The organism is Paenirhodobacter huangdaonensis (assembly GCF_004022465.1).
In the GTDB taxonomy this organism is placed as follows: Bacteria; Pseudomonadota; Alphaproteobacteria; order Rhodobacterales; family Rhodobacteraceae; genus Rhodobacter; species Rhodobacter huangdaonensis.
The window spans coordinates 53,883-108,419 of sequence record NZ_SAVA01000006.1; the positions used below are offsets into that span (position 1 = coordinate 53,883).

The following is a 54,537-nucleotide window of genomic DNA, read 5'->3' on the forward strand; positions in this document are numbered from 1 at the left end:
GCGCCTCGGGCACCTCGCGCACAAGGTCGATGTGCAACATGCCGTCGGCATGCGAGGCGCCGGTGACCTTCATGTGGTCGGCGAGCGCAAAGCGGCGCTCGAAGGCGCGGGTGGCGATGCCGCGATGCAGGAAGGTGGTCTCGCCCGCCTCCTCGGTCTTGCGACCGGCGACGATCAGCGCGCCTTCGCGCAGCTCGACGCTCAGCTCGTCCGAGCCGAAGCCCGCGACGGCGACGGAGATGCGATAGGCATTCTCGTCGGTCTTCTCGATGTTATAGGGCGGGTAGGTCGGCTGCGCCACATCGGCGGCAAGCACCCGATCCATCATGTCGGCCACCCGGTCGAAGCCGACAGTGGCGCGGTAAAGCGGCGAAAAATCAAAGGTACGCATGGAGTCATCCTCACTTGAGCGATGTCGTTGCGCCCGCCCCGACGGGGCCGGGCATGGGATTGCCGGGGCCCGTCATGGCACCCCGGTGAGGAGAATCTGGGAAGGGGGATGGCGCGTTTCAAGGGCCGCGCCCGGGGCCCGCCGGCAAAATCGGCCCCCCTCAGGGGCGGATGAATTTCGCCCCGCTGGTGCGGGTTTCCCGCGTCTCGGGCAGGGTCTCGCGGCGCGCCATCGCCTGCTCGAGATCGGTCACCCCGTCGACCAGCGCGCCAAGCGAAACCGGCTCCTTGCGCAGCTCGGCCTTCGCCGAGACGATCGAGACGATGCGCGGCTCGCCCTCGCGCATGGCAAAGACCGGCGCCCCCGACGAGCCGAAATCGGCGCTGCAGTTCATCAGCACCACCCCCGCCTCGCGCTTGAGCACCTCGCACATGGATTGCAGCGCCGGCGCCTCAGCCCGGTCATGGGCATAGGAAACGACGCCGACCTGATCCCCCTCCCCCGGCCCGCGGTCGAGCGCGAAGGGCTGCACCTGCGGCAGCCGGATCGGCGCGTCGAGCTGCACGAGGGCCAGGTCCCAGGCGACACGGTCGAACCGGTCGGGGCCCTGATAGAGATAGGACGGATGCGCCATCGCCCGCCGCGCAGACCGATAGGCGACGGCGCGGCCATTGCGCCAGCCGGCGCGGAACTCGATCTGCCCGGCCGGGATCATCTGCCCGGAGCGGGGATCGTAAAGGCAATGCGCCGCGGTCAGCACCATGTCGGGGGCGATCAGCGTGCCGGTGCAGAAACTGCCACGACCGAGGTCGAGCCGGCCGACGGCCTCCCAGCCCCGGCCCTCCGCCCCGGTCGCCAGAAGCTTGAGCCCGCTCTCGAACGCCGCGGCCGGCCCGGCAAGCAGGGCGAGGGCGGCAAGGGCTCTGGCAAGGCGGCGCATCGGAGATCCGTGAAAGGGCTGGGTATAGTGTCCGCTTCTAGAGATTTCCTGCGGCGACATTAAGGCGTTTTCGCGAGCGCCCGCGGGCAGGGCCCGCCCGTCGCCCAGTCCAGCAGCTCGACCGTGTGCACCACCGGCAGCCCGGTGCCCGACCCGATCTGCAGCATGCAGCCGATGTTGCCCGCCGCGATCACCTGCGGCGCCGTCGCCTCGAGCGTGGCAACCTTGCGCCGCTTCAGCTCGGCCGAGATCCCGGGTTGCAGCAGGTTGTAGGTGCCGGCCGAACCGCAGCACAGATGACTGTCGGGCGGCTCGACCACCTCGAAGCCCGCCGCCCGTAACAGATCCTTCGGCGCGGTCTTCACCTGCTGGCCATGCTGCAAAGAACAGGCCGCGTGATAGGCAACGCGCAGCCCCTTGGGCGCGCCCGCAGGAAGGCCGGCACGGGCCAGGAACTCGGTCACGTCGCAGGCCAGGCCCGCCACCTGTGCCGCCTCGGCCGCCAGCGGGTCATCCCGGAACATGTGGCCGTAATCCTTCACCGTGGTGCCGCAGCCCGAGGTGTTGAGGATGATCGCGTCAAGCGGCCCGGCGGCGCCATAGGCGCGGATGTTCGCCGCCGCCTGCACATGGGCCTCGCCCGCGCGGCCCATGTGATGGCTGAGCGCGCCGCAGCAGCCCAGCCCGCGCGGCACCACCACTTCGCAGCCGATCCGGCGCAACAGCCGGATCGTCGCGTCGTTGATATCGGTATCAAGCGCGCGCTGCGCGCAGCCGATCTGCAGCGCCACGCGGAAGCGCCGCTCCCCTTCCGCGGCAAAGACCTGCGGGCGGTCGTTCGGGCTTGGCCGCGGCAGGCGCGCGGGCGCCATCTCGAGCATCGCGCGCAGCCGCGCATCGGGCAGATGGCGGGCCAGCGGCCGGGCGATCCGCGCCGCGTGCAGCGCCAGCCGGAAGCGGCCCGGATAGGGGACGAGTTTCGCCAGCACGAAGCGCAGCGCGCGCTCGTGCCAGGGCCGGCGGAAGGTGCGCTCGACATGGGCGCGGGCATGGTCGATCAGATGCATGTAATGCACGCCCGAAGGGCAGGTCGTCATGCAGGCAAGGCAGCTCAGGCAGCGGTCGATGTGGCGCGCGGTCTTCGCATCTGCCGGCCGGCCGCTCTCCAGCATGTCCTTGATCAGGTAGATCCGGCCGCGCGGGCTGTCGAGCTCGTCGCCCAGCACCTGATAGGTCGGGCAGGTGGCGGTGCAGAAGCCGCAATGCACGCAGGCGCGCAGGATCTCGTTCGCGCGCGCGATGCCCGGGTCGGCCAGCTGCTCGGGGGTGAAGGAGGTCTGCATCAGCCGGCCCTTTCCGGATCGAGAATGCCGCGCGGGTCAAAGCGCGCCTGCAGCGCGCGGCTCAGCGCCGCGACGGCGGCGGCCTCGGGCTCGGTGCCGGGCGCGCGGCCGCGCAGGCAGGTGGCGTGGCCGATGTAGGGCGCGGCCTGCACCCGGGCGTCCGTGCCCTCGGGCAGCAGCGCCCAGATCAGCCCGCCGCCCCAGTCGAGCACCACCTCGCCGCCCAGCCGCGCGGCGAGTGCCGCGGCCTCGGAGGGCTTCACCGAAAACCGCCAGATGTCGCCCGCACGGCCATGAAAGGGCCGCACCTCGGCCAGATCGCGCCAGATCGCGGCCGAGCCCTCGCGCTCGATCCGCGCCCCCCAGGGCGCAAGCAATGCCGCCAGCCGCCCGGCGCGATAGTCGACCGAGCCCTCGAGCCCCTCGAGCCGCACCACCGCCCCCTGCCCCGGCAGCCAGCCCGCCCCCGACACGTCGAAAGGCGAGGCCAGCGCCGCCGCCAGCACCCGCCCGGCCTCGGCCAGCGGCACCCCGGCGCGCACCGTCGCCTGCGCGGGCGCCGCCGGCAGCAGCTTGAAGGCCACCTCGCTCAACACCCCAAGCCGGCCGCGACTGCCCGCCAGCAATTTCACCAGATCATAGCCGGTGACGTTCTTCATCACCCGCCCGCCGGCCTGCACCGCAATGCCCGCGCCGTCGACAAAGCGCAGCCCGATAAGGCTGTCGCGGCACGCCCCGGCCTGCACCCGGCGCGGCCCCGAGACATTCGCGGCGGCGACCCCGCCAATCGTGCTCTCCCCCGCAAGGCCCAGCAGCGCGCCCCAGCGCGGCGGCTCGAAGGGCAGCCGCTGCCCCTCGGCGGCGACCGCGGCCTCGATCTCGGAAAGCGGCGTGCCCGCCCCGGCGATCAGCGTCAGCGCGCCCGGCTCGTAAAGCCGGACGCCCGAGATCGCGATCTGAAGCCGCTCCCCGGCCCCGACCTCGCCCCGCGTGCCGCCGCCGACCACGCGCAAGGGCGCGCGCGCGCCGCGCACCGCCTCGACCAGCTCCGCCTCGCTTTCGACCCGCATCGCCCCTGCTTTCATCTTGGCCCAAATACCTCGGGGTCCGGGGCAGCGCCCCGGGACGCCCCGCCCGCGCGCCGCCCGGCACTTGCAGCGAGCGGAAACACCTTGGCCGGGTTCAACAGCCAGGGCGGATCGAAGACATCCTTCACCCGCATCTGTGCCTCGAGATCCGCGGCGGTGAACTGCACCGCCATCAGGTCGCGCTTCTCGACGCCCACGCCATGCTCGCCGGTCAGACAGCCGCCCGCCGCCACGCACAGCTTCAGGATCTCGGCCCCCAATGCCTCGGCCCGCTCCTGCTGCCCCGGGGTGTTGGCATCGTAAAGGATCAGCGGGTGCATGTTGCCGTCGCCCGCGTGAAACACATTCGCCACCTCGAGCCCGAAATCGCGGCCAAGCGCGGCGATGCCGCGCAGCACCTCGGGCAGCGCGCTCACCGGGATCGTGCCGTCGAGGCAGATGTAATCGCCCTTCTGCCCCATCGCGCCGAAGGCCGACTTGCGGCCGAGCCAGATCCGCCGCGCCTCCTCGGCGTCGCGCGCCTCGCGGACCTCGACCGGATCGTGGCGCAGCGCGATCTCGCGGATCAGGCCCAGCTGCTCGGCGATCTCGGCCGGGCTGCCCTCGCATTCGACGATCAGCAGCGCCTCGCACTCGGGATAGCCCGCGGCGCAGAAGGCCTCGGTCGCCTCGATGCAGGGCCGGTCCATGAACTCGATCGCCACGGGCAGGATGCCGGCGCGGATGATGTCGGCGACACAGGCGCCGGCGATCTCGTTCGCGGCAAAGCCGATCAGCACCGGCCGCGCGCCCTCGGGCTTCGGCAGGATGCGCAGCACCGCCTCGGTGACGACGCCCAGCTGCCCTTCCGAGCCGCACACGACGCCGAGCAGATCAAGCCCCGCGGCATCGCAGAACGGGCCGCCGAGCTCGATCACCTCGCCCGCGCCGGTAACGAGGGTGACGCCCAGCAGGTTGTTCGTCGTCACCCCGTATTTCAGGCAATGCGCCCCGCCCGAGTTCATCGCGATATTGCCGGCGATGGCGCAGGCAAGCTGGCTCGAGGGGTCGGGGGCATAGAACCAGCCCTCGCCCTCGATCGCCGCGGTGACCGACAGGTTCGTGCGCCCGGCCTCGACCCGGATGAAGCGGTTCTCGAAATCGACCTCGAGCACCCGGGTCATCCGCGCGAGCCCCAGCACCACCGAATCGGCCGTGGGCATGGCGCCACCGGCAAGCGAGGTGCCGGCGCCGCGCGGCACCACCGGCACGCCCTCCTCGCGGCAGACCCGCAGCACCGCCGCGACCTCGGCCGTGGTGCGCGGCAGCACGACCGCGAGCGGTGCACAGCGCCAGGCCGAGAGCGCATCACATTCATAGGCGCGGGTCTCGGCCGGGTCGTCGATCACCGAATCGGCGGGCAGGACCGCGCGCAACCGCGCCACGATCTCTGGCTTGCGCGCGAGCACCCGCGCGGCTGGCACCGGCATGTCCATGCAATCCCCTCCACTGGCCCCTCCACTGGTCAAAAATTATAACCAATTTATGCGGAAATCAAGCCGGAGGTTTCGCCGCCCCTGAAATGCAAGACCCCGCCGGCTGCGACGCAGCGGCGGGGTCCCGAAACGAAAACCGGCCCCGCGAGGGGGCCGGCAGAATTCTGGTGGGCGATAACGGATTTGAACCGCTGACATCTTCGATGTGAACGAAGCGCTCTACCGCTGAGCTAATCGCCCGGTGGAGTGGCTTCTAGCGTCACTCCTCGGCCTCTGCAAGAGGGGCATCGCCGGTTTTTTCGCCCTTCTTGCCGCCGGCCTCGATCCGCTTCAGCTTGATCTGCAGCAGATCGCCGTCCTTGCCGGCGTGCTTGGTCACGCGCAGCTTGCCAAGCGGCGGGATGGCCAGGCTTTCGCCATTGGCCAGCGCCTCGCCCAGAACCTGCAGCACGGCATCGGTGATCTCGCGCACCTTGCCCTTCTTCACCCCGGCGGCAAGCGCGACGCGCTCGACAAAATCCTTCTTGCGGAGCACGAGGCTCGCACCGCCCTCTTCCGCCGGCGTCGGACCGGCCTCGGCCTCCGCCGCGTCGTCGGGCATGTCGTCTTCGGCAAACTCTTGCGTCATGGAACTGGTCATCTGCGCCTCTCGCAACTGATTCGAGGTCAGAGTATGGTGCAGAAACACGCCGATCCAGCACCCAAACGCGGACGATCGCGAAATCTTTCGCGCTCGCGGCATGAATTCTTGACCGAAGGGCAAGATGCCCGCACGCTTCGGAGACGATCCCACCTAACCACTAAGGAGTTCCGATGCGCAAACTGTTGCTGACTGCTACCGTCCTGTCCTTCGCTGCTCCCGCTGCGTTTGCCGGCGGTTACGAAAAACCCATCATCGAGACCGAACCCGTGGTCGTGGCCGCGCCCTCGACCAGCAATCCCGCGCTGGTCGTGCCCGCGGTGCTGCTGCTCGCGCTTGCCGTCGCCGCCGGCGGCTCGTCGAGCAGCTCGACCAGCGGCGCCGGGAGCTGACCCACCCGATCAATGTCCGGCTGAAACGAAAACGCGCCCCTCACGGGGCGCGTTCTCATTTTTCCGGAACGGAGGGCGCTCAATGCGCGGTGGCGACGTGGCCCTCGCGCGCGGCCAGCGCGGCCGCGGCCGCGGCGGCCTCCTCGGCCTCCTCGTCCCATTCGATCGGCTCGGGCATCCGCACCAGCGCACGCGGCAGCACCTCGCGCACATGGCTCACCGGGATGATCGTCAGCCCCTCCTTCACGTTCTCGGGGATGTCGATCAGGTCCTTCTCGTTCTCCTCGGGGATCAGCACGGTCTTGATGCCCCCCCGCAGCGCGGCGAGCAGCTTCTCCTTGAGGCCACCGATCGGCAGCACGTTGCCGCGCAGCGTCACCTCGCCGGTCATCGCGATGTCCTTGTGCACCGCAATCCCGGTCAGCACCGAGACGATCGAGGTGACCATGGCGATGCCCGCGCTCGGCCCGTCCTTCGGCGTCGCGCCCTCGGGAACGTGGACGTGGATGTCGACCTTCTCGAACTTCGTCGGCTTGATGCCAAGTTCGGGCGCGATCGAGCGCACATAGCTCGACGCCGCCTCGATCGACTCCTTCATCACGTCCCCGAGCTTGCCGGTGGTCTTCATCCGCCCCTTGCCGGGCAGCTTCAGCGCCTCGATCTGCAGCAGATCGCCGCCGACCGAGGTCCAGGCAAGCCCGGTCACCACGCCGACCTGATCCTCCTTCTCGGCCAGGCCGTAGCGGAAGCGCTTCACGCCGAGGTAATCCTCGAGCTTCGCGCCATCGACGGTGACGGATTTCACCGCCCCCTTCGACTTCAGGATCTCGGTCACGGCCTTGCGCGCCAGCTTGGCGATGGCCCGTTCGAGCGAGCGCACCCCCGCCTCGCGGGTGTAATAGCGCACGATGTCGCGCAGCGCCTCGTCGGTGACGGTGAACTCGGTCTTCTTCAGCCCGTTCGCCTTCGTCTCCTTGTCGACAAGATGCTGGCGCGCGATCTCGATCTTCTCGTCCTCGGTGTAGCCCGAGAGCGGGATGATCTCCATGCGGTCCATCAGCGGCTCGGGCATGTTGTAGCTGTTCGCCGTGGTGATGAACATCACGTTCGACAGGTCATACTCGACCTCGAGATAGTGATCGACGAAGGTGCCGTTCTGTTCCGGATCGAGCACCTCGAGCATCGCCGAAGCCGGATCGCCACGGAAGTCCTGCCCCATCTTGTCGATCTCGTCGAGCAGGATCAGCGGGTTCGTGGTCTTCGCCTTCTTCAGCGCCTGGATGATCTTGCCGGGCATCGAGCCGATATAGGTGCGCCGGTGGCCGCGGATCTCGCTTTCATCGCGCACGCCGCCAAGCGAGATGCGGATGAACTCGCGCCCCGTGGCCTTGGCGACCGAACGGCCGAGCGAGGTCTTGCCGACGCCGGGCGGGCCGACGAGGCACAGGATCGGCCCCTTCAGCTTGTCAGACCGCGCCTGCACGGCGAGGTATTCGACGATCCGCTCCTTGACCTTCTCGAGGCCATAGTGATCGGCGTCGAGCACCTTCTCGGCCGCGGCGAGGTCCTTCTTGACCCGGCTCTTCACGCCCCACGGCAGGCTCAGCAGCCAGTCGAGGTAGTTGCGCACCACCGTCGCCTCGGCCGACATCGGCGACATCGACTTCAGCTTCTTCAGCTCGCCCTCGGCCTTTTCGCGGGCCTCCTTGGAGAATTTCGTGGCGCGGATCTTCTCCTCGAGCTCGTTGAGCTCGTTCTGGCCTTCCTCGCCGTCGCCCAGCTCGCGCTGAATGGCCTTCATCTGCTCATTCAGGTAATATTCCCGCTGGGTCTTCTCCATCTGCGACTTGACGCGCGACTTGATCTTCTTCTCGACCTGCAGGACGGAAACCTCCCCCTGCATCAGGCCATAGACCTTTTCCAGACGCGCACTGACGTCGAGCGTCTCGAGCAGTTCCTGCTTGGCCTTCACCTCGAGCCCGAGATGACCGGCGACGAGGTCAGCGAGCTTGTCGGCCTCCTGCGTCTCGGCAACGGCGGCCAGCGCCTCCTCGGGGATGTTCTTCTTGATCTTCGCGTAGCGCTCGAATTCCTCGGCGACCGAGCGCAGCAGCGCGCGGATCGTCTCGACGTCGCCCTCGGTCTCTTCGAGCACCTCGGCTTCGGCCTCGAAATAGGCGTCATTGGGCAGGAACTCCGCGATGCGCACGCGGGTACGCCCCTCGACGAGCACCTTCACGGTGCCGTCGGGCAGCTTGAGCAGTTGCAGGACATTGGCCAGCACGCCGGTGCGGAAAATCCCCTCGGTCGTGGGCTCGTCCACCGCCGGGTCGATCTGGCTTGCAAGCAGGATCTGGCGATCGTCTGCCATCACCGCTTCCAGCGCCCGGACGGATTTCTCCCGGCCGACGAACAGCGGGACGATCATGTGCGGAAACACCACGATGTCGCGCAGCGGCAGGACGGGATAGGTGGTCGAGAGGGTCTCGGTCATCATCATTCCTCTTTGGCGAAAGGGCACCGGCCCCGCCCCTGCGGCAGCCCCGGCCCTTCCCGGTTTGACCATATCTAGGGGTGAGGCAGGCCCGCTTCAACCAGTGCACCGGCGCGCTGCGTCACGTCTCCTTTACATTGCAGGCAGCCCCGCGCCGGGGCAAGCCCGGATCGGCAGCGGGGATCGGCGGCGGGGATCAGCGCGGCAACACCAGCTCGGCGCTCAGCCCGCCCAGCCGGGCGCTCTCGCCAAGCCGCAGGCTGCCGCCGTGGCGGCGCATCACATCCGCGGCGATCGAGAGCCCGAGCCCCACCCCCGGCCCGCGGTCCTGATTGCGCGAGGGATCAAGCCGGGCGAAGGGGCGCAGCGCCTCCTCGCGCCGCTCGGGCGGGATGCCGGGGCCATCGTCCTCGACGAGGATGCGCACCGATTTCGGCGACAGCACAACCGAGACCTCGGCCCGCGTGCCATAGCGCACCGCATTGCCGATCAGGTTCTCGAGCGCGCGGCGGATCGCATCGGGGCGGGCGGTGATCTCGATCTGCCCTGCCCCCGGACAGGCGGTCAGCGCCACCTGCTGGCCCGCCCGCTCGGCATCCTCGACCACCCGCGCCACCAGCCGGCACGGGTCGATCCGCTCGGGCTCGCCCGCCGTCGCGCCTTCGCGCGCGAAATCGAGGAAGGCATCGACGAGCTTGCCCATCTCGGTCACGTCGCGCTCCATCGCGGCGATCTCGTCGCGGGTTTCGTCCTCTTCGGGCAGCATCGACAGACCAAGCCGCAGCCGGGTCAGTGGCGTGCGCAGGTCGTGGCTGATCCCCGAGAGCATCAGCGTGCGCTGCTCGATCTGGCGGATGATGCGCGCGCGCATGTCGACGAAGGCGGCGCCCGCGGTGCGCACCTCGGTCGCGCCCGAGGGGTGATAGCTCACCACCTGGCCCTTGCCGAAGGCATCGGCGGCGCGCGCAAGCCGCTGGATCGGGCGCAGCTGGTTGCGCAGGAAGATGAAGGCGATCACCGTCATCAGCAGCGACACGACGACCATCAGCACCAGAAGCTGGTGCGGGTTCGAGGCCGAGACCCAGGCGCGCTGGAAGGTGATCCGCGCCACCCCCCAGGGGGTGTCGACCAAGAGCTTGACGCGCGAGCCCTCGCTCAGGTCGATCGCGCGCAGATCGGCGACGCCCGCCCGGATCGTGTCGATCACCACGATGCCGGTCAGGTCGGTGAAGGGGCGCTGATCGCGGGTGATCCGGTCCTCCGGGGCCTCGGCCGGCAGCGCGACCTGCAGGCCGAGCGGCTCGGCCAGATCGTCGACCACCGCCTGCGCCGCGGCAAGCGACGGCGCCGCCTCGACCCGGTCGACGACCAGCGCGATCTCGCGCAGCATCGAGGCGGTCATCTGCCGCGTCACCCGCTCGAAATGGCGCTGGATGAACACCACCGAGACGACGAGCTGAATGGTGACCACCGGCAAAATCAGGATCAGCGCGGCCCGCCCGTACAGCCCGCGTGGCATGATCTGTTTGAGCCAGCCGAATTTCATGGCAGAACCCTAGCCGGACGGACGGACGAGAGGAAGCGGAAGATGGCACTGGAGAGGCTCGAGGCGGGGCTGCGGCGGATCGTGGCGCCGAACCCCTCGCCGATGACGCGCGATGGCACCTGCAGCTATGTGCTCGGCACCGGCGCGGTGGCGGTGATCGACCCGGGCCCGGCCGATGCGAACCATCTGCGCGCGATCCTCGAAGGCCTCGATCCGGGCGAGCGGGTGGCGGCGATCCTCGTCACCCATGCCCATCTCGACCATTCCCCGGGCGCGCGCCTGCTCGCCGAGGCAACCGGCGCGAAGGTCCATGCCTTCGGCACGCCCGAGGCCGGCCGCTCCGCGGTGATGGCGCGGCTTGCGGCCGAGGGGATGGCGGGCGGTGGCGAGGGCGTCGACCGCGCCTTCCGCCCCGACGTGACGCTCGCCGACGGCGAGGAGATCGGGTTTGGCGACTGGCAGGTGACGGCGCTGCACACGCCCGGGCATTTCTGCAACCACCTCAGCTTCGCCTGGGGCGATGCGCTGTTCTCGGGCGACCATGTGATGGGCTGGGCCTCGACGCTGATCTCGCCGCCCGATGGCGATCTGGGCGACTATTTCCGCTCGCTCGACCGGCTGGCGGCGCAGGACTGGCGGGTGTTCTACCCGGGCCACGGCGCCCCGGTCGGGGCGACGGCCGCACGGCTGGGCGAGCTTGCCGCGCACCGGCGCGACCGCAGCGCGCAGATCCTTGCCGCGCTCGAGGCCGGGCCGGCCACGGTTGCGGCGCTGACCGCGGCGATCTACACTGACACGCCGGCGGCGCTCCTGGCCGCCGCAGCGCGCAATGTCTTTGCGCATCTTGTTGAAATGACATCGAAAAACGAGGTCGCGCCCGAGGGTTCCCTGTCCCCTTCGGCGCGCTTTTCGCGGCGTTGACGGAAACGGCAAAAAACGCGCAGCTCCCCCTTGCGCCAGTGTCACGCGGCCTTTATAGAACGGCGCGTGTTCCGGCGTAGCTCAGCGGTAGAGCAGTTGACTGTTAATCAATTGGTCGTAGGTTCGATCCCTACCGCCGGAGCCAGATCCCCCTGTCAGGGATGCACGCATGACAGATACCGTGTTCCGGCGTAGCTCAGCGGTAGAGCAGTTGACTGTTAATCAATTGGTCGTAGGTTCGATCCCTACCGCCGGAGCCAATAAATCAGATACTTACGGCCCGCAGGACTCCTAAGACGGGGAGCTAAGACGGGTTTTAAGACGGAGAGCGCCCCCCGAGGGCGCTTTTTCCGTCTTAGGGGCGGTAGCTGTCCGATTGTCCGCGCGTTTGCGGGTTCACCCACCAGATGATGTTGTGTCACAGTTCTCGAAAACGAGGGCTATGATTCGTGAACAACAAACTGGACACCGCCGGGGCGATAGCCGTCGCCTCCCAACACCTGCACGAGCTGAGCGGTCACGTCTTTGACCTGCTCACCGTGTCGAAGCCCATCACGCCCGACGCGGCGGTGAACCTGTCAAAGGTGGTGTCGAAGCTCTCGCCCCTCCTCGGCAACCTCATCGAGTTCAACACCGTTGAGTTCCTCAACGATCAGGAGGAGTTCCGGGGCCTCGGGGAGTGGCGGAGGCAGGACCCGGGCTTTCCCGACACGGTGTTTGATGGGATCACCCCGACGCCCGGATTTGAAATCAAGGCTTGGTTCCCGCTCGCCACCGAGATAACGGCCCGCTTCAAGGACTCACAGAACCACTTCGCGGACGACAACACCCACGTCTGCATGCTCGCGTGGCTGCCCGAGCACATCATCTACGGCAAACCCTACATCCTTGACGTGGTGGTGGTCTCCGGGCGCTCAGTGGCGGAGGCGAGGGACAACCACTATCACAACCCGCCGGACTACCTCGTGCTTGAGCCCGAGGACACAACCGCCCGGACCCGGAACCTGCAGCAGACGAACACCAACGGCTACAAGCTCCAGACGACCGACTCAGCGGAGCTGGCCGAGGCGCTCCGCATCGTCCAGTCGTGGGGAGACGGCGGGCGCACCTACCGGCCCACGCCCGACTACCAGCACAGGCTCCGCGAGCTTCTCGGTCGCTTCAACTACCGGCTGGACACCAACTACGCGAAGATGGACCGCATCGTCCACGGCGAGTTGGAGGCGTTCAAGACCCGGGTCATGGCAACCAAGGTCCACGGCCTGACCGTCCGCGAGTGGGAGCGGCTTTTCAGGAGCCCCGACGAGGCCCGCATCAAGCGGGTCCTTGAGGAGCGGCTGGGCGTCACAGAAGGTGATCCTGACACGCTTCTTGAGTGATCCGCTCTAGGCCGTAGTGGAAGTAGGTCGGGTCAATCTCCGCCGCGAAGGAGCGAAGCCCGAGGCGGCGCGCGGCCACCGACGCGGTGAACAGCCCCCCGAAGGGCTCCCACACGACCGAGCCGGGCGCGGTGGACGCGGAGACGATCCGGTGCATGAGGTCCAAGGGCTTCTGGTTGAGGTGGACGGCCTTCCCCGAAGTCCCGTTGGCCTTGATCCTCTCGTCGCCCCGGAGCGCCGGGCGCTGCCAGACGTTGGTGACGCCGTGTGGGCAATTGAAGGGCGAGCGGGTCAGCGCCCAGTCGCTGCCAGTCATCGGGGCCACGCCGTCCTGCGAGAAGTAGGGACGCCCCTCGGGCCTGCCGTGCTCGTTCGCGTAGTCCGCCATCATCTGGAACTTCTCGGGAGGCATCCAATACCAGAGGTGCCCCTGATCTAGGTATTTCCGCACCGCCGCGTCCGCGACCCCGCAGGCTCGGTTCGCCTCGCGGACAGGCAGGCCGGTCCGCTTCCACTCCTCCAAGAGCCAGTGCTTGAGGAGCTTCCCGTTGATGCGGGGCTCAAATACGTACTGGACGCAGACCTCCGACACCACCGGGAAGCGGCGTATCTTTGCCGTGTTGACGTTCCCGGCGATGTGCCCAAGGCCCTTGTCCCAGATGTTGGCGTTGACGTAGCGCCAGCCGTGACGCTCTAGGACCGGGTGGACCGACGCCCAGCCTATCTCGGAGTTCCAGAACCAGAGGACCGTCTGAGCCGTCGCGCGGCGAGACCATGCGGCAACGTGGGGTTCGTACCACTCGGGCATCCCCGTGTGGTCGGAGGTGTCACCCTCGAAGCCCAGGACGCCGTAGGCCCCGTCCGACACGATGCAGCCGGGCGTCTCCCAGCTCTCATACTGGCTCAGGCTGTCCGCGAGGGCGATGGTCGTCCGGCCATCGGTCCAGCGGTCGGTGGCGGGGGCCTCGGTGCGCGTGACCGCCTTCCCCCGGCCCACCGTTGACGTGGGCTCGCGGCGGCGGGCGGCGGGCACCGGCTCCTCAATCTCGGTCGGTGCATTCCCCTCCGGCGCGTCCGTCATCGTCTCTCCTCGGCTGGATCGTGTGAACATAGTGAGAACATAGGCGATTCACGCCCCTCTGGGCAAGGTATCCTTCCGGGAGCCCGGGAGCTACCACATATTGACGGCAGCCCGGGCCGCTCCACAGCCCCGTGCGCCGTCTTGCGCCAGTGGGCGGGGTCGCGGGCGAGGTCGCGGAGCGCCAGCAGCAGAGCCGCCCAGAGGGCGAGCCAGTAGGCGGGCAGCAGGAGGGCCAGCCAGAGCGGGAGCCCGGCCCGGCGGGCGGCGCGGGCGGCGAGCGCGAGGGCGGAGGCGTAGCCCAGCAGCATCAGCGCCGCGAGCGCTCCTCCGACCTGCCCGCCCGCGAGGAGGGCGAGCCCGAGGGGGTGCGCCGCGATGCACAGCAGGGATGCGGGGAGCTGGGCGACTAGGGCGAGGGTCGCGGGGAGGCCCAGCTCCCGGGCGGCGCGGCGCGGCTCTCGGGCGTGGACGATGGAGGTTACGGCGAAGCCCTTGAGCCACCGGGCGCGCTGGCACAGCCACGCCCGGGCGGTGACGGGGGCCTCCTCCCACGTGGTGCTGTCGATGACGCCCGAGCGCCAGCCCAGCCGGGCGAGCCGCACCCCGAGGTCCGCGTCCTCGGTGACGTTGTGGGCGTCCCAGCCCCCGGCGGCGCGGAGGGCGTCGGTCCGGAACCAGTTGCTCGTCCCGCCCAGCGGGAACGGGAGCCCGAGGCGGGCGAGCGCGGGCAGGACGCACCCGAACAGCCCGGCATACTCAAGAGCCCAGAGGCGGGCCACCAGCGGCGAGCCCGGCCCGGCGTGGTCGCACCCGAGGCGGGCCTGCACCACGGCTAGGCCGGGGTCGGAGGCCAGCGCGGCGGCGGCGAGCCGGGCCTGCCCCGGGTCGGGCCGGTCCTCCCCGTCGAAGACCACGACCACCTCGCCTTGAGCGAGGGCGAGGCCCACGTTGCAGGCCCGGGGCTTGGTCTGGGGGCTGCCCTCGGGCACCACGACCACCTGCCAGCCGGAACAGGGCGGGCGGTGCGCCCGGGCGGCGGCTGCCGTCTGCGGGTCGCTCTCTTCCACGAGGATCAGAACCTCAAGCAGCCGCGCCGGGTAGTCCAGCCGCCCGAGCGCCGCCGCGAGGTCGGGCAGCAGCGCCTCCTCCCGGAACAGCGGCACGAGGGCGGTGACGGTCGGGAGGTCCGCCTCCGGCAGTGGCGGCGGACCGGGGGGCGGCGGGACGGCCAGCGCGGCGAGCCGAACCGCCGCCGCGAGGGCGAAGGCCGGGGCGAGGATGAGGGACGCCCAAGGGGAGAGCAGCCGCAGGAGGGCGGCGGCGGGGAGCAGCAGCGCGGCCCAGACCGGGACCGCGAGGCCCCGGGCGGACAGGTGCGCCGGGACGCTGTGCGAGGCCCAGCGGACGGCGGCGGGCGACGGCTCGGGCCGGACGTGCCAGAGGCGGGCCGGGACGCTGCGAGACGCCCAGCGGGCGACGGCGGGCGAGGGCTGCCGGTGCAGCGGCGAGACGTTCCCCATGCGGTGCTCCATTTCTCGGGGCGTGAACAAAGAGGGAACACTCCTACCCCGGGGATAACTGGACGGGCAGCACACGTCTAGGTTGAATCGCTTTTGAATCAGGCACATGGGGTGCGCGCACGGCGGCGCGGTGCTCCGCCAAACGCAAGGCGGTTGACAGAAGCGAGGCCGGGGTGCAGGTGTGTGACGTCTGCCACCGCAGACCGGCGGCGTCGGGTTAACACGTCCGATGCCGTAAGCGGCTCCGCCCAAAGCGACGAGAGCCCGCCGACAGGATCAACGCAACCCCGGTTGCGCTGGCTGTCGGCTACCCGTGTGTCCGTGCGACCCGAACCGGCCCGCCAGCGCTCCGAACCAACGGAGTGAGACACATGCCTAACTACTGGCGCAGCGGCGAAGGCCGCGCGGTTATCGACACAGCGGCCCGCTGGGTCCTCGCGGAGGCGGCTCTCCGGGGCCTCACCGTCTGGGACTACATCGACGGTCGGTGCTCACTGGCGGAGCTGGGCGTCACGGCGGACGGGGCGGCGCGGACGCTCAAGCCGCTGATGCCCGACGCCCACCGTCACTACAACGAGCACGGCGGAGGCAATGAGCGGTATCAGACGTGGGAGGCGTGGTTCAGCAAGCGTCTGCGCAACCGCATCTTCTACTTCTTCCACCGCCACGCGCCCGGGGGTGGGGTGCGGCGCTGCCTCGCGGAGTGGCCACTGGCCGAGCCGCAGCGGCGCGCCGATCTGGCCGTGGCGGCTGAGTAGCGCGCCACCCGCAAATGGGCCGCGCGGGGACGACCCGCGCGGCCCTGTTTTCATTGATCGTCGGCGGAGCGGTGCCGCCACCCGGCATCCGGTCGGTTCCGGGGTCAGTGAATGACCGGGCGGGGCAGCCAGAGGTCGCGGCTGAACAGGCACCAGCCCAGCGCGACCTGCACGGCGCGGTCGTGCTGGCGGATCAGGTGGGGCGTGGCCCGCTCCGGGTCGCGGATCGCATCCACCCACGCATCGCGGGTGGTCCCCGGGTAGCGGCGGCAGAGGAGCCCGACGAGCCCCCCGAGCCGGGCGCGGGGGACGCGGTAGAGCCGGGCGAACTGCGCGACCATGGCGGGCGTGGGCCAGCCGTCCGGGCTCGCCTCCTCCGCGTAGGCCACCAGCGCGAGGTGCGCCTTGCGCAGCCGCGACGGGAACAGCCGCGCGTAGGCCTCGGTGAGGCGCTCGGGCGTCATGCGCCGCGCCCCGGGCCGGTGTAGGTGGCCCCGAGGGCATCGCCCTGGAACACGCAGGGCGCGAAGCCGCCCGCCGCCGTGGCAGCGACCTGCGTGGTGTCGAAGCCCGCGAAGGGCGCGTTCATGTGCGGCACGAGGGCGTTGGCGGCGGTGATCGCCGCCGGGGCGCTGGCCGCGTCCACGAGGGCGGCGTGGGTGCCCGAGGGGTTCTTGAGGTGTTCAGCGCCCCGGGGGCGGGTCACGAGGTAGAGGGGCATGGGTTCACTCCTTGGTGGTGTTGAGGGCGAGCTTCACGCGGTCGAGCGGGCGGACCTTGCCCGCCTCCCACTCGCGGTTGCGGACGATGGCGCGCTGGGCGGCGAGCTTCACGGCGGCGATCGCGTCCTGCACCTTCCGAGTCTCCTCGCCCACCAGCCGGTCGGCAAGGTCCTGCGCGCTGAACGGGCGGGACCGGGCGGGCATCCGGTCCACCACCGACACGAGCGCCGCGCCCAGCACCTTGTTGCCGGAGGCGACGGCGAAGGCCGCCATGTTCCTGAGCTCCACGACGCCCGAGCCCTCAAGCTGCTGCATGTAGGCGGTGCGCTCGGGCGTCCCGAGGCCTGAGCGCGACAGGACGGTGACCGGGTTCGCCCAGAGCTGGGCCGTGGTGGCGAGGCTGTCGGCGGCGGCGCTGAGTTCCTTGAGGTGCGCCCAGCGGGCGTCGGAGCTGTTCGCCACGACCTCGCGCCGGGCGACGGCTGCGGCCTTGTCGCGGGCGGCGGTCTGGTCCTTCGGGTCGAAGCCCGCCCGGGCGAGGCTCTCCGCCGCGTCGGCGGCGCGCTTGGACACGCCCGCCTCAAGCGTGTCGATCAGCGCGCCGAACTTCTCGGCACGGCGCGCCGCGACCTCGGCAAGGTCGATGACCTGCGCCGTGGCGAGGATGGGCTTGTCGGGGATGTTGAGGGGGAGGGATGGGGCCGGATCAGCCATGCGGGGCACCTCTTGCCTTCGGCGGGCCACCAGCGGCGCGCCTTCTCGGGCGAGAGGATACCGCGATGCTGCGCTGCGGCGAATGGCCTAGCGTTGAGCGGAGCCACGTCAGAACCATCCCCAGAGCGGGTCTCCGGCCTTGTTCGGCGCGGGGCGCGCGACCTTGGCCGAGCGCTCGGGCAGGTGTGCCTCCGGGTCCTCCGCCGTCATGCCGAGGGCCATCCCGACCACGACAGCCGGGGCGCAGGTCACGAGCGCGGTCACGGGCCGGGACAGGCCCGGAGGGGTCCAGCCCTCGCGGACGTAGGCGTCGTAGCCCATCCGGGAGAGGAGCCCCGCCGCGTTCGCGTAGGCTTCCTCGCGGGTCTCCGCCACCGCCCGCACGTCAGTCGCCCCGCCGCGCCTCGGGGTCCAGCGGAGCGTGTTCCAGCACGTCCGGTTCCGGCTGGCCGGGGATGCTCCCGCCCGCCGCGCGGCGCTCCGACAGGAACTCCTCCATCGTCATCTTGGGCGGCAGGAGGACGACGCCCCCGGTGTTGACGCTGACGTTGAGCTCGGGGGCCTCGCCTTCCCGATAGCCGTGGCGGGCCTTGAGGAGGAACAAGTTGGCGACCACGTTCCCCTCGTCCGCGACCCGTCGCAGGTTGCCCACCAGCACATCGTGCTCGCGGGCCAGCCCGCGCTGGTAGGCCTCCTCCACGGCGGGGTCGCGCCGCCGCACCTCGCGGAGCGTCGTCCCGTGCATCCCGAGGACGCGGGCGACGGTGGCGAGGTGGCAGCCCCGGCCCACCAGTTCTTCGATGATCGCCAGCCCCCGGGGGGTGATCTCCCAGTACGTGCGCCCCTGCCCGCCCGGGCCGGGCGCTACGAGACGTGCGGGCAGTTCGTCGTCGGTGTCGTCGGTCATGTTGCCTCAAGCTCCTCTTGCTTCTGCTCAGCGTCGAAGGCCTGACAGACCCGGAAACTGAGAGACTTCCCGCACTTCAACTCGCGCGCGATGCGGTCCATGCCCACGCCACGGGCGCGCAGCGCCCGGATGGACTGGACCAGATTGTCGGAGGCCGGGGGCCTGCCTATGCGCTTGCCGCTCGCCCGCGCCCGGGCCATCCCGGCCCTCGTGCGCTCAACGATCATCGCCCGCTCGAACTCGGCAAAGACGCCCGACATTTGGAGGAGCGCCCGGCCCGCCGGGGTGGACGTGTCCAGCGCCTGCTGCTCTAGGAACAGGTCGCACCCGACCGTGCGCAGCGTCTCGAACAGGTCCACGAGGTCGCGGAGCGAGCGCCCGAGGCGCGACACGTCCCACGCCATCACCACGTCGAAGCGGCGGCGCTGGGCGTCGGCAATCATCGCGTCCAGCCCGGGGCGGCGCGAGGTCGCGCCGCTGGCCGTCTCCACGTATTCCCGGGCGACGGTCCAGCCCGCCCGAGCGGCCACCTCCCGGAGCCGGAGAAGCTGGTTCTCCGGCGTCTGCTCCCCGGTGCTGACCCGGGCGTAGATCGCGGCGCGGCGGGCGGTCATGCCGCCACTTCATCGTTGGCGAGCCCGTAGTGGTCGCGGGTCCAGCGGGCCGTGCCGTCGAAGGCCATGTAGTCGTCGCGCAGGATGTCGTGCGCCGCGCCGCCCCGGCACAGCAGCGCCGCCACGACGCCGCGCCCGTTGTGGACGTAGACGCGCACGGTGCCCTCGCGGGCCAGCGCGGCGGCGACGTTCTGCGCGACCAGTTGGAGGTTCAACGGGGTCGCGGTGTCGATGATGCTGTGATCGGCGGCGCGGTGGAACGAGTAGGTGGTGGTCATGTCTGTGCTCCATTTCTCGATGTGGCGGGCGATCAACCTAGGGTTGCGTCCCGGATCGGAACATAGCGTGAACAAGAAGCTCCGGCTAGTCTGAAAACGGACGGTTGCGGTGTGGGCAGGACGGGCGGGCGAAGGCCCAGAGAACGTGGGGCCTGCGGCCCTCGGGCGGGGACAGGGTTTCGGGGTGGCACCTCGGGCGGGGGTCGCGGACCTTGCCCCGGGGTGCGGACCCGGGCTCCGCCGCCCGCCCTGGTGGGGGTTCCTTTTTGCGGCGGCGCGGAACACGTGTTGCGTTCGCCCGAGACCACCGCGCCCATGCCCAAGAACCGCCCGCGCAGCCGGTCCGGGGTCGGTCCGGGGGAAGTCCGGGGTCGGTCCGGGGTCTGGGGTCCGCGAAGCCACCGGACGGCAACGGCTTTCTGCGCCAAGTCCGGGCAGTCCGGGGTATCTACGACCTATATGCAGGAAAACAGGAGAGAGACGGACACAGAACAGGAAACCCAGAAGCACAATTAGGCGGAACCCGGACTGCCCGGACTGGCCTCGCTAAGTGGTTGTTCTTGTGGGCCAGCAGCCCGGGCGAACCCGGACTGCCACCCCGGACTGGCGCTAGAACGGAGTGTCGTCCTCGCGCCGGAAGCCTGCCCGCAGGGCGATGCCCGCGAAGGCGGGAACCCTGTCGTTCTGCGGTCCGCGCTTGCTGTCCCGCACCTGCCCGTCCATCGCGGAGTAGAGGTCCCGGGCGAACACGGTGGAGTTGCTCAGGTAGTCCTGCCCCATGTGGTCGCGGTGCCACTCGCGGAAGGCCGCGAACAGGCGGTCCTTCGCTACCCAGAGGTCCGGCCCGGCCTCGCACCAGTCGCGGACGAAGGCCGGGATCGGGGAAGACAGGTCCCCCATCTGGAGCGCCACGTCGCGCCCGGCCTGCGGCTGCGTGATCCGCCCGGATGCCCGGACCCGCCGCCACCCCTCCACGGCCCAGTTGAGGATGCCGGGCAGCTCGCCCATCAGCGCGCCCGTCAGGCCGGGGTCCTCGCGCCCGAAGAAGCTCTGCCGCATCGGCAGGACGATGAACCGCGACACCAGAGCGCCCGAGCGGTCCGCGAACCTCGGCACCTCGTTCGTCATCACCACGAACCGCGCCCGCAGCGTGACCTCCACCGCCTTCTTGTGCTTCCGGTTGACGCTCACCCGGTCCTCGCCCGTGATCCGCAGCAGGTTCTCGGCCACCGCCGCCTCGTCCGTCCGGTTGCTGATGCGCATGTCCGACACGATGGCGAGCTGCTTGGCGATGAGCGGTTCCAGCCCGAAGTCGCTGCGGCCGAAGCTGTTGAGCGACGGGGCCACGGTGTTCGCCTCGCCCACCAGCTTGCCCATGATCCGCCCGATGGTCCCCTTGCCCGAGCGCTTCGGGCCGGGGATCAGCAGGGCCTTCTGGAGGCTCGTGTCGGGCGTCAGCAGGTAGCCCATGAACTCCTGAAGGGCGGTCACGCAGTCCGCTTCGTCGGCGTCGGGCCAGACCTCGCCCAGGAACGCCAGCCACCGCCGGGGCTCGGGCGCGCCCGGGTCGTGGGCGAAGTCCACCGCGTTGCGCGTGAACAGCGCGGGCGTGGCGGGCAACAGGTCCCCCGTGGGCAGGTGCAGCAGTCCCGAGCGGGTCGGCAGCAGGTCCAGCGGGTTCGGCCCGGCCCGCCCGTCAAGCCACCGGGGCGGCTCCTCGCGCGACGGGGCGAGGTGCGTCACCGCCTTCAGCGCGTCGATGGTCGCGGACACCACCTCGGGCTTCGGGCGGAACGGCTGGGCCTTCCCGTCCTTGTCCATCACGCGGCAGCTCTCAAGGAACGCCCACGCGGCGGCACGCACCGTGTCGTCGGGCACGGCGACGTAGGCCGCGCCGTCCCAGTCTAGGAACTCCTGCTGGTGGTGCCGGAGGTGCTCGCGCCCGGCGTCCCGCAGCGCCCGCGCCCAGTCCATCGCCCCGCCGTGGAGGACCGGGCCGGGCCGGGGCTGCGCCGCGAGCGCGCGGGCTATCTGGCGGTCCGCGTAGGCGTCCGCCTCCTTCTGCTCCCGGACGTGCGCGCTGACGGCGTGGTCCGGGTCGAGGATCACCGCCTTCATCACCTCCTCGGGCAGGTCCGCCCGGACCATCTCGCACAGGACGTGGAACACGAGGTCCGACCTGTCCGCCCAGCGGCCCGGCTGGTCGGGGTCTTCCCCGTTGACGATCAGCGCCTTCACCCGGTCGGGCAGGCCCAGCGCCTCAAGGTCCACGCCCACCGCCGCCGCGATGTTGCGCCGGGGCGCGCCGCCCCGGCCCGCCATCGGCGCGGGCTCGAAGTCTTCCAGCCGGTAGAGCCGCGACCAGTCCGCGTCCACCACATGGGCCAGCCGCGCGGTGCGGCCCTTACGCCGCTTCTTCTCGCCCGGCACGTTGACGGTCCCGGGCAGCCGCATGATCCGGTCGGTGTTCTGCGTGTCGTCGCCGCCCAGCGCGACCCCGAGGGCGCGGTTGCGGTCTTCCACGGGCAGGTGACGGGCCTCGTCACCGGGCTCGCCCGGCAGCGCCACGTCCTCGCCCAGCCGCCAGAACATCTGGTAGCCGCCGCCGCTGTCGATGGTGACGGTGGGCCGGGGGAGGGTCAGCTTCCTGCCGCCCACCTCCCAGTCCTCGGCCATGCGCTGGATGCGCCCGCGCTCCTCGTCAAGGTTCTCGCCCTCACGGGGGTCAACGTCCACGTGCAGGGCGTGTGCCGCCCGCACGTCTAGCTTCCTCGGCTTGCTCGTCACCGCCGCGCGGAGCGTGTTGACGGTGAAGTAGACGTTCTCGCGGCCCTGCCGGGCTTCGATCCAAGCGGCCATCCGGTCGCGCTCGTCGCCCCGGAAGGTCGCGGTGGTCGTCCGCCCGCCGTCCGGCACGATGGAGGTCAGCACCCAAGGCCCGCCCGGGCACCACCGGCGCAGGAAGTCCAGCGCCGCCGCCGTGTCGCCGCTCAACGCTTCGCCATCGCCCGGCCCGCCGTTCGCGGGTATACTGGCGCTGTCAGGGTGATGACGATGCCTGTCTTCCGCGCCCCCGGTGAGCTTCCCAGCGCCGGGGGCGTTCCTCTCCCCGCCCCTGCTCATTCCTGCCTCCCGGCTTCCAGCCAAGCGTCGAGGTCGGCCCGCCGGTAGCGGACGATCCGCCCGCCCACCTTCGAGGCCACCGGCCCCGCCCGCCGGTAGCGGAGGTCCTCAAGGCCGCGCGTCGTCAGCCCGCAGTAGTGCGCGGCCTGATCGGGGGTCAGCCACTCGGGCGTAACCAGTTCGTCGCGGACGCGCGCCACCACGAGGCGCACGATTTCGTCTATGTCTGAGGTCATGGCATGTCACCAAGCCAGACCGCTTGCGGGCGGTCGGGTTGATGACAGGGCTGTGGCGCACCTTCGCGCCCACCGGGTTGCCCCGCGCCCATGCTCTTGGGCGCTCCCCGCGCGCGGCACTTCCCAGCCAGCCGGTGCGGTTATCTAGTCGGTGGAGCAACTCTACCGGGCCGGGGCAGCCCGGTAAAGTGGCTTCGCGTCCCGCTCAACGCTTCCGGTTCGCGGACAGTGACTTATCCCCGCTTCCGGCACCAGTCCATGATGTAGCGGCTCATCGCCTCCTGCCGCCCGCGCAGGTAGTCCTCGGCCACCTTCGAGCGCGTCATGTAGCCGTCGCTCACGTCGCCGTCCGCGTGGTTCATGAGGATCATCACGTCAGTCTTGAACAGCTCCGCCTCGGGCGAGAGGGTCTTGTAGGTCTGGCGCAGGTCCCCGCCGAACTTGGGCAGCGCCTCGCGGTCCTCCTGATAGGCGACGATGTGCCCGGCGAAGTCGCCCCGGTGCGACCTCACCCCCTCACCCGGGAAAATCCACTCCGCCGCGTTGACCGCGTTGACCATCCGCCCCGCCCGGCGGGCGCGGGCGAGGCAGGCCAGCATCTCGCGCGACAGGGGGATGTCGAAGGCCCGCCGCTCGCCCCCCTTGGGCAGCGGCACGTGGAGGACGCGGCGCGCCATGTCGAGGTGCTCCCACCGGGCGACGGTCAGCGCCCCGGGCCGCGAGCCCGAGAGGAGGCAGAACAGGTGGAACTCGCGGCGCACCGGGTTGGGCAGCGCGGCCAGCTTCTTGAACCAACCCGGCAGCTCGGCAGCCGACATGGCCGTGTCGCGGCGGCGCTGGGGGTTGAAGTCGATGGAGTCAACCGGGTTGAAGGCGGGCAGCTTCGGGTCCAGCCGCCGCTTCCGGGCGTAGTTGTAGACCCGGCGAAGAAACACCATCGCCCCGTTGGCGGCGGACGGGCCGCTGCTGGCCGTCAGCTCGCGGTGCCGCTTGCGCACCTCGGGGGTGTGGTCGGAGAGCCGGGCGAGCGGGGTCCGCTCCCAGTCCGACAGCAGGCGGTAGCTGTAGTCGTAGCCGCGCACGGTCGCGGCGCTGCGCCGCCCGGCGGCAACGTCCTGCTCCATCGCGGCGCGCAGCTCGGCCCAGGCCGCGCCGAAGGTCAGCGCCCCGCCCTCCCGCCCCCCGCCCTCGCGGGCTATCTCAACCTTGGCCTCCCGCGCCGCCTTGCGTGCGTCGGCCACGCTCACCTCGGGCCACTTCCCCACCGCCCGCTTCTTGGTGGACCGCTTGCCCAAGGGGGAGACGACATCGACCTGCACGGTGAAGGTCTTGGTGCGCGCACCGACCACGACGAAGAAGCCGGGCTCCTCGGTGTCGCGCACTACGTACTGGCCCGAGGCGGCTGGCGGGAGCTTGTCCAGAACGTCCTTGGAGAGCTTCGTGGGCCGCATGTTCATCTTTTGTTCCTATCAGGGTCGCGGTCTAAGACGGGGCTAAGACGGTGTGGGGCGAAGGCGGGTTAGTCGGCTGGGGCACTGTCTGGCCCCGTGTGGGTCGCAGTAGCCCAGCGTTTTCAGGAGCTTGGCAACTCCCCGCGACTATACCGTGGGTTGCGTGATCCGTCTAGGCTTACTGTTAATCAATTGGTCGTAGGTTCGATCCCTACCGCCGGAGCCAAAATCTCCCGATGAGAGCGACGACATCAGGGCCTTGCAGCAGCGAGGCCTTTGTCGTTTCAGGGGTCTCGACAACGGCTCTGTTGCGCAAACCGGCTGACGACCAAACTTGCCCCGGCCCCGGCACAGGCCTGCCCAGCCCGCTCGGTCGCCGGAGGCCTTCGACAACGCCTGTCGTCTGCGGGGGGCCTCGCCGAACAGCACCTTCATCGGCCGGCAGGCCACGATCTCCACAGATCCGCGGTCGTCCGCGCTTGCCGGTCGGCCTGGCCGCCGATGTCCTCTCGGGCGCGAAGCTGATCATCAGCACGCCACGACGCGCGCGCGTCGTGACAAACGCCCCAGGTCTTGACCTTGCGGGCTGTCGGCCCACGCATGCCCGCCCTCTCTCAGCGCTTGAGTCACATGGTGAAACCAGCGCTGATTTTGCGCGACAGCGCCGACCGCGCCATCAGACCGTGGGATCAGGCCCCTAGAATTCGAGCGAGTTGCGCTCTCGGTAGCCTTGCAGGAAGCTTTGCAGACGCGGATCGGCGGCGTCGTGGAAGACCTCCCGCGGCGAGCCGACGGCCACGATCTCGCCCCGCTCCATGAAGACCACGCGATCGGCGACATGGGCGGCAAAGCCCATCTCATGGGTCACCACGACCATCGTCATCCCCTCGCTCGCAAGCTGCTTCATCACTCCCAGCACCTCGCCCACCAGTTCGGGGTCAAGCGCGCTCGTCGGCTCGTCGAACAGCATGATGCGCGGCTGCATCGCGATCGCGCGGGCAATCGCCACGCGCTGCTGCTGACCGCCCGACAGCCGGCTCGGGTGATTGGCCTCCTTGTCGGCCAGCCCCACCTTGGCCAGCGCCTCGCGCGCCCGCACCTCGGCCTCGGGGCGCGAGAAGCCGCGCACCCGCTCGAGCCCCTCGGCGACGTTCTGCAATGCCGTCATGTGCGGCCAGAGGTTGAACTGCTGGAACACCATGCCGATGTCGCGGCGCATCTCGCGCAGCCGCCGCGCCGACATCCGCCGCCCGCCGGGGGTTTCATAGCCGATCAGCTGATCGTCGATGCGCACCTCGCCGCTGTCGTAATCCTCGAGGAAGTTCAGGCAGCGCAGCAGCGTCGACTTGCCCGAGCCGGAGGGGCCGATCAGGCAGGTCACCTTGCCCGGCGGGATATCGAGGTCGACATCGCGCAGCGCATGGAAGGTGCCGTAATACTTGTTCACCTTGCGCATCGAGGCGGCGGCGGGGGAAGAGGAAAGCGTGGTCATCGGTCAGCTCCGCTCGAGCAGGTAATGGGTGAAGCGCCGCTCGAGGCGGCGGCCGAGGCGCGAGATCACCTCGACAAAGCCCCAGAAGAACAGGGCGAGAATGAGGATCGGCTCGACGAAGGCGAAGGTCTCGCTCATCATCGTCTGGGTCTGGAACATGATCTCGGGCACGGTGATCATCGACAGGATCACCGTTTCCTTGGTCAGGATGATGGCGAAGTTCACCAGCGCCGGCAGCGCCGAGACCATCATCACCGGCACCATGATCCGGCGCACGATCACCCCGTCGGTAAAGCCCATGGCGCGGGCGGCCTCGATCTGCCCCTTCGGCACGGCATCGAAACCGGCGCGCAGGATCTCGGTGAAATAGGCGCTGCCATAGACGGTGAGCCCGAGCACGCCCGCGGGCAGCGCATCGAGCCGCAGCCCGATCAGCGGACCGCCGTAATAGAGCACGAAAAGCTGCACGAGGAAGGGCGTGCCGCGGATGAACTCGACATAGGCGCGGATCGGCCAGGCAAGGCGTTTCGGCCCGAAGCGGCGCAGCAGTTCGATGGCGAAGCCGAGCGCGAAGCCCAGCAGCGTGCCAAGCGCCCAGGTGAACAGCGTCATGCCGAAGCCGGTCAGCAGATCGGGGCCATAACGGTGCAGCAGATCAGGCATCAGTAGGCGAGCCTCCGTTCCAGCAGCCGCCCCGCCTGCGCGATCACCAGGTTGATCGCGAGATAGAGGAAGGCGGCGGCAAGGTAGATTTCCAGCGGGCGATAGGTGGCGGAGGCGATCGACTGGCTCATCCGGGTGATCTCGACGATCCCGACGACGGTGACGAGCGAACTAGCCTTCACCAGCAAGATCAGCTCGTTGATGATCGCAGGCAGGCCGATCTTGAGCGCCTGCGGCAGCAGGATGCGCAGCCACAGATCGCGCGGCGCCATGCCGATCGCGGCGGCAGCCTCGGCCTGGCCCCTGGGAATGGCGTTGAGCGCCCCGCGCAGCACCTCGGACAGGTAGGCGGCAGCGCACAGGCCGACGGTCAGCACCGCGGCCACCAGCGCAGGCACGTTGATGCCGATCACCGGCAGCAGATAGAAGGCGACGAGCAGCTGGATCAGCAGCGGCACACCGCGGAAGAAACTGACGTAAAGCGCGGCAGCCCGGCGCAGCCAGACCCGGCGCGACAGCGCCCCGGCACAGACCAGGGCACCGACCAGCAGCCCCTGCGCGCAGCCCAGCACCGAGATCAGCAGCGTGTAGCGTGCCGCGCCGATCAGCACCGGCAGATTGTCGAAGATCGTCTGGAACGAGAACATTGCCGCCTCTCGGAAAGAGCGGGCCGGTCAGACCGGCCCGCGGGTTGCATCAGAGCTGCGGCATCTCTTGCGGCAGCTCGGTCGCGGCGCCGAACCACTTCTCCTGCAGCGCCTTCATCCGGCCGTCGTCCTCGATCTTCTTGATCGCCTCGTTGATCGCGGCGATCAGCGTGTCGCCCTCACCCTTGCGCGCGACGAAGGCGAAATAGGTGGGCTTGCCGAACGGCGGGTTGACCACGGCGAAATCCGCGGGCCGGGTCTTGGCGAGATAGTTCAGCAGCGGCGCCGAGCCCGCCACCGCGTCGAGACGCCCGGTCATCAGGTCGGCATAGGCCTCGTCCGGCGTGCCGTAGCCCTTGATGGTGATGCCGCCGATCTTGTCGCTGAAGGCCTGCAGCTGGATTTCCTGTGCGGTGCCCTTCTGGGTGCCGACGGTCTTGCCCTTGGCGTCCTCGGGCGTGCTCAGCGGCCCGCCCTTGCGCTGCACGAAGGCGACCGTGGCATCCGAGATCGGCAGGGTGAAGGCATAGCGCTCGGCGCGCTCGGCGGTCATCGTCACCGGAGCGAGCACGAAGTCGAACTTCTTCACCTCGAGCCCGGGCAGGATCGAGGTCCAGGGCAGGTCCTGATATTCCGGCGTCACGCCCAGCTCCTTGGCGATCTCGTCGAAGAGGTCGCGGTCGAAGTCGACGTATTCACCGTTCTCGAGCATGTCGAAGGGCGCATAGTGCATCTCGGTCGCGGCGACGATCTTGCCGGCGGCCTTGATGTCGGCAAGCTGGTCGGCCAGCGCGCCGGTGGCGGCGAGGGTGAGCGCCGAAAGGCCGAAGAGGGCCGATTTCAGCGAGGTCTGGAAGGTCATGTGTCTCTCCTGTCGTCGGGGCTGGTTGCGATCGGTGCCGCGCCCCTTGGGCACCGACTGTGGAACCGGCGCCGGGCCCGGCGCCGGAAATCGTCAAAGCGCCCGCAGCCCCACGGCCAGGAGCGCCCCGGTGCCGCGCAGCCCCGCAAGGTCTTCCTGCGGATCGGCGCGCAAAACCGTGCCATGCGCAAGGGCCAGACCGCTGTCGAGCGTCGATTCTGCCCGCGCGATCAGCAGCATCGTCCCCTGCGGCGCGGCTTCGCCCGTTCGCAGGGCAGTCACGCGATGACCGAAGGCCCCGCGCCGGGTCATCACGTTGAGGTCGGTCACCGGCCCCTGCACAAGACGCGCCTGTACCGCCGCTTCGCCCGGAAAGGCAAGCGGCGGCGCAGCCGCGTCGAGCGCGACCGTACCCCCGGCGGCGAAGTCGAGCAACATCGCCCCCGACAGCACGCTCAGCGTGCGGTCGATGCCCGCAAAGGCCGAGAACGGGCCATCCGCCGCCACCTCGGCCATGCTCACGCGCCAGCCGAAGGCGTCGAAACCGGCGCCCTCGGGAGAGGCGGCGATCTCCCAGGTCCGGCCGCCGCCGTTCTTCCACGGCTGCGCGGTCAGGTCGTCGCGGCGGATCAGCCTCATTTCAGGATGCCGGGCAGGTTCAGCCCGTGTTCGCGCGCGCAATCCTTCGCGATCTCGTAGCCCGCATCGGCGTGGCGCATGACGCCGGTCGCCGGGTCGTTCCACAGCACCCGTTCGATGCGACGGTCGGCCTCTTCGGTGCCGTCGCAGCAGATCACCATGCCCGAATGCTGCGAGAAGCCCATGCCGACGCCGCCGCCGTGATGCAGCGAGACCCAGGTCGCACCCGAGGCGGTGTTGAGCAGCGCGTTCAGCAGCGGCCAGTCCGAGACCGCATCCGAGCCGTCCTTCATCGCCTCGGTCTCGCGGTTGGGCGAGGCGACCGAGCCCGAATCGAGGTGGTCGCGGCCGATCACCACCGGCGCCTTCAGCTCGCCCGTGCGCACCATCTCGTTGATCGCGAGGCCGGCACGGTGCCGGTCGCCAAGGCCGATCCACATGATCCGCGCCGGCAGGCCCTGGAAGGCGATGCGCTCGCGCGCCATGTCGAGCCAGCGGTGCAGATGCGCGTTCTCGGGGAACAGCTCCTTCATCTTCGCATCGGTCTTGTAGATGTCTTCCGGATCGCCCGACAGCGCCGCCCAGCGGAACGGCCCGATGCCGCGGCAGAACAGCGGCCGGATATAGGCCGGCACGAAGCCCGGGAAGGCAAAGGCGTTCTCGAGCCCTTCCTCGAGCGCCATTTGCCGGATGTTGTTGCCATAATCGAGCGTCGGCACGCCGGCGTTCCAGAAATCGACCATCGCGGCGACATGCGCCTTCATGCTGGCGCGGGCGGCCTGTTCCACCGCCTTCGGCTCGGTCTCCTGACGCGCGCGCCATTCGGCGACGCTCCAGCCGCGCGGCAGATAGCCGTGGATCGGGTCATGCGCCGAGGTCTGGTCGGTGACGATGTCGGGCCGGCCGTTCGGCAGCGCCTCGCCCGCCTTCATCCGGCGCATGATCTCGGGGAAGATCTCGGCGGCGTTGCCGATCAGCGCGACCGACTTCGCCTCGCCCGCCGCGGTCCAGCGCGCGATCATCGCCAGCGCCTCGTCGAGCGAATGGGTCTTCTCGTCGCAATAGCGGGTGCGGATGCGGAAATCGGCACGGGTCTCGTCGCATTCGACGGCAAGGCAGCAGGCGCCGGCCATCACCGCGGCAAGCGGCTGCGCGCCGCCCATGCCGCCGAGCCCGGCGGTCAGGATCCAGCGGCCCTTGAGCGAGCCGTCGTAATGCTGCCGGCCGGCCTCGGCGAAGGTCTCGTAGGTGCCCTGCACGATGCCCTGCGTGCCGATGTAGATCCACGAGCCCGCGGTCATCTGGCCATACATCGCCAGACCCTTCTTATCGAGCTCGTTGAAATGGTCCCAGGTGGCCCAGTGCGGCACCAGGTTCGAGTTCGCGATCAGCACCCGCGGCGCATCCGGGTGGGTGCGGAACACGCCGACCGGCTTGCCCGACTGCACGAGCAGCGTCTCGTCCGCCTCGAGCTTGCGCAGGCTGTCGCAGATGCGGTCGAAATCTTCCCAGGTGCGGGCCGCGCGGCCGATGCCGCCATAGACCACCAGCTCGTGCGGGTTCTCGGCGACATCCGGGTGCAGGTTGTTCATCAGCATCCGCAGCGGGGCTTCGGTCAGCCAGCTTTTCGCGCTGATCTCGGTTCCGGTCGCCGGGAAGATGTCGCGGATGTTGTGACGGGGATTGGTCATGGTGTGTCCTTTCGGCGCGTCAGGCAAGCAGCCGGCCTGCGATGATGTTGCGTTGGATTTCGGAAGAGCCCTCGTAGATGCGCATGATGCGCAGATCGCGGGCGTGACGTTCGAGCGGGAAGTCCCGGGTATAGCCGTAGCCGCCATGGATCTGCAGCGCGGCATCGGCGATGCGCCCGGCGGCCTCGGTGGCGAACAGCTTGGCTTTCGAGGCCGCGGTGGTGAAGCGCTGATGCGCCTGACGCTGGCGTGCCGCCTCGTGGCCAAGCAGCTCGGCCGCGCTCAGCTCGGTCGCCATGTCGGCCAGCATCCACTGGATGCCCTGCCGGCTGGCGAGCGGCGCGCCCCCGATGATGCGGCTCTTCGTCCAGTCGCGGGCGGCGGCGAGGGCCGCGCGGGCGATGCCCACCGCCATCGCCGCAACCTCGACACGGCCGTTGTCGAGCACCTGCATCGCGGTGCGGAAGCCCGTGCCCTCGGCACCGAGCCGGTTCGCCTCGGGCACCAGCACGTCGAGATCGAGTTCCCAGACATGGCCGCCGCGCAGCCCCATGGTCTGCTCGACCCGCCCCGGGGTGAGGCCGGGCGTGCCCTTCTCGACCACGAAGGCCGAGATCCCGCGATGCCCCGCCGCCGGGTCGGTGACGCAATAGACCACGATGAAATCGGCGACGCCGCCGTTCGAGATGAAGCACTTGCGCCCCTTGATCCGCCAGCCGTCGCCCTCGCGCGTGGCGCGGGTGCGCATGTCGGCCGGGTCCGATCCGGCGTTCGGCTCGGTCAGGCCGAAGGCGCCGAGCAGCCGGCCCTCGGCCGCCGCCGGCAGCAAGCGCGCGCGCAGCGCGTCATCGCCGCCGATGAGCAGGCTGTCGGTGGCGAGGAAATGCGCGGTCAGCGCCGAGACGGTCGAGCCGCAGCCGCCCGCCACCGTCGCCACCGCCTCGAACAGCGCATGCGCCGAGATCTCCGCCCCGCCCCAGCGTTCAGGCAGGTTCGCGCCCATCATCCCGGTTTCGGCGAGCGCGGCGAGTTGCGCGTGCACGAAGGCGCCGCTCTCGTCGGTGGCCGCGGCCTGCGGGGCCAGCACCTCGGCCGAGAACCGGGCGAGGGTGTCGAGGAAAATCCGCTCCTCGTCGCCGAGCAGGTGGTCAAAATCAGTCATCTGTCGTCTCCGTCACGATCCCCGCGGCAATCAGCCCGTCGATCTGTTTCCTGCTCAGCCCCAGCCCCTCGAGCACCGCGCGGGTCTGCCCGCCAAGCGCCGGGGCGCCGGTCGCGGCCAGCGGCGCGGCGCCGTCGAAGCGGACCGGCTGGCCCACCACCGGCGCCGTGCCAAGCGCGTGATGCGGCAAGGCGGTCACCAGCGCGCGGGCGCGGGCGTGCTCCGAGGCAAGCTGCTGCGCCAGCGTCAGGATCGGCGCCGTGGGCACCTGCGCCGCGGCCAGCGCCGCGACCACCGCGTCGGTGGAGTGCTGCGCCGTCCAGCCCTCGATCAGCGCACGCAGCGCGGGTTCATGCGTGGTGCGCAGCTCGTCGGAGGCAAAGCGCGGGTCCGCCGCCGCCTCGGGCGCGCCGATCACGGCGCAAAGCGCGGCGAACTGGCGGCTGCCCAGCACCGCGATGATCGCATGGCCATCGGCAGTGCGGAAGGCACCGAAGGGGGTGGACAGCGGATGGCGGTTGCCGACCCGCGCCACCGGCACGCCGGCATAGAGGTGGAGCGCATGGCTCGTCGGCAGCATCGCGACGAGGCAATCCACCATCGCCACGTCGAGCGCCGCGCCGCGCCCGGTCTGACCGCGCCCGACCAGCGCGGCGAGGATCGCGATCACCGCGTAAAGACCGGCCGCCACATCGCCGAGCGCCTCGCCGACCTTCAGCGGCGCGCCGCCCTCCTCGCCGGTCGCGGCCATCCAGCCCGACATCGCCTGCGCCACGAGGTCATAGGCGGGCAGCCCGGCGGCCGGCCCCTGCTGGCCGAAGCCCGAGATCGAGCAATAGACGAGGCCGGGATTGGCCGCACGCAGCGCCTCGGCGCCAAGACCGAGCCGCGCGGCGACCCCGGGGCGGAAGTTCTCCACCACCACGTCGCAGCCGGCGGCAAGGTCACGCGCCAGCGCCTGGCCCTCGGGCGTCTTCAGATCGACGACGACCGAGGCCTTGCCGCGGTTCGTCAGGGTGAAAAGCGCCGACTGCCCCGCGGTAAACGGCCCGATGTGGCGATAGTCGTCGCCCTGTGGCGGTTCAAGCTTGATCACCTCGGCACCGAGATCGGCAAGGATCGCGGTGGCGAAGGGCCCCGCAAGCACCCGCGTCAGGTCGAGGATGCGCAGTCCGGCAAGCGGTTTCATCGCGCGAGTTCCGGCGCAAGCGCGGCGAGCCGGGCGAGGATCCCGGCCAGATGCGGGCGCAGCCGGGCGGCCTTTTCGGCGCTCAGCGCCCAGGGCGCGGCCTCGGTGGCAAGATGCGTCGATTGTGCCAGCTCCATCTGGATCGCATGCACCCCGGTTTCCGGCCGGCCATAATGGCGGGTGGTCCAGCCGCCCCGGAAACGGCCGTTCAGCACATGGCTGAAGCCCTCGGCCCCGGCACAGACGGCGCACGCCGCCGCCTCGATCTGCGGCGCGCAGCTGGTGCCGCCGGCAGTGCCGATGTTGAAATCGGGCAAGGTGCCCTCGAAGAGGAAGGGGATATGGCTGCGGATCGAGTGGCAATCGTAGAGGATCGCCACGCCGTGCCGCGCCTTCACCCGCGCGATCTCGGCCGCAAGCGCCGCGTGATAGGGCGCATGGAAGCGCGCGAGACGGCGGGCCACCTCGGCGGCGTCGGGCGCCTCGGTCCAGATCGGCACGCCATCGAAATCGGTGCCGGGCACGAGACCCGTGGTGTTCTGCCCGGGATAGAGGCTCTCGTCCTCGGGCCCGCGGTTCGCGTCGATCACATAGCGATGGAAGGTCGCGCGCACCGTGGTCGCGCCGGGCAGCAGGCCCGCATAGAGCTCGTGGACATGCCAGTCGGTATCGGCCAGCTCCTGGCCGCGGGCCGTCAGCCGGGCGCGGATCTCCTCGGGCAGGAAGGTGCCGGTGTGCGGCAGGCCAAGGATCACCGGACCATCGCCCGGGATGATTTCAACGGGGGTCATGCGACAATCTCCAGCCCGGTGGCGGCAACCAGCGCACCGTCTTCAATCAGCCCCTGCGCGGCGGCAAGGTCGGGGGCGAGGAAGCGGTCCTCGCCCATCGTCGCCACCCGGCTGCGCAACACGGCCAGCGCCCGGGCCAGCGGCGCCGAGGTGGCAAGCGGGGCGCGGAACTCGATGCCCTGACCGGCGCAGATCGCCTCGACGCCAAGGATCACGGCGAGGTTCTGCGTCATCAGGCCAAGCCGGCGCGCACCATGAGCGGCCATGCTGACATGGTCTTCCTGGTTCGCGCTGGTCGGCGTGCTGTCGACCGAGCAGGGCGCGGCGAGGTGCTTGTTCTCGCTCATCAGCGCGGCGGTGGTGACCTCGGCGATCATCAGGCCCGAGTTCAGCCCCGGCGCCGGGGTCAGGAACGGCGGCAGGCCGAAGCTCAGCGCCGGGTCGACCATCAGCGCGATGCGGCGCTGCGCGATGGCGCCGATCTCGGCCACGGCAAGGGCGATCTGATCGGCGGCGAAGGCCACCGGCTCGGCATGGAAATTGCCGCCCGAGACGATCGTGCCATCGGAGAGCACCAGCGGATTGTCGGTCACCGCATTGGCCTCGGTGATCAGGGTGCCGGCGGCAAAGCGCAGCAGATCGAGCGCGGCGCCCGTCACCTGCGGCTGGCAGCGGATGCAATAGGGATCCTGCACGCGGGCATCGCCCTCGCGGTGGCTTTCGCGGATCTCGCTGCCCGCGAGCAGGGCGCGCATCGCGGCGGCGACGTCGATCTGGCCGGCGTGGCCGCGCAGGGTGTGGATCTCGGCGCGAGTGGGCGCAGTCGAGCCCATGATCGCGTCGGTCGACATCGCGCCGGTCACCACCGCGCTGCGCAGGCAGCTCAGCGCCCGGAACAGCCCGACGAGCGCGAGCGCGGTCGAGAACTGCGTGCCGTTGATCAGGGCCAGCCCCTCTTTCGCGCCAAGCACCACCGGCGCAAGTCCCGCACGCGCCAGCGCCGCGGCGCCGGGCAGGCGCTCGCCCGCCACGAGGGCCTCGCCCGCGCCGATCATCACCGCCGCCATATGGGCGAGCGGCGCCAGATCGCCCGAGGCGCCGACCGAGCCCTGCTCGGGCACCACCGGCGTCACCCCCTGCGCCAGCATCCCCTCGAGCAGCGCGACGATCTCCGGGCGCACGCCCGAGGCACCGCGGCCGAGGCTGAGCAGCTTCAGCGCCATCATCAGCCGCACGGTCTCGGGGGCGAGCGGCGCGCCGACGCCGCAGCAATGCGACAGGATCAGGTTGCGCTGCAGCGTCGCGGTATCCTCGGGCGCGATCCGCACCGAGGCGAGCTTGCCAAAGCCGGTGTTGACACCATAGACCGCCGCGTCGCCGGCCGCCGCCGCCGCGATCCGCGCCGCCGAGGCGGCAATGGCGGGATGCGCCCGCGGGTCAAGCCGGGCCGGAGCCGCGGTGCGCCAGAGGGTTTCGAGCTGGGCGAGCGTGGCTTCGCCGGGAATGAGGGTCAGCATTTGCGTCCTTCGAAATAGCGGGCATGAAGCGGGTTGAAGCCGATGCGATAGGCCAGTTCGGCCGGGTCCTCGATGTCCCAGACCGCCAGATCGGCGCGCAGCCCCGGCGCGAGGCGGCCGCAGTCGCTCAGGCCAAGCGCACGGGCCGCATGGCAGGTGATGCCATGCAGCCCCTCTTCGGGTGTCAGGCGGAACAGCGTCGAGGCCATGTTCAGCGTCAGCAGGATCGAGGTCAGCGGTGCGGTGCCGGGGTTGCAGTCGGTGGCCAGCGCCATCGCGCAGCCCGCGTCGCGGAAGGCGGCGATCGGCGGCATCTGCGTCTCGCGCAGGGTGTAGAAGGCGCCGGGCAGCAGCGTGGCGACGGTGCCCGCCGCCGCCATCGCCCGCGCATCCGCGGCGGTGGCATGCTCGACGTGATCGGCCGAAAGCCCGCCGCGCGCGGCAACCAGCTGGCAGCCGCCCAGATGCGAGAGCTGCTCGGCATGCAGCTTCACCGGCAGGCCAAGCTCTGCCGCCACATCGAAGAGCCGCGCCATCTGCGCGGGCGAGAAGGCGATGCCCTCGCAAAAGCCGTCGACCGCATCGACCAGCCCTTCGGCATGGGCGGCGCGCAGACCGGCAATCGCCACCTCCTCGATATAGGCGTCGGCGCGGCCGGCGTATTCGGGCGGCAGCGCATGGGCGGCAAGCCAGCTGGTGACGATGCGCACCGGGCGCACCGCAGCCAGCGCCCGCGCCGCGCGCAGCATCTTCAGCTCGTCCGCAATCGTCAGCCCGTAGCCCGACTTCACCTCGACCGTCGCCACGCCCTCGGCCAGCAGCGTGTCGAGCCGCGGCAGCGCCGAGGCCACCAGCCCGGCCTCGGTGGCGGCGCGGGTGGCGGTGACGGTCGACAGGATGCCCCCGCCGGCGCGGGCGATCTCTTCATAGCTCGCCCCTTCGAGCCGCATCTCGAACTCCCGCGCGCGGTTGCCGCCGTGAACGAGATGGGTGTGGCAGTCGATCGGCGCCGGCGTGACGACCCGGCCGCCCAGGTCCTCGCCATCGGCCTCGCCCTCGCCCATCGCCACGATCCGGCCTGCGGCGATGCGCAGCCAGCCGCGCGCGATCCGGCGTGGCGCCCCGGGATCGCAGGGGATGAGCGTGGCATTGGTGAGTGTGAGGTCGGTCATGTGCTGGTCCCGTCGTGCTGCGATTCGGGGTTGATTGAAAATAATATGTCTGCACATAATATTCCTGTCAACACGGTGAATTCGGGCGGAGGTTCCGGCAATGCAGACGATCTGGGCGCGTCAGGCGCTGGTGCAGGACGGGTGGGCACAGGCGGTGCGGGTGGACATCGGCGACGACGGCCGGATTGCCGCGGTGCAGGCCGACACGGCGCAGCCCGCCGGGGCGCAGCTGGTGGAGACGCTGCTGCCGGCGCCCGCCAACCTGCACAGCCATGCCTTTCAGCGCGCCATGGCGGGGCTGACCGAACGCCGCGGCGCCGATCCGCGCGACAGTTTCTGGACCTGGCGGCAACTGATGTATCGCTTCCTCGAGCAGATCACCCCCGAGGATGTGCAGGCAATCGCCGCCTTCGTGCAGATGGAAATGCTCGAGGCCGGCTATGCCACCAATGTCGAGTTCCATTATCTCCATCATGCGCCCGGGGGGGTGCCCTATGCCGATCTGGCCGAGATGTCGGGGCGGATCGCCGCCGCCGCCGCGCAATCGGGCATCGGGCTGACGTTGCTGCCGGTGCTCTACAGCTATGGCGGGCTCGACCGGCGGGCGCTGACGAGCGGCCAGGATCGCTTCGGCAACGACCCCGAGCGCTATGCACGGCTGCATGCGGCGGCGGCGCGGCATGTCGCGGCCCTGGGCACCGACAGCGGCATGGGCGTGGCGCCGCACAGCCTGCGCGCGGTCGATGGCCCGGGCCTTGCGGCGGCGATCGCGCTGGCCGGCGACCGCCCGATCCACATCCACCTTGCCGAGCAGCAGGCCGAGGTCGACGAGGTTCTCGCCGCCACCGGCCGCCGCCCGGTGCAGTGGCTGCTGGAAAATGCGCCGGTCGATCCGCGCTGGTGCCTGATCCATGCGACGCAGATGCTGCCCGCAGAGACCACGGCGCTGGCCGCCAGCGGAGCGGTGGCCGGGCTGTGCCCGATCACCGAATCGAACCTGGGCGACGGCATCTTCGACGGGTTGCGCTGGCGCGCCGGCGGCGGGCGCTTCGGCATCGGCTCGGACAGCAACATCCGGATCTCGCTGACCGAGGAGCTGCGCACCCTCGATTATTCGCAGCGCCTGCGCGACCATACCCGCGCCGCGCTGGCCGAGGCCGGGCGCTCGACCGGGCGGGTGCTGCTGCAGGGCGCCGCCGAAGGCGGGGCACAGGCGGCGGGCCGGGCAAGCGGCGCGATCGCAGCGGGGCTCTGGGCCGATCTGCTTGCGCTTGACGATCTCGGCCCCGACGGGCAGGGAAGGACCGGGGATGTGGTTCTCGACACCTGGATCTTCGCCCGCGATGACCGCGCGGTGCGCGAGGTCTGGTCGGCGGGCCGGCACATGGTGCGCGACGGGGTTCATGTCCGGCGAGAGGAGATTGTTTCGGCCTATGCCCGGGTGGTGCGGAGGCTGGCCCGGGAGGGGTAAGCATGCACGGAGATCTGCCCGGCAGTCCGACAACCTGGCAGGCGATACGCGACGTGATGATGCGCCGCATCCGCACCCGCGCCTATACGCCCGGCAGCCTGATCCCGAACGAGGCCGAGCTTGCCGCCGAATTCGGCTGCGCCCGGGCCACGGTGAACCGGGCGTTGCAGGACCTCGCCGCCTCGGGCTTCCTTGACCGCCGCCGCAAGGCCGGCACCCGGGTGATGGAAGCGCCGCGGCGCAAGGCAACGCTCGACATCCCGCTGATCCGCAACGAGGTGGAGGCGCGCGGCCAGGACTATGAGTATCGCCCTTTGCTGCGCGAGATCGCGCCGCCCCCCGGCCCGGTCGCGGCGCGGCTGCACCTGAGCGGCGGCGAGACGATGCTGCATGTCCAGAGCCTGCATCTCGCCGACGGCGCGCCGCACATGTTCGAGGACCGCTGGATCGTGGTCGATACCGTGCCCGCGATCACCGGTGCCGATCTGACCCGGCTCAGCCCGAACGAATGGCTGGTGCGCGAATCGCCCTATACCCATGGCACGATGGAGTTTCAGGCCGTCGCGGCCGGCGCGGCCGCCGGGCCTCTGGCCTGCGCGCCCGCCGACCCGGTGCTGAGCATCTTGCGCATCACCTGGATGCACGAGGCGGCCATCACCCATGTGCAGGAATATTTCACCCCGGCGTTCCGGTTGGGGCTGGAGCTGTAACGCCCTGTCGCGGGCCCTGCCCCCTCCCTGCCGCATCCCCGCCCCGCCGCGCGGCAGGACCGCATGAGCGGGGCGGCAAGCAGGTCTTTCCCCGAAATCCGCGCGCCCCGCAGCAGGGGGCCGGGCGGCACTGATGGACGCGGCTGAGGCCCGTTGACGCAGGACCGGAAAAACTTGGTCCGGCGCGACGAAAGCGCCATGCTTGCGCGTATGATTTTTGGAATTACGCCCGGCGGGCTGCATCGTGCCGCCACCACCATCGCACGCCCCTTTTGGCAAAACGACGAAGGACAGAGTATGACACGCACCAATCTGAGACTGTTTTGGGGGTTTTGGGGCGGTATGGGCGCCCTTTGGCTCCTGTTGAACCTGAGCATCTTCTCCGCCTCCAGCCTGTTCGCCCTGCGCGATGACCTCATGCAGGCGACGGGAACGCTGGCGATCGCGGCGATGAGCGTCGCGATGATCCTGTCGCTCCGGCCGCGCTGGCCCGAAGCCCGGCTCGGCGGGCTCGACAAGATGTACCGTCTGCACAAGTGGCTCGGCATCGGCGCCCTCGGGCTGGCGGTCTTTCACTGGCTCTGGTCGGAAGCGCCGAAATGGGCGGTCGGCGCAGGGCTTGTCGCGCGCCCCGAACGCGGTCCGCGCCCGGAGATCACCGAGCCGGTGCGCGCCTTTCTGATGTCGTTTCGCGGCACCGCGGAGGGGCTCGGGGAATGGGCGTTCTACGCGGCGGTCGTGCTGCTGCTGATCGCGCTGGTGAAACTGGTTCCCTACCGGCTGTTCCGCTATACCCACCGTGTCCTGCCGGTCGTCTATCTCGTGCTGGTCTTTCACACCGTGGTTCTGCTCGATTACGCGATGTGGTTCACCCCGCTCGGCCCGGTTCTTGCGCTGCTGATGCTGGCGGGCAGCTATGCCGCGCTGGTCTCGGTCTTCGGGGCGATCGGCCGCTCCCGGCGGGTCCGGGGGGAAATCGCCGAACTGAGCCAATATCCCGGCGTGCGTTCGCTCGAGACCGTGATCCGCCTCGGCAGCGGATGGCCCGGACACAAGGCCGGGCAGTTCGCCTTCGTCACCTCGAACCAGCTTGAAGGCGCGCATCCCTACACGATCGCCTCGGCCTGGAAACCGGCGGATCCGAAGATCGCCTTCGTCACCAAGGAACTCGGCGATCACACCGCGAAACTCGCCAAGACGCTGAAGGTCGGACAGCCGGTCACCGTCGAGGGCCCCTATGGCTGTTTCACCTTCGACGACGGGGCGCCGCGGCAGATCTGGATCGGCGCCGGGATCGGGATCACCCCGTTCCTCGCCCGGCTCAAGGAAATGGCCGGCACCGCGCCCGATGCCCCGCGCCCCGAGATCGACCTGTTCCATTCGACGCGCGAGGTCGACGACGCGGCGCTCGAACGGCTCGCGGCCGATGCCCGCGCCGCGAAGGTGCGCCTGCATGTGCTGATCGACGCAAGGGACGGCCACCTCGGCGGACAGCGGATCCGCGAAGCCGTCCCGGGCTGGCGCGAGGCCAGCCTGTGGTTCTGCGGACCGAGCGGCTTCGGCAAGGCGCTGCGTGCCGATTTCGCGGCGCAGGGGCTGGATGCCGAAACCCGCTTCCATCAGGAGCTGTTCGAGCTGCGCTGAGACCTGGCCGGGCGCGGCCCGCGCGGCATCGCCGCCCCGGCCGGGGCTTACCCCCGGCGGGCGGGCCCGGGCCGCGCGAGCCCTGCCCGGCCCAGCCACAGCACGCCGGCAAGCGCCACAGCGGCAAACAGGGCGCCGGTCAGGAAGGTCGCCTGTGCGCCGATGCCCTGCCACAAGGCCCCGGCGATGACGCTTGCCAGCAGCAGCGCGATTCCGGTGACGAGGTTGAAAAGGCCGAAGGCGGTGCCGCGCAGCGCCACCGGCGCGGCATCGGCCACCAGGGCGGAAAGCAGCCCCTGCGTCGCGCCCATGTGCAGCCCCCAGATCAGCACCCCGACCGCAACGCCCGAAAGCCCGGGCACCAGCGCCAGCACCAGATCGGCGAGGATCAGCAGCGCCAGCCCCGCGACCAGCAGGCCGCGCCGGCCGATGCGGTCGGAGAGCGCCCCCACCGGATAGGCGGCGAGCGCATAGACAAGGTTCATCCCGACCAGCACCAGCGGCACCAGCGCCGGGGCAAGCCCCGCCTCGGCGGCGCGCAGGATCAGGAAGGCCTCGCTGAACCGGGCCAGGGTGAAGACCGCCGAGACCGCCACCGCCGCCCAGTAGCCGGACGGCAGCTGCGCCAGCTCGGCGCGCGACAGCGGGTTGCGCGGCGGGTGCCGGTCCTGCCGCGGCGGCTCGTGCACCGCGGTCAGGATCAGCGCGAGCGCGAGGAAGGCCGGGATCACCGCCACCCAGAACACCTTGCTGAAATCATCCGCGAACAGCACCATCAGCCCGATCGCCGCGAGCGGGCCGAGAAAGGCGCCGACGGTGTCGAGCGACTGGCGCAGCCCGAAGGCAGTGCCGCGCAGCCCCTCGGGGGTGAGATCGGCAATCAGCGCATCGCGCGGGGCGCCGCGGATGCCCTTGCCGACCCGGTCGACGAACCGCGCGGCAACCACCCAGCCGATCGAGGAGGCGAGCGGAAACACCGGCTTCGTCAGCGCCGCAAGGCCATAGCCGAGGGCCGCAAGCTCCTTGCGCCGGCCGATCCGGTCGGAGAGCGCCCCCGAGAAGACCTTGGTGATCGCCGCCGTCGCCTCGGCAATGCCCTCGATCACGCCGACGGCGAGCGCCGTCGCACCAAGCCCGGCGGTCAGGTAGATCGGCAGGAGCGCATGGATCATCTCGGACGAGACATCCATCAGCATCGACACGAAGCCAAGCGCCCAGATCCCCGCCGGCAGGGCCCGCCAGCCACCCGTCTTTGCCGCCGTCTTCCCGTCCATCGCCCGTCTCCTGCTAGACCGATGCCTGCACCCTTAGCACGGCCCAGGCGAGCACGGCATAGCGCCCGCCCTTCGCCGCCGTCACGATCACGAGAAAGCGCCACAGCGGCTCGCGCATCACGCCGGCGGCAAAGGTCAGCGGATCGCCGATGATCGGCAGCCAGGCGCCGAGCAGGCTCCAGTGCCCCCAGCGGCGATACCAGCCCGTCGCCCGCCCGAGCGCCGCGCCCGAGACCGGAAACCAGCGCCGGCCGGCAAAGCGGATCAGGAAGCGGCCAAGCGCCCAGTTGATCGCCGCGCCAAGGACATTGCCCGCTGTGGCGACCAGAAGCAGCAGTGCGAGCGGATGGCCGCCGGCAAGGATCAGCCCGGCCAGCACCGCCTCGGATTGCGCCGGGAGCAGCGTCGCCGCGATTAGCGCCGCAAGGAACAACCCCGTCAGCGCCATGATCCGGGCCGCCCCGCCTCCTGACGTCTTCCGCCTTCCATCGCCCCCCGCTTCCCGCCGGCACGCCCCGGCGCCCCCTTCGTCGCCGAAAACCCGAACGAAGGCCAGCCCGGCACGCGCCGATCGGCCGCGGCGAAACCCCATCGACCGGACCGGCTGCGGGGCGTAGGCTGGACCCGTTGCAAAAGGAGGATGCGATGCGAACGGTTCTTCTGCTGGCTCTGGTGCTGACGCTTGCCGCCTGCGGCGACAGCGTGCCGCTGGTGCCCTTCATCTGAGCGCAGGAAAAAGGCGGCCCGAGGGCCGCCTTTCGCGTCTGTGCCGATGCGCCGCGGCTTATGCCTGCAGCGGACGGACGACAATGTCCCCCTCGGCCCGGCTCTTCATCGCCGCCACCGCCGCGATCGAGGCCGCGGCCGTGGTGAAATAGGGGATGTGGTCGTGCAGCGCCACGGCGCGGATCGAGCGGCTGTCCGAGATCGACTGCGTGCCCTCGGTGGTGTTCATCACCAGCGCGATCTCGCCGTCCTTCAGCCGGTCGACGATGTTCGGCCGGCGCTCGTAGACCTTGTTCACCAGCTCGGAGGCGACGCCCTTTTCGCGCAGCCAGGCATTGGTGCCCTGGGTCGCGACGAGGGTGAAGCCCATCGTGATCAGATCGCGCATCGCCTGGGCGAGCTCGTCCGACTTGTCGGCATCCTTGATCGACAGGAAGACGCGGCCGCTTTCGGGCAGCTTGGTGCCGGCGCCGAGCTGCGCCTTGAGGAAGGCGCGCGGGAAGTTGCGATCCCAGCCCATGACCTCGCCGGTCGAGCGCATTTCCGGCCCGAGCAGGGTGTCGACACCCGGGAAGCGGGCGAAGGGCAGCACCGCTTCCTTCACCGAGAACCACGGCGTGATCGGGTCGGCAAGCGTCATCGCATCGGCGAGCGGCAGCGGCGTCTCCGGGCCCACATCCGCCGGATAGGGCGCCCGGTGCGGGAAGGCCGACATCGGCTCGCCCGCCATCAGCCGCGCCGCGATCGAGGCGATGGCACTGTCGGTCGCCTTGGCGACGAAGGGCACGGTGCGCGAGGCGCGCGGGTTCACCTCGAGAACGTAGATCACCCCGTCCTTGATCGCGAACTGCACGTTCATCAGGCCGACGACATTCAGCCCCCTGGCCATCAGCACGGTCTGGCGCTTCACTTCCTCGATCAGCTCGGGGGAGAGCGAATAGGGCGGCAGCGAGCAGGCGCTGTCGCCCGAGTGCACGCCGGCTTCCTCGATGTGCTGCATGATGCCCGCCACATGCACGGTCTCGCCGTCCGAAAGCGCGTCGACATCCATCTCGATCGCGCCCGAAAGGTAGCTGTCGAGCAGCACCGGGCTGTCGCCCGAGACCACCACCGCGGTGGTGATGTAGCGCTTGAGCTGTTCGAGGTCGCGCACGATCTCCATCGCGCGTCCGCCCAGAACGTAGGACGGGCGGATCACCAGCGGATAGCCGACCCGGCCGGCGATCTCGAAGGCTTCGGCGGCGGAATGGGCGATACCGTTCACCGGCTGCTTCAGGTCGAGCTCGTTCAGCAGCTGCTGGAAGCGCTCGCGGTCCTCGGCAAGGTCGATCGCGTCGGGCGTGGTGCCGAGGATCGGGATGCCTTCGGCTTCGAGCGCATTGGCGAGTTTCAGCGGCGTCTGGCCGCCGAACTGCACGATCACACCGTGCAGCGTGCCGTTCTCCTGCTCGACACGCAGGATTTCGAGCACCGATTCGAGGGTCAGCGGCTCGAAATACAACCGGTCCGAGGTGTCGTAGTCGGTCGACACGGTCTCGGGGTTGCAGTTGATCATGATCGTCTCGTAGCCGGTCTTGCTGAGCGAGAAGCAGGCATGGCAGCAGCAATAGTCGAACTCGATGCCCTGGCCGATGCGGTTCGGGCCACCGCCGAGGATGACGACCTTCTTGCGGTCCGAGGGCCGCGCCTCGCATTCGACGTCGCCCATCGCCGGGGCTTCGTAGGTCGAATACATGTAGGGGGTCTGGGCCTCGAATTCGGCCGCGCAGGTGTCGATGCGCTTGAACACCGCCTTGACGCCGAGGTTGCGGCGCGCGCGCCGCACCTGCGCCTCGTCGCGGCCGGTGAGCTTCGCGAGACGCTTGTCGGTGAAGCCCATCATCTTCAGCCGGCGCAGGCCGTCGCTGGTCAGCGGCAGGCCGGACTTGCGGATCTCGGCCTCGACCTCGACGATCTCGCGGATGCGGGCCAGGAACCAGGGGTCATAGCTGGTCGCGACGTTGATCTCTTCGTCGCTCAGCCCGTGGCGCATCGCCTGGGCGATGATCCGGATGCGGTCGGGCGTCTGGTGCGACAGCGCCTTGACCACCGCGGCCTTGTCGGGCGCGCCGGGGATCTCGATCTCGTCGAAGCCCGAGAGGCCGGTTTCCAGCGAGGCAAGCGCCTTCTGCATCGATTCGTGGAAGGTGCGGCCGATCGCCATCGCCTCGCCCACCGATTTCATCGCGGTGGTCAGGTCGGGTTTCGAGCCCGGGAACTTCTCGAAGGCGAAGCGCGGGATCTTCGTCACGACATAGTCGATCGTCGGCTCGAAGCTGGCCGGCGTCACCTTGGTGATGTCATTGTCGAGCTCGTCAAGCGTGTAGCCGATGGCCAGCTTCGCCGCGATCTTGGCGATCGGGAAGCCGGTGGCCTTCGAGGCGAGCGCGGAGGAGCGCGACACGCGCGGGTTCATCTCGATCACCACCATGCGGCCGTCTGCGGGGTTGATCGCCCATTGCACGTTCGAGCCGCCGGTCTCGACGCCGATCTCGCGCAGCACGGCGATCGAGCCGTTGCGCATGATCTGATATTCCTTGTCGGTCAGCGTCAGCGCCGGGGCGACGGTGATCGAATCGCCGGTGTGCACGCCCATCGGATCGACGTTCTCGATGGCGCAGACGATGATCGCGTTGTCCGCCTTGTCGCGGACGACCTCCATCTCGTATTCCTTCCAGCCCAGAAGGGATTCGTCGACGAGGATCTGCGCCACCGGCGAGGCGTCGAGGCCCGAGTGGCAGATCTCGATGAAGTCGTCGCGGTTGTAGGCGACGCCGCCGCCGGTGCCGCCGAGCGTGAAGGCGGGGCGGATGATCGCCGGCAGGCCGATGTGCTCGAGCTCGGCCAGCGCCTGCTGCACGCCCGCGTTGATGTCGAAATGCCCGTTTTCGAGCTTCGGCGCGGTGATGATCGTGGCCTTGGGGTTCTCGAGGCCGATGCGGTCCATCGCCTCGCGGAACAGCTTGCGGTCCTCGGCCATCTCGATGGCCTCGCGGTTGGCGCCGATCAGCTCGACGTTGAATTTCTCCAAAACGCCCATGTCGGCAAGGGCAAGCGCGGTGTTCAGGCCGGTCTGCCCGCCCATCGTCGGCAAGATCGCGTCGGGGCGTTCCTTCTCGATGATCTTCGCCACGACCTCGGGAGTGATCGGCTCGATATAGGTCGCGTCGGCCATCTCCGGATCGGTCATGATCGTCGCCGGGTTCGAGTTCACCAGGATCACCCGGTAGCCCTCTTCGCGCAGCGCCTTGCAGGCCTGGGCGCCCGAGTAGTCGAACTCGCAGGCCTGGCCGATCACGATGGGGCCCGCACCGATGATGAGGATGGACTTGATGTCGGTTCTCTTCGGCATGGTGACCCCTATTTTTTGCGACAGGTTTGCAGCAGCGAAACGGGGCCAGCAGGCCCCGCGCAAATTGATGGGCGTTATAGTCAGACCGGCGCGCGGCGCAAGGGTGAAAGGCGCGGCCTCACCCCTTCGGATGTCTGGAAAGCGCCACAACGGTCGCGGCGAGGGTCACGAGCCAGGACAGGCAGATCAGCGCCACATAGCCGAAGGTGCCGTCGGCATCCCCCGGGAAGAACGACAGGACGGCGTCGGAATTGGCCAGCAGGAGCTGTGCCAGCACGATCAGTGTCGCCCCGCGCCCCAGACCGGAGCCGAGAGCCGGCGCAATCAGCATCGGCAGGACGAAATAATGCAGCCAGCTGACCGGCCCGAAGACGGCAAGACCGATCGACAGGCCGAGCAGCCCCAGCGTCACCGCCGCCGCCCCCGGCCGCCGGACAGCCAGCATTGCCGCCGGCAGCGCAATCAGCAGCGCCACCACCGCGGCAACCGGGCCGAGCCAGCGCGGCAGGGCGACAAGCGCCGCCTCTCCGCCGGGCATCCAGACAAAGGTGCCGGGCACCTCGCCCGCCGGCAGCAGGTCAAGGAGAAGAAGCCGCAACGACGGGTTTCCCCTTGCCCAGACGGAGTTCTGCCCCGCCCGCCCGAGTTGCTCGAGAAACGCCTGGTGCAGCCCCGTCCCCATCAGCGCGAAAGAGGCAAGCGTCAACGCGGCAAGCCCCAGCCCCAGCACCAGCAGCGCGCGCGGCCGACGCGCCTGCACGCAAAGCAGCGCATAGACGAGCGGCGTGAGCTTGATCGCGGCAGCGACCGCCAGCACGCCGCCCGCAAGCCGCGGCCGTTCCCGCAGACAGGCCACCGCCAGCAGCACCAGAAAGGTGACGCCGATGGTCGGCTGGTTCAGATACAGCGACGCACGTACCGGCGCCGACAGCGTCAGCACCGCCAGCCCCCAGCCAATGAAGACGAGGCGCGGCATGCCCGCCGGGCGTGCGATCCGCTCGGCCAGCAGCACCGAGCCGGCCAGCAGCGCGACGTGCAGGGCCAGGAACAGCCGGAAGAACGCGATCGGTTCGAGCCAGCCCGTCAGCGGCGCGATCAGCCCGGCCCAGAGCGGCGGATAGACATAGGGGAAGCTGAGCCCCGCCGGGGTGCCGCCATGGGCGAGATGCGCCGCGATCCAACCCGGCGGGGTGCCGCCGAAGAACTGCGCAGGCGCGTCATAGACCAGCGCGTCCTGACCGATGGCGTGGAAATGCCCGGCGAACCACAGCGCGGCCAGATCGCTGCTCCAGATATTCGCCGCCAGCCACCAGGCCCAGACCGCCCAGACAAACAGCATCACCGCCGTGAGAACCGCTTCGCGGCGGCGCTGAACCGGCGGGACGGAACCGGTGTAGGAGAAAAGAGTCGCAGACATGAAAATCTCATTCGCGGAAAAACCTGCCCCGCGTCTGCCCGGAGAATGCGGCCGATCTTTGGCACCCGGGCCCGAAAAGGCCCGCTCACCTGACTGTGCAGGCCATCAGGCCACACTGTCATGCGGCTCGCGCTTGACTTTGCCGCGCCTTCGCGGTTGATCGGGCCCAAATCCGCCATGCCCGTTGAAAGGGGAGCCTCATGCACGCCTATCGCAGCCATACCTGCGCCGCGCTCACCGCCGCCAATGCCGGCGAAACCGTCCGTCTCTCGGGCTGGGTGCACCGGGTGCGAGATCACGGGGGCGTGCTGTTCATCGACCTGCGCGACCATTACGGCATCACCCAGATCATCTGCGACGGCGACAGCCCCGCCTTCGCCGCGCTCGAGAAGGTGCGCGCCGAATGGGTGATCCGCATCGACGGCACGGTGAAGCCGCGCGCCCCCGAGCTGATCAACCCGAAGATCCCGACCGGCGAGATCGAGGTCTATGCCCGCGAGATGGAAGTCCTCGGTGCTGCCGACGAGCTGCCGCTGCCGGTGTTCGGCGAACAGGACTACCCCGAGGAAACCCGCCTCGCCTATCGCTTCCTCGATTTGCGCCGCGACAGCCTACACCAGAAGATGATCCTGCGCTCGAACGTCGTGCGCTCGCTTCGCAACCGGATGTGGGACGCGGGCTTCAACGAGTTCCAGACCCCGATCATCACCGCCTCCTCGCCCGAGGGCGCACGCGACTTCCTGGTGCCCTCGCGCCTGCACCCGGGCAAGTTCTACGCCCTGCCGCAGGCGCCGCAGCAGTTCAAGCAGCTGATCATGGTGGCGGGCTTTGACCGCTACTTCCAGATCGCCCCCTGCTTCCGCGACGAGGACCCGCGCGCCGACCGCAGCCCGACCGACTTCTATCAGCTCGACATCGAGATGAGCTTCATCGAGCAGGAAGACGTCTTCGCCACGGTGCAGCCGGTGGTGCAGGGCATGTTCGAGGAATTCGGCACCGGCAAGACCGTCGATCCGGTCTGGCCGAAGATCGCCTACAAGGACGCGCTGCTGTGGTACGGCTCGGACAAGCCCGACCTGCGCAACCCGATCAAGATGGCCGATGTCAGCGCCCAGTTCCACGACTCGGGCTTTGGCATCTTCGCCAAGCTGCTCGAGACCGAGGGCACCGAGATCCGCGCGATTCCCGCACCGACCGGCGGCAGCCGCAAGTTCTGCGACCGGATGAACGCCTTCGCCCAGGCGAACGGCCTGCCCGGCATGGGCTACATCTTCTGGCGCAAGGCCGAAGACGGTGCGATGGAGGCCGCCGGCCCGATCGCCAAGGCCCTTGGCGCCGAGCGCACCGAGGCGATCCGCACCCAGCTCGAGCTGAACGAGGGCGATGCGGTGTTCTTCCTCGGCGGCAAGGCCGAGCAGTTCGAGGCGGTCGCCGGCAAGGCCCGCAACGAGATCGGCCGCGAGCTTGGCCTGACCGAGGAAGGCGTGTTCCGCTTCTGCTGGATCGTCGACTTCCCGATGTACGAGAAGACCGACGACGGCAAGATCGACTTCAGCCACAACCCGTTCTCGATGCCGCAGGGCGGTCTCGAGGCGCTGCAGGGCAACCCGCTCGACGTTCTGGGCTATCAGTACGACCTTGCCTGCAACGGCTACGAGCTGATCTCGGGCGCGATCCGCAACCATGACCTCGAGATCATGTACAAGGCCTTCGAGATCGCGGGTTACCCCGCCTCCGAGGTCGACAAGCGCTTTGGCGGCATGGCGAAGGCCTTCCGCTTCGGCGCCCCCCCCCACGGTGGCTGCGCCATGGGCATCGACCGCGCGGTGATGTTGCTCGCCGACGAGTCGAACATCCGCGAGGTCATCATGTTCCCGATGAACCAGCGCGCCGAAGACCTGATGATGGGCGCGCCGAGCCTGCCCACCAACGAGCAGCTGCGCGAACTGCGCCTGCGGGTGCTGCCCAGAGAGGCGTAAGGCGCTTTCGCGCGCAGCTCACGCCGGATTGAGCGGAAGGGCGCCGGGGAATTCTCCGGCGCCCTTTCCTTTTGCCCCCGTTTCTGGCGCAATCGGGCAAACAGCCCCAGGAGGTGGTGATGGAGTTTTCGACTCTGGCGCCGGTGCGGTTCGGCTTCGGGCTCGCGCCCCGGCAGACACCCCCGGCTTCCCCCGACGAGATTCTGGCGGCACTGCGCGGCCCGGACCTGCTGGCACAGCGCTGGCCCGGGCTGACGACGCAGGAGGCGCTGCAGATGCGCGACGAGTTCCTGCGCCTGCGCAAGGCCGAGGCACAGAATGTTCCGGGCGCCACCGAGGACTTCAAGCGTCAGCGCCAGGCGATCGACCGCAGCAATGTCGGCGGGCTGCAGATCGCGCTCGCCCGTGCCGTCGAGGACCCGACCGGGATGCGCGAGCGGCTGCATGCCTTCTGGCGCAACCATTTCACCGTGCGCGCGAAACGTGCGCCGGAGGCACCGCTTGCCACCGCCCATGGCGAGGCGCTGCGCCCCGAGATCACCGGCAGTTTCCCGGCCCTGCTGCGCGCCTCGACGCTGCATCCGATGATGCTGATCTACCTCGATCAGGTCGCCTCTTTCGGGCCGGATTCGAAGCGCGCGAAGAAGCGCCCCGATCTCAAGCTCGGGCTGAACGAGAACCTCGCGCGCGAGCTGATGGAACTGCACACGCTCGGCGTCGGCGGCCGCTACAGCCAGGATGACGTGCGCCAGCTTGCCGAGTTGCTGACCGGGCTGCGGGTGATGGCCGAGGAGGGCACGACCTTTGCCCCCGACTTCGCCGAACCCGGCGCGGAGACCGTGCTCGGCCATGCCTATGGCGGCGACCCGGCCAAGCTTTCGGATATCGAGCAGGTGCTGACCGCGCTCGCCCTGCACCCCGACACCAGCCACCACCTTGCGAGCAAGCTCGCGGTGCATTTCGTCGGCCCCGAGCCAGATCCGGCCCTGACCGGCGCGATGTCCGAGGCCTATCTCGGCGCGAAGGGGCAGCTGATGCCGGTCTACGAGGTGCTGCTGACCCACCCGGCAGCGCAGGGGGCGAGCTTCGGGAAGGTGCGCCAGCCCTTCGATTACATCGCCACCGGGTTTCGCGCGATGGGCTTCGACGGCAAGGCCGTGATGGCCTTCAACGGGCCGCAGATCCGCCGCCAGGCCTTCAAGCCGCTGCGCGACATGGGGCAGCGATGGCTGGGTGCGCCGGCGCCGAACGGCTGGCCCGAGGCGGCCGAGGAATGGATCTCGCCGCAGCAGCTTGCGGCGCGGATCAACTGGGCGCTGAAAGCGCCGGCGGGGTTGCAGGCGAAACTGCCCGAGCCCGCCGATTTCGCCCGCGCCGCGCTCGGCCCGCGGCTGAGCGACCTTGTCGCCCAGGCCGTGCCGCGCTCGGAAAGCCGCGCCGAGGCCGCCGCGCTCGTTCTCGCCTCCGCCGAGATGAACAGGAGATAACGCCATGCTGTCCCGTCGCTTCTTCCTGCAGGGCGCGGCCATCGCCGGCTGCTCGGTCGCCGCCCATCCGTTCATGAGTTCGGTCACCCTCGCCGCCGTGCCCGGCGAGCAGCGCCTCGTCGTCATCATCCTGCGCGGCGCGATGGACGGGCTCGATATCGTGCAGCCCTATGGCGACCCGCTGCTGGCGCAACTGCGCCCCGACTTCCCGGTCGGCCCCGACAAGGGCGCGACCGATCTCGACGGCTTCTTCGCGCTGCACCCGGCGATGGTCGAGCTGATGCCGCTGTGGAAGACGGGAGAGCTTGGCTTTGCCCATGCCGTCTCCACCCCCTACCGCGACAAGCGCAGCCATTTCGACGGGCAGGACATGCTCGAGGCCGGCACCGGCATGGACGTGCCGCTGTCGATGGTGCGCGACGGCTGGCTGAACCGGCTGTTGCAGCAGATGCCGGGCGCGCGCGCCGAGACCGCCTATTCCGTCGGCGACGACGAGCTGAAGATCCTGTCCGGCACCGCGGCGGCGCTGTCCTGGGCGCCCGACGCCTCGCTGATCCTGTCCTCGCAGGGGCGGACGCTGCTCGACATGATCTATCACGACGACCCGCTGTTCCGGCAGGCCGCGAGCGAGGCGATGCAGATCACCGACGGTGGCGACAATGCCGAGGACGGCACGACCGACCCGGACAGCCCTGACCTGATGGCAGAGCCGATGATGGCGGCCCCGGCGGACGGCATGGCGGCGCCCGGAGCCGCGGGGGCCCCCGCGCCGCTCAAGGGCGCGGTCGGGGCGGCGGCCTCGCTCGCCGATTTCGCCGCAAGCCGGCTGCGCGGCGAGACCCGGATCGCCGCCTTCTCGCTCAATGGCTGGGACACGCACCGCGGCCAGGAGGCCGCGATCCGCGGCCCGGCGACGCAGCTTGCAGCGATGGTGACCACGCTCAGGCAGCAGCTCGGCCCGGTCTGGGACAAGACGCTGGTGCTCGGCATGACGGAGTTCGGCCGCACCGCGCGGCAAAACGGCACCAAGGGCACCGATCACGGCACCGGCGGCGCGATGCTGATGGCCGGGGGCGCGCTCAAGGGCCGCAAGGTCTATGGCAAGTGGCCGGGGCTCGCGGATGCCGACCTCTATGCCGGGCGCGACCTGATGCCGACGGCGGACATCCGCGCCTATGCCGGCTGGGCGCTGCGGGGCATGTATGGCGTGCCGGTGGACGTCCTGGAAAAGTCGATCTTCCCGGGGCTCGACCTCGGCGCCGACCCGCGCTTCCTCGCCTGATCTCAGGCGAAGAAGGCGGTGTAGAGCGTGCCACAGACCGAGATCGTCAGGCTCAGCGCACCAAGGGTGAAAACCGCCCAATGCGTCGCCCGGATCAGGCTCTCGTCGGTGAACAGGCGGATGGCGTGATCCTTCATCGTCTCTGGCTCCGTCGTTGACCGGGCCAAGGTCGCGCCCGATTGCGGCAGGAATCGGGAGCCATTCGCACCCTTTGGCGGCAATTGCGGAGGATGGCGCGGCACGCTAGCGTGACCGCGACAGCCAGCGAACGGGGGACACCATGGCGACGAAGCACTTTGGCACGCCGCTGCCGGACTGGGAGGCACCGCCCGCCCCCGATGCCACGCTGCTCGAGGGCCGCTATGCCCGGCTCGAACGGCTGGCGGAGCGTCACGCCCACGCCCTGTTCCGCGCCAATGCGGCCGATGACGCGATCTGGGATTACCTGCCCTATGGCCCGTTCCCCTCGGAAGCGGGCTATATCCGCTGGCTGACCGATATGGCGGCGCTGAACGATCCGTATTTCTTCACCGTGATCGACCGCGAGACCGGGCAGCCCGGCGGCGTGATGGCCTTCCTGCGCATCGCCCCCGAGATCGGCACGATCGAGCTTGGCCATATCTGCCTCTCGCCGCAGCTGCAGCGCAGTCGCGCCGCGACCGAGGCGATGGTGCTGCTGATGAGCTGGGCCTTCGGCTCGGGCTATCGCCGCTTCGAGTGGAAATGCGATGCGCTCAACCTGCCCTCGCGCCGCGCCGCCGAACGGCTGGGGCTGAGCTACGAGGGCATCTTCCGACAGGCGACGATCGTCAAGGGCCGCAACCGCGACACCGCCTGGTTCGCCGCGACCGATGGCGACTGGCCGGCGCTGCTTGCGGCCTTCGAGGCTTGGCTCGACCCGACGAATTTCGACGCCGAGGGGCAGCAGCGCGAGCGGCTGACGGATCTGACGCGGCTGGTGCGGGTGAGCTCCGACCCGGCGCTGGCGGCCCGGCCCGACTGACCGGCTCAGAACACCGCGGCACGGTCGAGCCGCGCCTGCACGAGGCCGGACAGCTGCGAAAGCGCAGCGCGCGAGGGCGACTGCCCCGCCGCCGCCTCGGCCGCGGTCTCGAGATCCTCGTCATGGCAGGCCCGCGCAAGCCCCGCGACGAATTGCGCGACATAGCCGGTCGCCGCCGCATCGCGACGCCGCGCCAGCACGTCGGCCGCGTGGCTCAGATCGTCGCGCAGCGCCAGCGGATCGGGGGTGATCGTGTCATCCTCGAGCGCCATCGGCGCCGCGCGCCGCACCTCGGCCGGCAGCACGCAGAGCACCGCCTGCTGGAACCGCGCGAGGCTCTCGACCGGCTTCGGCAGGAAGGCGTCGGCACCGGCGCCGAGCGCCTCGGCCGCGCGCGCCGGATCGCCCGAGAGCCCCAGCACCGCCGGCACCGGTTGCGGCAGCGCCTTCGCCTCGGCGATCAGCCCGGCCCCCGAACCGTCGGGCAGGCCGATATCGACGATCAGCACCGCCGGGCGATAGGTCTGCAGATGGCGCCGCGCCGCGCGCAGACAATCGGCGCGGCGGATGCGCGCGCCCGAGCGCACGCACATCAGCCGCAGCGCCTCCGAGACGAAGCGGCTGTCCTCGACCACCAGCACGGTCAGCCCGAACAGCGGGCGCAGCCAGGTGGGCGGGCCGGCAGGCAGGCTGGGGCTCATGGCGTCGGGCATCGGCGTCATCCCTGGCAGAGGAATCGCGGGTCCGCCCACTAGAGCCGATTTCGCCTAACGGCCGGTTAAGCCCGCCACGCGACGCTTGCACGAAGCCCCGCGCCCCCCTATGCCCAAGGAAACCGAACGGAGGAAGCCATGATCGGACGTCTGAACCATGTCGCCATTGCCGTGCCCGACCTCGAGGCGGCGGCGGCGAAATACCGTGACACCCTCGGCGCGAAGGTGAACCCGCCGCAGGACGAACCCGACCACGGCGTCACCGTGGTGTTCATCGAACTGCCGAACACCAAGATCGAGCTGCTCTATCCGCTCGGCGAGAATTCCCCGATCCAGGGCTTCCTCGACAAGAACCCCTCGGGCGGCATCCACCACATGTGCTTCGAGGTCGAGGATATCCTTGCCGCGCGCGACACGCTGAAGGCCACCGGGGCGCGCGTTCTGGGCACCGGCGAGCCGAAGATCGGCGCGCATGGCAAACCCGTGCTGTTCCTGCATCCGAAGGACTTCAACGGCTGCCTGATCGAGCTGGAACAGGTCTGATGAACCTCACCGGCGGCATCGTCCTTTTCGCCGTGATCTGGTTCATGGTGTTCTTCGTGGTGCTGCCCGTGCACTTCCGCAGCCAGGAGGAGGCGGGCGAGGTCGTGCCCGGCACGCCCCCTTCTGCCCCGGCCGATGCGCAGATCGGCCGCAAGGCAAAGATCACCACGCTGATCGCGGTGCCGATCTGGGCCGCGATCGCGGCGGTGATCCTGTCGGGCGTGGTCTCGATCGCCGATCTCGACTGGTTCGGCCGGCTCGGGCGCTGAGCGCTCAGCGCCCGGCGCGCAGCCGGCTCAGCACCGCGGTGTGACAGCACCAGTCCGGCACCGCCGCCGTCGGACCGTCGCGCTCCGACAGGAAATCGAGGCACCCCTGCGCCCCCGGGCAGTCGCGGCAGCGCTCGACCATGCGCGCAAGCTCAGCCTGGCTCAACCGCCCCTCCTGCATCGCCGCGCTCAGGTTCACCCCCATCCGGCGGGCCATGCCGCGGGTGATCCAGAAATGCAGATCGAGCCCTCCCTGAATTCCCATCCGCACCTCCCTCGCTCACTCGGCGGCAACCGCCCCGTCGCCATCCCCGAGCGCATCGCGCAGCCGCGCCAGCATCAGCCGGTTGTTGCAGTAATGCGGGGCAGCCGCAGCCGCGACCCCCTCGGCATCCTCGGGGGCGGGGCGCTCGGACAGCCAGACCGTGCAGGCCTCGGGCGCCGTGCAGCCGGTGCAGCGCACCACCGCCTCGCGCCAGTCCTCGCCGGAGAGTTTGCCCCGGCTCATCGCCTCGGTCAGATCGATGCCCAGAACCTGGGCCATGCGGTTCACCAGAGCGGCGTGGCGGTTGAGAGTCTTCGCTCCGAACATCGGCTTTCCCCTTCCGGCTGGATCGTCCGGACGGTGCCGGAAAGCCCGGCGCAGCGCCATGATTCAGATCAAGCCTTGCCCGGCGGCCCGGCGTGCGCAGCTCAGATCCGGCCGCTGCGCAGCTCCGCCACGGTCTCGCGCACCACGTCGACGCGCAGCGCATTCGCCGGGTGCGAACCAAGGAACACGTCGCCCGGA

The 54,537-nt window shown here is 69.8% G+C and carries 53 protein-coding genes and 3 tRNA genes (2 of these 56 running past the window's edge); 15 read left to right on the forward strand and 41 right to left on the reverse strand.

Annotation, left to right across the window (positions count from 1 at the left end; all coding sequences use genetic code 11):
• From EOW66_RS11255 to EOW66_RS11285, 7 genes are all read right to left on the reverse strand, one after another.
• Positions 1-391, reverse strand: the 5' portion of a protein-coding gene (locus EOW66_RS11255) for an Hsp20 family protein (RefSeq protein ID WP_128156455.1). It extends 89 nt beyond the left edge of the window; the window shows 391 of its 480 coding nt (coding positions 1-391); the start codon lies at positions 389-391; its stop codon lies off the left edge, out of view.
• A gap of 160 nt (positions 392-551) precedes the next feature.
• Positions 552-1,331, reverse strand: a complete 780-nt coding sequence (locus tag EOW66_RS11260) for a trypsin-like serine peptidase (RefSeq protein WP_128156456.1) — start codon at positions 1,329-1,331, stop codon at positions 552-554.
• Between the two features lie 59 nt (positions 1,332-1,390).
• On the reverse strand, positions 1,391-2,674 hold the full coding sequence (glcF, locus tag EOW66_RS11265; RefSeq protein ID WP_128156457.1) for a glycolate oxidase subunit GlcF: 1,284 nt from the start codon (positions 2,672-2,674) through the stop codon (positions 1,391-1,393).
• Complete coding sequence (locus tag EOW66_RS11270) at positions 2,674-3,744, reverse strand: FAD-binding protein (RefSeq protein ID WP_128156458.1); 1,071 nt, start codon at positions 3,742-3,744, stop codon at positions 2,674-2,676. Before EOW66_RS11270 ends, glcF begins: the two co-directional genes overlap by 1 nt.
• An 11-nt stretch (positions 3,745-3,755) precedes the next feature.
• Positions 3,756-5,237, reverse strand: a complete 1,482-nt coding sequence (locus EOW66_RS11275) for an FAD-linked oxidase C-terminal domain-containing protein (protein ID WP_128156459.1) — start codon at positions 5,235-5,237, stop codon at positions 3,756-3,758.
• 165 nt (positions 5,238-5,402) lie between these two features.
• Positions 5,403-5,477 (reverse strand) — tRNA-Val (locus EOW66_RS11280).
• 19 nt (positions 5,478-5,496) lie between these two features.
• Positions 5,497-5,877 carry an HU family DNA-binding protein gene (locus EOW66_RS11285; RefSeq protein ID WP_164881102.1) on the reverse strand — a complete coding sequence of 127 codons (381 nt, stop codon included), beginning with the start codon at positions 5,875-5,877 and terminating at the stop codon, positions 5,497-5,499.
• A 173-nt stretch (positions 5,878-6,050) separates the two neighbouring features.
• Here EOW66_RS11285 and EOW66_RS11290 point away from each other — a divergent pair, with 173 nt between their 5' ends.
• Positions 6,051-6,269 carry a hypothetical protein gene (locus EOW66_RS11290; RefSeq protein WP_113899731.1) on the forward strand — a complete coding sequence of 73 codons (219 nt, stop codon included), beginning with the start codon at positions 6,051-6,053 and terminating at the stop codon, positions 6,267-6,269.
• A 79-nt stretch (positions 6,270-6,348) separates the two neighbouring features.
• Here EOW66_RS11290 and lon read toward each other — a convergent pair whose 3' ends face one another.
• Positions 6,349-8,763 (reverse strand): endopeptidase La, encoded by a 2,415-nt coding sequence (gene lon, locus EOW66_RS11295; RefSeq protein WP_128156461.1) that lies wholly within the window; start codon positions 8,761-8,763, stop codon positions 6,349-6,351.
• 196 nt (positions 8,764-8,959) lie between these two features.
• The gene (locus EOW66_RS11300) at positions 8,960-10,309 is read right to left on the reverse strand and encodes an ATP-binding protein (RefSeq protein WP_128156462.1); all 1,350 of its coding nucleotides are present in this window, start codon (positions 10,307-10,309) and stop codon (positions 8,960-8,962) included.
• A 42-nt stretch (positions 10,310-10,351) separates the two neighbouring features.
• On the opposite strand from EOW66_RS11300, the gene EOW66_RS11305 reads away from it, so the two are divergent.
• The 4 genes from EOW66_RS11305 (at position 10,352) to EOW66_RS11320 (ending at position 12,609) form a co-directional block, all read left to right on the forward strand.
• A complete protein-coding gene (locus EOW66_RS11305; RefSeq protein ID WP_128156463.1) occupies positions 10,352-11,230 on the forward strand; it encodes an MBL fold metallo-hydrolase in 879 nt (292 codons plus the stop codon).
• A gap of 70 nt (positions 11,231-11,300) precedes the next feature.
• Positions 11,301-11,375: transfer RNA gene (locus tag EOW66_RS11310), tRNA-Asn, on the forward strand.
• Positions 11,376-11,415: 40 nt separating this feature from the next.
• Positions 11,416-11,490, forward strand: a tRNA-Asn gene (locus EOW66_RS11315).
• Positions 11,491-11,679: 189 nt separating this feature from the next.
• Positions 11,680-12,609 carry a hypothetical protein gene (locus tag EOW66_RS11320; protein WP_206363694.1) on the forward strand — a complete coding sequence of 310 codons (930 nt, stop codon included), beginning with the start codon at positions 11,680-11,682 and terminating at the stop codon, positions 12,607-12,609.
• On the opposite strand, the gene EOW66_RS11325 is transcribed toward EOW66_RS11320, so the two are convergent.
• Positions 12,575-13,690: a DNA methyltransferase gene (locus EOW66_RS11325; RefSeq protein ID WP_128156464.1), complete on the reverse strand. Its 1,116-nt coding sequence runs from the start codon at positions 13,688-13,690 to the stop codon at positions 12,575-12,577. The two genes, EOW66_RS11320 and EOW66_RS11325, sit on opposite strands and share 35 nt — an antisense overlap.
• On the reverse strand, positions 13,687-15,210 hold the full coding sequence (locus EOW66_RS11330) for a glycosyltransferase family 2 protein (protein ID WP_128156465.1): 1,524 nt from the start codon (positions 15,208-15,210) through the stop codon (positions 13,687-13,689). The genes EOW66_RS11325 and EOW66_RS11330 overlap by 4 nt, the downstream gene beginning before the upstream one ends.
• 371 nt (positions 15,211-15,581) lie before the next feature.
• On the opposite strand from EOW66_RS11330, the gene EOW66_RS11335 reads away from it, so the two are divergent.
• Entirely contained in the window at positions 15,582-15,968 is a 387-nt protein-coding gene (locus EOW66_RS11335; RefSeq protein WP_128156466.1) for a hypothetical protein, read from the forward strand.
• A 104-nt stretch (positions 15,969-16,072) separates the two neighbouring features.
• On the opposite strand, the gene EOW66_RS11340 is transcribed toward EOW66_RS11335, so the two are convergent.
• The 21 genes from EOW66_RS11340 to hutI all read right to left on the reverse strand — a co-directional run bounded on the left by EOW66_RS11340 (position 16,073) and on the right by hutI (position 35,838).
• Positions 16,073-16,432 carry a hypothetical protein gene (locus EOW66_RS11340; RefSeq protein WP_128156467.1) on the reverse strand — a complete coding sequence of 120 codons (360 nt, stop codon included), beginning with the start codon at positions 16,430-16,432 and terminating at the stop codon, positions 16,073-16,075.
• A complete protein-coding gene (locus tag EOW66_RS11345) occupies positions 16,429-16,689 on the reverse strand; it encodes a hypothetical protein (protein ID WP_128156468.1) in 261 nt (86 codons plus the stop codon). Before EOW66_RS11345 ends, EOW66_RS11340 begins: the two co-directional genes overlap by 4 nt.
• A 4-nt stretch (positions 16,690-16,693) precedes the next feature.
• Complete coding sequence (locus tag EOW66_RS11350; protein ID WP_128156469.1) at positions 16,694-17,404, reverse strand: hypothetical protein; 711 nt, start codon at positions 17,402-17,404, stop codon at positions 16,694-16,696.
• Positions 17,405-17,512: 108 nt separating this feature from the next.
• Positions 17,513-17,779: a hypothetical protein gene (locus EOW66_RS11355; RefSeq protein ID WP_128156470.1), complete on the reverse strand. Its 267-nt coding sequence runs from the start codon at positions 17,777-17,779 to the stop codon at positions 17,513-17,515.
• 10 nt (positions 17,780-17,789) lie between these two features.
• Complete coding sequence (locus tag EOW66_RS11360; RefSeq protein WP_128156471.1) at positions 17,790-18,311, reverse strand: hypothetical protein; 522 nt, start codon at positions 18,309-18,311, stop codon at positions 17,790-17,792.
• Positions 18,308-18,925, reverse strand: a complete 618-nt coding sequence (locus EOW66_RS11365) for a recombinase family protein (protein WP_128156472.1) — start codon at positions 18,923-18,925, stop codon at positions 18,308-18,310. Before EOW66_RS11365 ends, EOW66_RS11360 begins: the two co-directional genes overlap by 4 nt.
• Positions 18,922-19,203 carry a hypothetical protein gene (locus EOW66_RS11370; protein ID WP_128156473.1) on the reverse strand — a complete coding sequence of 94 codons (282 nt, stop codon included), beginning with the start codon at positions 19,201-19,203 and terminating at the stop codon, positions 18,922-18,924. Before EOW66_RS11370 ends, EOW66_RS11365 begins: the two co-directional genes overlap by 4 nt.
• A gap of 609 nt (positions 19,204-19,812) precedes the next feature.
• Positions 19,813-22,326 carry a DNA primase family protein gene (locus tag EOW66_RS11375; protein WP_128156474.1) on the reverse strand — a complete coding sequence of 838 codons (2,514 nt, stop codon included), beginning with the start codon at positions 22,324-22,326 and terminating at the stop codon, positions 19,813-19,815.
• Positions 22,323-22,562: a helix-turn-helix transcriptional regulator gene (locus tag EOW66_RS11380; RefSeq protein WP_128156475.1), complete on the reverse strand. Its 240-nt coding sequence runs from the start codon at positions 22,560-22,562 to the stop codon at positions 22,323-22,325. Before EOW66_RS11380 ends, EOW66_RS11375 begins: the two co-directional genes overlap by 4 nt.
• A 233-nt stretch (positions 22,563-22,795) precedes the next feature.
• A complete protein-coding gene (locus EOW66_RS11385; protein ID WP_128156476.1) occupies positions 22,796-24,019 on the reverse strand; it encodes a tyrosine-type recombinase/integrase in 1,224 nt (407 codons plus the stop codon).
• Positions 24,020-24,710: 691 nt separating this feature from the next.
• The gene (locus EOW66_RS11390) at positions 24,711-25,505 is read right to left on the reverse strand and encodes an amino acid ABC transporter ATP-binding protein (RefSeq protein ID WP_164880109.1); all 795 of its coding nucleotides are present in this window, start codon (positions 25,503-25,505) and stop codon (positions 24,711-24,713) included.
• Between the two features lie 3 nt (positions 25,506-25,508).
• A complete protein-coding gene (locus EOW66_RS11395) occupies positions 25,509-26,168 on the reverse strand; it encodes an amino acid ABC transporter permease (protein ID WP_239017569.1) in 660 nt (219 codons plus the stop codon).
• Entirely contained in the window at positions 26,168-26,815 is a 648-nt protein-coding gene (locus EOW66_RS11400; RefSeq protein ID WP_113899733.1) for an amino acid ABC transporter permease, read from the reverse strand. The genes EOW66_RS11395 and EOW66_RS11400 overlap by 1 nt, the downstream gene beginning before the upstream one ends.
• A gap of 49 nt (positions 26,816-26,864) precedes the next feature.
• Positions 26,865-27,677, reverse strand: a complete 813-nt coding sequence (locus EOW66_RS11405) for a transporter substrate-binding domain-containing protein (protein ID WP_128156478.1) — start codon at positions 27,675-27,677, stop codon at positions 26,865-26,867.
• A 93-nt stretch (positions 27,678-27,770) separates the two neighbouring features.
• Positions 27,771-28,316: a HutD/Ves family protein gene (locus EOW66_RS11410; RefSeq protein ID WP_128156479.1), complete on the reverse strand. Its 546-nt coding sequence runs from the start codon at positions 28,314-28,316 to the stop codon at positions 27,771-27,773.
• Positions 28,313-30,007, reverse strand: a complete 1,695-nt coding sequence (hutU, locus tag EOW66_RS11415; protein WP_128156480.1) for a urocanate hydratase — start codon at positions 30,005-30,007, stop codon at positions 28,313-28,315. Before hutU ends, EOW66_RS11410 begins: the two co-directional genes overlap by 4 nt.
• A gap of 19 nt (positions 30,008-30,026) precedes the next feature.
• Complete coding sequence (locus tag EOW66_RS11420; RefSeq protein ID WP_128150538.1) at positions 30,027-31,169, reverse strand: acyl-CoA dehydrogenase family protein; 1,143 nt, start codon at positions 31,167-31,169, stop codon at positions 30,027-30,029.
• A complete protein-coding gene (locus EOW66_RS11425) occupies positions 31,162-32,358 on the reverse strand; it encodes a CaiB/BaiF CoA transferase family protein (RefSeq protein ID WP_128156481.1) in 1,197 nt (398 codons plus the stop codon). Before EOW66_RS11425 ends, EOW66_RS11420 begins: the two co-directional genes overlap by 8 nt.
• Positions 32,355-33,149: an N-formylglutamate deformylase gene (gene hutG / locus EOW66_RS11430; protein ID WP_128156482.1), complete on the reverse strand. Its 795-nt coding sequence runs from the start codon at positions 33,147-33,149 to the stop codon at positions 32,355-32,357. The genes EOW66_RS11425 and hutG overlap by 4 nt, the downstream gene beginning before the upstream one ends.
• Positions 33,146-34,666 carry a histidine ammonia-lyase gene (hutH, locus tag EOW66_RS11435; RefSeq protein WP_113899740.1) on the reverse strand — a complete coding sequence of 507 codons (1,521 nt, stop codon included), beginning with the start codon at positions 34,664-34,666 and terminating at the stop codon, positions 33,146-33,148. Before hutH ends, hutG begins: the two co-directional genes overlap by 4 nt.
• Positions 34,660-35,838: an imidazolonepropionase gene (hutI, locus tag EOW66_RS11440; protein WP_128156483.1), complete on the reverse strand. Its 1,179-nt coding sequence runs from the start codon at positions 35,836-35,838 to the stop codon at positions 34,660-34,662. The genes hutH and hutI overlap by 7 nt, the downstream gene beginning before the upstream one ends.
• Positions 35,839-35,938: 100 nt before the next feature.
• Here hutI and EOW66_RS11445 point away from each other — a divergent pair, with 100 nt between their 5' ends.
• The 3 genes from EOW66_RS11445 (at position 35,939) to EOW66_RS11455 (ending at position 39,663) form a co-directional block, all read left to right on the forward strand.
• Complete coding sequence (locus EOW66_RS11445; RefSeq protein ID WP_128156484.1) at positions 35,939-37,309, forward strand: formimidoylglutamate deiminase; 1,371 nt, start codon at positions 35,939-35,941, stop codon at positions 37,307-37,309.
• A gap of 2 nt (positions 37,310-37,311) precedes the next feature.
• Entirely contained in the window at positions 37,312-38,019 is a 708-nt protein-coding gene (locus tag EOW66_RS11450) for a GntR family transcriptional regulator (protein ID WP_128156485.1), read from the forward strand.
• 417 nt (positions 38,020-38,436) lie between these two features.
• Positions 38,437-39,663: a ferredoxin reductase family protein gene (locus tag EOW66_RS11455; protein WP_239017570.1), complete on the forward strand. Its 1,227-nt coding sequence runs from the start codon at positions 38,437-38,439 to the stop codon at positions 39,661-39,663.
• Positions 39,664-39,710: 47 nt separating this feature from the next.
• On the opposite strand, the gene EOW66_RS11460 is transcribed toward EOW66_RS11455, so the two are convergent.
• The 4 genes from EOW66_RS11460 to EOW66_RS11475 form a co-directional block, all read right to left on the reverse strand.
• Positions 39,711-40,937 carry an MFS transporter gene (locus EOW66_RS11460; RefSeq protein WP_128156487.1) on the reverse strand — a complete coding sequence of 409 codons (1,227 nt, stop codon included), beginning with the start codon at positions 40,935-40,937 and terminating at the stop codon, positions 39,711-39,713.
• Positions 40,938-40,950: 13 nt separating this feature from the next.
• Positions 40,951-41,385, reverse strand: a complete 435-nt coding sequence (locus EOW66_RS11465; protein WP_128156488.1) for a YqaA family protein — start codon at positions 41,383-41,385, stop codon at positions 40,951-40,953.
• A gap of 336 nt (positions 41,386-41,721) precedes the next feature.
• Positions 41,722-45,054, reverse strand: coding sequence for a carbamoyl-phosphate synthase large subunit (gene carB, locus EOW66_RS11470; RefSeq protein ID WP_128156489.1), 3,333 nt, complete (start codon positions 45,052-45,054; stop codon positions 41,722-41,724).
• Positions 45,055-45,172: 118 nt separating this feature from the next.
• Positions 45,173-46,471 carry a glycosyltransferase family 87 protein gene (locus EOW66_RS11475; RefSeq protein WP_128156490.1) on the reverse strand — a complete coding sequence of 433 codons (1,299 nt, stop codon included), beginning with the start codon at positions 46,469-46,471 and terminating at the stop codon, positions 45,173-45,175.
• Between the two features lie 200 nt (positions 46,472-46,671).
• Between EOW66_RS11475 and aspS the strand changes: the two genes are divergently transcribed.
• The 3 genes from aspS to EOW66_RS11490 all read left to right on the forward strand — a co-directional run bounded on the left by aspS (position 46,672) and on the right by EOW66_RS11490 (position 51,219).
• Entirely contained in the window at positions 46,672-48,450 is a 1,779-nt protein-coding gene (gene aspS, locus EOW66_RS11480) for an aspartate--tRNA ligase (RefSeq protein ID WP_128156491.1), read from the forward strand.
• A gap of 119 nt (positions 48,451-48,569) precedes the next feature.
• A complete protein-coding gene (locus tag EOW66_RS11485; protein ID WP_128156492.1) occupies positions 48,570-49,937 on the forward strand; it encodes a DUF1800 domain-containing protein in 1,368 nt (455 codons plus the stop codon).
• 4 nt (positions 49,938-49,941) lie between these two features.
• The gene (locus EOW66_RS11490) at positions 49,942-51,219 is read left to right on the forward strand and encodes a DUF1501 domain-containing protein (protein ID WP_128156493.1); all 1,278 of its coding nucleotides are present in this window, start codon (positions 49,942-49,944) and stop codon (positions 51,217-51,219) included.
• 2 nt (positions 51,220-51,221) lie between these two features.
• Here the strand turns inward: EOW66_RS11490 and EOW66_RS20815 are convergent, their stop codons facing one another.
• On the reverse strand, positions 51,222-51,356 hold the full coding sequence (locus tag EOW66_RS20815) for a hypothetical protein (RefSeq protein ID WP_275402044.1): 135 nt from the start codon (positions 51,354-51,356) through the stop codon (positions 51,222-51,224).
• Positions 51,357-51,499: 143 nt separating this feature from the next.
• On the opposite strand from EOW66_RS20815, the gene EOW66_RS11495 reads away from it, so the two are divergent.
• Positions 51,500-52,222 carry a GNAT family N-acetyltransferase gene (locus EOW66_RS11495; protein ID WP_128156494.1) on the forward strand — a complete coding sequence of 241 codons (723 nt, stop codon included), beginning with the start codon at positions 51,500-51,502 and terminating at the stop codon, positions 52,220-52,222.
• Positions 52,223-52,227: 5 nt separating this feature from the next.
• Here EOW66_RS11495 and EOW66_RS11500 read toward each other — a convergent pair whose 3' ends face one another.
• Complete coding sequence (locus tag EOW66_RS11500) at positions 52,228-52,935, reverse strand: response regulator (RefSeq protein ID WP_239017571.1); 708 nt, start codon at positions 52,933-52,935, stop codon at positions 52,228-52,230.
• 138 nt (positions 52,936-53,073) lie between these two features.
• On the opposite strand from EOW66_RS11500, the gene mce reads away from it, so the two are divergent.
• Positions 53,074-53,478: a methylmalonyl-CoA epimerase gene (gene mce / locus EOW66_RS11505; RefSeq protein WP_113899752.1), complete on the forward strand. Its 405-nt coding sequence runs from the start codon at positions 53,074-53,076 to the stop codon at positions 53,476-53,478.
• Positions 53,478-53,747, forward strand: coding sequence for a DUF1467 family protein (locus tag EOW66_RS11510; RefSeq protein ID WP_128156496.1), 270 nt, complete (start codon positions 53,478-53,480; stop codon positions 53,745-53,747). The genes mce and EOW66_RS11510 overlap by 1 nt, the downstream gene beginning before the upstream one ends.
• Before the next feature lie 4 nt (positions 53,748-53,751).
• Here the strand turns inward: EOW66_RS11510 and EOW66_RS11515 are convergent, their stop codons facing one another.
• From EOW66_RS11515 to EOW66_RS11525, 3 genes are all read right to left on the reverse strand, one after another.
• Positions 53,752-54,012: a DUF6455 family protein gene (locus EOW66_RS11515; protein WP_128156497.1), complete on the reverse strand. Its 261-nt coding sequence runs from the start codon at positions 54,010-54,012 to the stop codon at positions 53,752-53,754.
• Between the two features lie 15 nt (positions 54,013-54,027).
• Entirely contained in the window at positions 54,028-54,339 is a 312-nt protein-coding gene (locus EOW66_RS20505) for a DUF6455 family protein (protein ID WP_206363695.1), read from the reverse strand.
• A 101-nt stretch (positions 54,340-54,440) separates the two neighbouring features.
• A protein-coding gene (locus tag EOW66_RS11525) for a M48 family metallopeptidase (RefSeq protein WP_128156498.1) crosses the window boundary here: on the reverse strand, positions 54,441-54,537 show its final stretch. It continues 650 nt past the right edge of the window; only the last 97 of its 747 coding nucleotides appear in the window; the start codon falls outside the window, past its right edge; the stop codon is at positions 54,441-54,443.

Excerpts from the sequence above, each read along its gene's own strand:
- EOW66_RS11260 (WP_128156456.1), bottom strand. The coding sequence starts at position 1,331 with ATGCGCCGCCTTGCCAGAGCCCTTGCCGCCCTCGCCCTGCTTGCCGGG.
- glcF (WP_128156457.1), bottom strand. The coding sequence starts at position 2,674 with ATGCAGACCTCCTTCACCCCCGAGCAGCTGGCCGACCCGGGCATCGCG.
- EOW66_RS11270 (WP_128156458.1), bottom strand. The coding sequence starts at position 3,744 with ATGCGGGTCGAAAGCGAGGCGGAGCTGGTCGAGGCGGTGCGCGGCGCG.
- EOW66_RS11275 (WP_128156459.1), bottom strand. The coding sequence starts at position 5,237 with ATGGACATGCCGGTGCCAGCCGCGCGGGTGCTCGCGCGCAAGCCAGAG.
- EOW66_RS11285 (WP_164881102.1), bottom strand. The coding sequence starts at position 5,877 with ATGACCAGTTCCATGACGCAAGAGTTTGCCGAAGACGACATGCCCGAC.
- EOW66_RS11290 (WP_113899731.1), top strand. The coding sequence starts at position 6,051 with ATGCGCAAACTGTTGCTGACTGCTACCGTCCTGTCCTTCGCTGCTCCC.
- lon (WP_128156461.1), bottom strand. The coding sequence starts at position 8,763 with ATGACCGAGACCCTCTCGACCACCTATCCCGTCCTGCCGCTGCGCGAC.
- EOW66_RS11300 (WP_128156462.1), bottom strand. The coding sequence starts at position 10,309 with ATGAAATTCGGCTGGCTCAAACAGATCATGCCACGCGGGCTGTACGGG.
- EOW66_RS11305 (WP_128156463.1), top strand. The coding sequence starts at position 10,352 with ATGGCACTGGAGAGGCTCGAGGCGGGGCTGCGGCGGATCGTGGCGCCG.
- EOW66_RS11325 (WP_128156464.1), bottom strand. The coding sequence starts at position 13,690 with ATGACGGACGCGCCGGAGGGGAATGCACCGACCGAGATTGAGGAGCCG.
- EOW66_RS11330 (WP_128156465.1), bottom strand. The coding sequence starts at position 15,210 with ATGGGGAACGTCTCGCCGCTGCACCGGCAGCCCTCGCCCGCCGTCGCC.
- EOW66_RS11335 (WP_128156466.1), top strand. The coding sequence starts at position 15,582 with ATGCCTAACTACTGGCGCAGCGGCGAAGGCCGCGCGGTTATCGACACA.
- EOW66_RS11340 (WP_128156467.1), bottom strand. The coding sequence starts at position 16,432 with ATGACGCCCGAGCGCCTCACCGAGGCCTACGCGCGGCTGTTCCCGTCG.
- EOW66_RS11345 (WP_128156468.1), bottom strand. The coding sequence starts at position 16,689 with ATGCCCCTCTACCTCGTGACCCGCCCCCGGGGCGCTGAACACCTCAAG.
- EOW66_RS11350 (WP_128156469.1), bottom strand. The coding sequence starts at position 17,404 with ATGGCTGATCCGGCCCCATCCCTCCCCCTCAACATCCCCGACAAGCCC.
- EOW66_RS11360 (WP_128156471.1), bottom strand. The coding sequence starts at position 18,311 with ATGACCGACGACACCGACGACGAACTGCCCGCACGTCTCGTAGCGCCC.
- EOW66_RS11365 (WP_128156472.1), bottom strand. The coding sequence starts at position 18,925 with ATGACCGCCCGCCGCGCCGCGATCTACGCCCGGGTCAGCACCGGGGAG.
- EOW66_RS11370 (WP_128156473.1), bottom strand. The coding sequence starts at position 19,203 with ATGACCACCACCTACTCGTTCCACCGCGCCGCCGATCACAGCATCATC.
- EOW66_RS11375 (WP_128156474.1), bottom strand. The coding sequence starts at position 22,326 with ATGAGCAGGGGCGGGGAGAGGAACGCCCCCGGCGCTGGGAAGCTCACC.
- EOW66_RS11380 (WP_128156475.1), bottom strand. The coding sequence starts at position 22,562 with ATGACCTCAGACATAGACGAAATCGTGCGCCTCGTGGTGGCGCGCGTC.
- EOW66_RS11385 (WP_128156476.1), bottom strand. The coding sequence starts at position 24,019 with ATGAACATGCGGCCCACGAAGCTCTCCAAGGACGTTCTGGACAAGCTC.
- EOW66_RS11390 (WP_164880109.1), bottom strand. The coding sequence starts at position 25,505 with ATGACCACGCTTTCCTCTTCCCCCGCCGCCGCCTCGATGCGCAAGGTG.
- EOW66_RS11395 (WP_239017569.1), bottom strand. The coding sequence starts at position 26,168 with ATGCCTGATCTGCTGCACCGTTATGGCCCCGATCTGCTGACCGGCTTC.
- EOW66_RS11400 (WP_113899733.1), bottom strand. The coding sequence starts at position 26,815 with ATGTTCTCGTTCCAGACGATCTTCGACAATCTGCCGGTGCTGATCGGC.
- EOW66_RS11405 (WP_128156478.1), bottom strand. The coding sequence starts at position 27,677 with ATGACCTTCCAGACCTCGCTGAAATCGGCCCTCTTCGGCCTTTCGGCG.
- EOW66_RS11410 (WP_128156479.1), bottom strand. The coding sequence starts at position 28,316 with ATGAGGCTGATCCGCCGCGACGACCTGACCGCGCAGCCGTGGAAGAAC.
- hutU (WP_128156480.1), bottom strand. The coding sequence starts at position 30,007 with ATGACCAATCCCCGTCACAACATCCGCGACATCTTCCCGGCGACCGGA.
- EOW66_RS11420 (WP_128150538.1), bottom strand. The coding sequence starts at position 31,169 with ATGACTGATTTTGACCACCTGCTCGGCGACGAGGAGCGGATTTTCCTC.
- EOW66_RS11425 (WP_128156481.1), bottom strand. The coding sequence starts at position 32,358 with ATGAAACCGCTTGCCGGACTGCGCATCCTCGACCTGACGCGGGTGCTT.
- hutG (WP_128156482.1), bottom strand. The coding sequence starts at position 33,149 with ATGACCCCCGTTGAAATCATCCCGGGCGATGGTCCGGTGATCCTTGGC.
- hutH (WP_113899740.1), bottom strand. The coding sequence starts at position 34,666 with ATGCTGACCCTCATTCCCGGCGAAGCCACGCTCGCCCAGCTCGAAACC.
- hutI (WP_128156483.1), bottom strand. The coding sequence starts at position 35,838 with ATGACCGACCTCACACTCACCAATGCCACGCTCATCCCCTGCGATCCC.
- EOW66_RS11445 (WP_128156484.1), top strand. The coding sequence starts at position 35,939 with ATGCAGACGATCTGGGCGCGTCAGGCGCTGGTGCAGGACGGGTGGGCA.
- EOW66_RS11450 (WP_128156485.1), top strand. The coding sequence starts at position 37,312 with ATGCACGGAGATCTGCCCGGCAGTCCGACAACCTGGCAGGCGATACGC.
- EOW66_RS11455 (WP_239017570.1), top strand. The coding sequence starts at position 38,437 with ATGCAGGCGACGGGAACGCTGGCGATCGCGGCGATGAGCGTCGCGATG.
- EOW66_RS11460 (WP_128156487.1), bottom strand. The coding sequence starts at position 40,937 with ATGGACGGGAAGACGGCGGCAAAGACGGGTGGCTGGCGGGCCCTGCCG.
- EOW66_RS11465 (WP_128156488.1), bottom strand. The coding sequence starts at position 41,385 with ATGGCGCTGACGGGGTTGTTCCTTGCGGCGCTAATCGCGGCGACGCTG.
- carB (WP_128156489.1), bottom strand. The coding sequence starts at position 45,054 with ATGCCGAAGAGAACCGACATCAAGTCCATCCTCATCATCGGTGCGGGC.
- EOW66_RS11475 (WP_128156490.1), bottom strand. The coding sequence starts at position 46,471 with ATGTCTGCGACTCTTTTCTCCTACACCGGTTCCGTCCCGCCGGTTCAG.
- aspS (WP_128156491.1), top strand. The coding sequence starts at position 46,672 with ATGCACGCCTATCGCAGCCATACCTGCGCCGCGCTCACCGCCGCCAAT.
- EOW66_RS11485 (WP_128156492.1), top strand. The coding sequence starts at position 48,570 with ATGGAGTTTTCGACTCTGGCGCCGGTGCGGTTCGGCTTCGGGCTCGCG.
- EOW66_RS11490 (WP_128156493.1), top strand. The coding sequence starts at position 49,942 with ATGCTGTCCCGTCGCTTCTTCCTGCAGGGCGCGGCCATCGCCGGCTGC.
- EOW66_RS20815 (WP_275402044.1), bottom strand. The coding sequence starts at position 51,356 with ATGAAGGATCACGCCATCCGCCTGTTCACCGACGAGAGCCTGATCCGG.
- EOW66_RS11495 (WP_128156494.1), top strand. The coding sequence starts at position 51,500 with ATGGCGACGAAGCACTTTGGCACGCCGCTGCCGGACTGGGAGGCACCG.
- EOW66_RS11500 (WP_239017571.1), bottom strand. The coding sequence starts at position 52,935 with ATGCCCGACGCCATGAGCCCCAGCCTGCCTGCCGGCCCGCCCACCTGG.
- mce (WP_113899752.1), top strand. The coding sequence starts at position 53,074 with ATGATCGGACGTCTGAACCATGTCGCCATTGCCGTGCCCGACCTCGAG.
- EOW66_RS11510 (WP_128156496.1), top strand. The coding sequence starts at position 53,478 with ATGAACCTCACCGGCGGCATCGTCCTTTTCGCCGTGATCTGGTTCATG.
- EOW66_RS11515 (WP_128156497.1), bottom strand. The coding sequence starts at position 54,012 with ATGGGAATTCAGGGAGGGCTCGATCTGCATTTCTGGATCACCCGCGGC.
- EOW66_RS20505 (WP_206363695.1), bottom strand. The coding sequence starts at position 54,339 with ATGTTCGGAGCGAAGACTCTCAACCGCCACGCCGCTCTGGTGAACCGC.